This window comes from Thermogemmatispora tikiterensis (assembly GCF_003268475.1).
Taxonomy (GTDB): domain Bacteria; phylum Chloroflexota; class Ktedonobacteria; order Ktedonobacterales; family Ktedonobacteraceae; genus Thermogemmatispora; species Thermogemmatispora tikiterensis.
This window is the reverse complement of the sequence record NZ_MCIF01000002.1, coordinates 131,278-181,036: the sequence shown is the minus strand read 5'-3', so window position 1 is coordinate 181,036 and position 49,759 is coordinate 131,278. Positions and strand designations below refer to the sequence as shown.

51 protein-coding genes (1 of these 51 cut by a window edge) are annotated in these 49,759 nt (G+C 59.9%); 31 read left to right on the top strand and 20 right to left on the bottom strand.

Translation table 11 applies throughout. The annotated features are described in order from the left end of the window. Both A4R35_RS00775 and A4R35_RS00770 read left to right on the top strand, forming a co-directional pair. The coding region (locus A4R35_RS00775) for a DUF6461 domain-containing protein (protein WP_223258127.1) at positions 1-1,235 on the top strand (1,235 nt) is incomplete at its 5' end. After that, the gene (locus tag A4R35_RS00770) at positions 1,232-1,489 is read left to right on the top strand and encodes a DUF6461 domain-containing protein (protein ID WP_146747060.1); all 258 of its coding nucleotides are present in this window, start codon (positions 1,232-1,234) and stop codon (positions 1,487-1,489) included. The genes A4R35_RS00775 and A4R35_RS00770, both read left to right, overlap by 4 nt. 1,869 nt (positions 1,490-3,358) lie before the next feature. On the opposite strand, the gene A4R35_RS00765 is transcribed toward A4R35_RS00770, so the two are convergent. Continuing rightward, the gene (locus A4R35_RS00765; protein WP_112425609.1) at positions 3,359-4,084 is read right to left on the bottom strand and encodes a FadR/GntR family transcriptional regulator; all 726 of its coding nucleotides are present in this window, start codon (positions 4,082-4,084) and stop codon (positions 3,359-3,361) included. A 670-nt stretch (positions 4,085-4,754) separates the two neighbouring features. On the opposite strand from A4R35_RS00765, the gene A4R35_RS00760 reads away from it, so the two are divergent. The 8 genes from A4R35_RS00760 to A4R35_RS00725 all read left to right on the top strand — a co-directional run bounded on the left by A4R35_RS00760 (position 4,755) and on the right by A4R35_RS00725 (position 16,133). Continuing rightward, positions 4,755-6,725 (top strand): hydantoinase/oxoprolinase family protein, encoded by a 1,971-nt coding sequence (locus A4R35_RS00760; protein WP_112425607.1) that lies wholly within the window; start codon positions 4,755-4,757, stop codon positions 6,723-6,725. A gap of 1 nt (position 6,726) precedes the next feature. Further along, entirely contained in the window at positions 6,727-7,146 is a 420-nt protein-coding gene (locus A4R35_RS00755; RefSeq protein ID WP_112425605.1) for an acetone carboxylase subunit gamma, read from the top strand. Further along, positions 7,143-9,332, top strand: coding sequence for a hydantoinase/oxoprolinase family protein (locus A4R35_RS00750; protein ID WP_112425603.1), 2,190 nt, complete (start codon positions 7,143-7,145; stop codon positions 9,330-9,332). The genes A4R35_RS00755 and A4R35_RS00750 overlap by 4 nt, the downstream gene beginning before the upstream one ends. Continuing rightward, complete coding sequence (locus tag A4R35_RS00745; protein ID WP_112425601.1) at positions 9,292-11,355, top strand: hydantoinase B/oxoprolinase family protein; 2,064 nt, start codon at positions 9,292-9,294, stop codon at positions 11,353-11,355. The genes A4R35_RS00750 and A4R35_RS00745 overlap by 41 nt, the downstream gene beginning before the upstream one ends. Positions 11,356-11,539: 184 nt before the next feature. Then, entirely contained in the window at positions 11,540-12,496 is a 957-nt protein-coding gene (locus A4R35_RS00740) for a uroporphyrinogen decarboxylase family protein (RefSeq protein ID WP_112425599.1), read from the top strand. Between the two features lie 34 nt (positions 12,497-12,530). After that, a complete protein-coding gene (locus A4R35_RS00735; RefSeq protein ID WP_112425597.1) occupies positions 12,531-13,871 on the top strand; it encodes a phenylacetate--CoA ligase family protein in 1,341 nt (446 codons plus the stop codon). A gap of 18 nt (positions 13,872-13,889) precedes the next feature. After that, positions 13,890-15,107, top strand: coding sequence for a thiolase family protein (locus tag A4R35_RS00730; RefSeq protein WP_112425595.1), 1,218 nt, complete (start codon positions 13,890-13,892; stop codon positions 15,105-15,107). A 789-nt stretch (positions 15,108-15,896) separates the two neighbouring features. Beyond that, positions 15,897-16,133, top strand: a complete 237-nt coding sequence (locus A4R35_RS00725; RefSeq protein ID WP_112425593.1) for a hypothetical protein — start codon at positions 15,897-15,899, stop codon at positions 16,131-16,133. Positions 16,134-16,519: 386 nt separating this feature from the next. On the opposite strand, the gene A4R35_RS00720 is transcribed toward A4R35_RS00725, so the two are convergent. The 10 genes from A4R35_RS00720 to A4R35_RS00670 all read right to left on the bottom strand — a co-directional run bounded on the left by A4R35_RS00720 (position 16,520) and on the right by A4R35_RS00670 (position 26,682). After that, positions 16,520-16,882 (bottom strand): hypothetical protein, encoded by a 363-nt coding sequence (locus A4R35_RS00720; RefSeq protein ID WP_112425591.1) that lies wholly within the window; start codon positions 16,880-16,882, stop codon positions 16,520-16,522. 1,118 nt (positions 16,883-18,000) lie between these two features. Continuing rightward, complete coding sequence (locus A4R35_RS00715; RefSeq protein WP_112425589.1) at positions 18,001-18,687, bottom strand: response regulator transcription factor; 687 nt, start codon at positions 18,685-18,687, stop codon at positions 18,001-18,003. A 17-nt stretch (positions 18,688-18,704) separates the two neighbouring features. After that, positions 18,705-18,923 carry an Os1348 family NHLP clan protein gene (locus A4R35_RS00710; RefSeq protein ID WP_112425587.1) on the bottom strand — a complete coding sequence of 73 codons (219 nt, stop codon included), beginning with the start codon at positions 18,921-18,923 and terminating at the stop codon, positions 18,705-18,707. Positions 18,924-19,246: 323 nt separating this feature from the next. Next, complete coding sequence (locus A4R35_RS00700) at positions 19,247-20,953, bottom strand: BTAD domain-containing putative transcriptional regulator (RefSeq protein ID WP_112425583.1); 1,707 nt, start codon at positions 20,951-20,953, stop codon at positions 19,247-19,249. Next, positions 20,892-22,604, bottom strand: coding sequence for a MalT transcriptional regulator family protein (locus tag A4R35_RS00695; protein WP_112425581.1), 1,713 nt, complete (start codon positions 22,602-22,604; stop codon positions 20,892-20,894). Before A4R35_RS00695 ends, A4R35_RS00700 begins: the two co-directional genes overlap by 62 nt. Positions 22,605-23,270: 666 nt before the next feature. Continuing rightward, entirely contained in the window at positions 23,271-23,975 is a 705-nt protein-coding gene (locus A4R35_RS00690; protein WP_112425579.1) for an ABC transporter ATP-binding protein, read from the bottom strand. Between the two features lie 27 nt (positions 23,976-24,002). Further along, a complete protein-coding gene (locus A4R35_RS00685) occupies positions 24,003-24,515 on the bottom strand; it encodes a stage II sporulation protein M (RefSeq protein WP_112425577.1) in 513 nt (170 codons plus the stop codon). Beyond that, entirely contained in the window at positions 24,515-26,002 is a 1,488-nt protein-coding gene (locus tag A4R35_RS00680) for a hypothetical protein (protein WP_112425575.1), read from the bottom strand. The genes A4R35_RS00685 and A4R35_RS00680 overlap by 1 nt, the downstream gene beginning before the upstream one ends. A 61-nt stretch (positions 26,003-26,063) precedes the next feature. Continuing rightward, positions 26,064-26,342: a hypothetical protein gene (locus tag A4R35_RS00675; protein ID WP_112425573.1), complete on the bottom strand. Its 279-nt coding sequence runs from the start codon at positions 26,340-26,342 to the stop codon at positions 26,064-26,066. A 52-nt stretch (positions 26,343-26,394) separates the two neighbouring features. After that, positions 26,395-26,682, bottom strand: coding sequence for a hypothetical protein (locus A4R35_RS00670; protein WP_112425571.1), 288 nt, complete (start codon positions 26,680-26,682; stop codon positions 26,395-26,397). Between the two features lie 431 nt (positions 26,683-27,113). Here A4R35_RS00670 and A4R35_RS00665 point away from each other — a divergent pair, with 431 nt between their 5' ends. The 19 genes from A4R35_RS00665 to A4R35_RS00575 all read left to right on the top strand — a co-directional run bounded on the left by A4R35_RS00665 (position 27,114) and on the right by A4R35_RS00575 (position 39,434). Beyond that, entirely contained in the window at positions 27,114-27,488 is a 375-nt protein-coding gene (locus A4R35_RS00665; protein WP_112425569.1) for a hypothetical protein, read from the top strand. Further along, entirely contained in the window at positions 27,485-27,823 is a 339-nt protein-coding gene (locus A4R35_RS00660; protein ID WP_112425567.1) for a hypothetical protein, read from the top strand. Before A4R35_RS00665 ends, A4R35_RS00660 begins: the two co-directional genes overlap by 4 nt. Before the next feature lie 158 nt (positions 27,824-27,981). Beyond that, the gene (locus A4R35_RS00655; protein ID WP_112425565.1) at positions 27,982-29,040 is read left to right on the top strand and encodes an ABC transporter ATP-binding protein; all 1,059 of its coding nucleotides are present in this window, start codon (positions 27,982-27,984) and stop codon (positions 29,038-29,040) included. A 22-nt stretch (positions 29,041-29,062) separates the two neighbouring features. Next, complete coding sequence (locus tag A4R35_RS00650) at positions 29,063-30,109, top strand: hypothetical protein (RefSeq protein ID WP_146747059.1); 1,047 nt, start codon at positions 29,063-29,065, stop codon at positions 30,107-30,109. Between the two features lie 1,127 nt (positions 30,110-31,236). Continuing rightward, positions 31,237-31,365 carry a hypothetical protein gene (locus A4R35_RS24895; protein ID WP_262982307.1) on the top strand — a complete coding sequence of 43 codons (129 nt, stop codon included), beginning with the start codon at positions 31,237-31,239 and terminating at the stop codon, positions 31,363-31,365. 21 nt (positions 31,366-31,386) lie between these two features. Then, positions 31,387-31,617 carry a hypothetical protein gene (locus A4R35_RS00645; RefSeq protein WP_112425561.1) on the top strand — a complete coding sequence of 77 codons (231 nt, stop codon included), beginning with the start codon at positions 31,387-31,389 and terminating at the stop codon, positions 31,615-31,617. A 21-nt stretch (positions 31,618-31,638) separates the two neighbouring features. Beyond that, positions 31,639-31,866: a hypothetical protein gene (locus A4R35_RS00640; RefSeq protein ID WP_112425559.1), complete on the top strand. Its 228-nt coding sequence runs from the start codon at positions 31,639-31,641 to the stop codon at positions 31,864-31,866. Positions 31,867-32,051: 185 nt separating this feature from the next. Then, positions 32,052-32,270: an ATP-binding cassette domain-containing protein gene (locus A4R35_RS25150; protein ID WP_112425557.1), complete on the top strand. Its 219-nt coding sequence runs from the start codon at positions 32,052-32,054 to the stop codon at positions 32,268-32,270. After that, positions 32,189-32,809 (top strand): ABC transporter ATP-binding protein, encoded by a 621-nt coding sequence (locus A4R35_RS00630; protein ID WP_112425555.1) that lies wholly within the window; start codon positions 32,189-32,191, stop codon positions 32,807-32,809. The genes A4R35_RS25150 and A4R35_RS00630 overlap by 82 nt, the downstream gene beginning before the upstream one ends. Beyond that, complete coding sequence (locus A4R35_RS00625; protein WP_112425553.1) at positions 32,790-33,221, top strand: hypothetical protein; 432 nt, start codon at positions 32,790-32,792, stop codon at positions 33,219-33,221. Before A4R35_RS00630 ends, A4R35_RS00625 begins: the two co-directional genes overlap by 20 nt. Further along, positions 33,212-34,108, top strand: a complete 897-nt coding sequence (locus A4R35_RS00620; protein ID WP_112425551.1) for a hypothetical protein — start codon at positions 33,212-33,214, stop codon at positions 34,106-34,108. Before A4R35_RS00625 ends, A4R35_RS00620 begins: the two co-directional genes overlap by 10 nt. Then, positions 34,087-34,293, top strand: coding sequence for a hypothetical protein (locus tag A4R35_RS00615; protein ID WP_146747058.1), 207 nt, complete (start codon positions 34,087-34,089; stop codon positions 34,291-34,293). The genes A4R35_RS00620 and A4R35_RS00615 overlap by 22 nt, the downstream gene beginning before the upstream one ends. A gap of 1 nt (position 34,294) precedes the next feature. Continuing rightward, the gene (locus A4R35_RS00610) at positions 34,295-35,032 is read left to right on the top strand and encodes a PqqD family protein (protein WP_223258480.1); all 738 of its coding nucleotides are present in this window, start codon (positions 34,295-34,297) and stop codon (positions 35,030-35,032) included. Between the two features lie 160 nt (positions 35,033-35,192). Further along, positions 35,193-35,537: a hypothetical protein gene (locus A4R35_RS00605; protein ID WP_112425545.1), complete on the top strand. Its 345-nt coding sequence runs from the start codon at positions 35,193-35,195 to the stop codon at positions 35,535-35,537. A 963-nt stretch (positions 35,538-36,500) separates the two neighbouring features. Continuing rightward, the gene (locus tag A4R35_RS24070; RefSeq protein ID WP_189361178.1) at positions 36,501-36,662 is read left to right on the top strand and encodes a DNA modification system-associated small protein; all 162 of its coding nucleotides are present in this window, start codon (positions 36,501-36,503) and stop codon (positions 36,660-36,662) included. Between the two features lie 116 nt (positions 36,663-36,778). Then, positions 36,779-37,516, top strand: a complete 738-nt coding sequence (locus tag A4R35_RS00595) for an AAA family ATPase (RefSeq protein WP_146747057.1) — start codon at positions 36,779-36,781, stop codon at positions 37,514-37,516. A gap of 706 nt (positions 37,517-38,222) precedes the next feature. Further along, positions 38,223-38,606, top strand: coding sequence for a hypothetical protein (locus tag A4R35_RS00585; RefSeq protein ID WP_146747056.1), 384 nt, complete (start codon positions 38,223-38,225; stop codon positions 38,604-38,606). Between the two features lie 13 nt (positions 38,607-38,619). Continuing rightward, a complete protein-coding gene (locus A4R35_RS24520) occupies positions 38,620-38,817 on the top strand; it encodes a hypothetical protein (RefSeq protein WP_146747055.1) in 198 nt (65 codons plus the stop codon). A gap of 284 nt (positions 38,818-39,101) precedes the next feature. After that, complete coding sequence (locus tag A4R35_RS00575) at positions 39,102-39,434, top strand: hypothetical protein (RefSeq protein WP_112425534.1); 333 nt, start codon at positions 39,102-39,104, stop codon at positions 39,432-39,434. Positions 39,435-40,035: 601 nt separating this feature from the next. On the opposite strand, the gene A4R35_RS00570 is transcribed toward A4R35_RS00575, so the two are convergent. Beyond that, entirely contained in the window at positions 40,036-40,326 is a 291-nt protein-coding gene (locus A4R35_RS00570) for a hypothetical protein (RefSeq protein ID WP_112425532.1), read from the bottom strand. Between the two features lie 212 nt (positions 40,327-40,538). Between A4R35_RS00570 and A4R35_RS00565 the strand changes: the two genes are divergently transcribed. Further along, positions 40,539-40,844 carry a hypothetical protein gene (locus tag A4R35_RS00565; protein WP_112425530.1) on the top strand — a complete coding sequence of 102 codons (306 nt, stop codon included), beginning with the start codon at positions 40,539-40,541 and terminating at the stop codon, positions 40,842-40,844. A gap of 504 nt (positions 40,845-41,348) precedes the next feature. On the opposite strand, the gene A4R35_RS00560 is transcribed toward A4R35_RS00565, so the two are convergent. The 8 genes from A4R35_RS00560 to A4R35_RS00520 form a co-directional block, all read right to left on the bottom strand. Further along, entirely contained in the window at positions 41,349-41,711 is a 363-nt protein-coding gene (locus tag A4R35_RS00560) for a hypothetical protein (RefSeq protein WP_112425528.1), read from the bottom strand. 408 nt (positions 41,712-42,119) lie between these two features. Continuing rightward, positions 42,120-42,581, bottom strand: a complete 462-nt coding sequence (locus A4R35_RS00555) for a hypothetical protein (protein ID WP_112425526.1) — start codon at positions 42,579-42,581, stop codon at positions 42,120-42,122. 440 nt (positions 42,582-43,021) lie between these two features. Beyond that, a complete protein-coding gene (locus tag A4R35_RS00550) occupies positions 43,022-43,507 on the bottom strand; it encodes a hypothetical protein (protein WP_112425524.1) in 486 nt (161 codons plus the stop codon). A 939-nt stretch (positions 43,508-44,446) separates the two neighbouring features. After that, complete coding sequence (locus A4R35_RS00540) at positions 44,447-44,902, bottom strand: class I SAM-dependent methyltransferase (RefSeq protein ID WP_223258126.1); 456 nt, start codon at positions 44,900-44,902, stop codon at positions 44,447-44,449. Positions 44,903-45,313: 411 nt separating this feature from the next. Beyond that, positions 45,314-46,255, bottom strand: coding sequence for a DMT family transporter (locus A4R35_RS00535; RefSeq protein ID WP_112425519.1), 942 nt, complete (start codon positions 46,253-46,255; stop codon positions 45,314-45,316). 63 nt (positions 46,256-46,318) lie between these two features. After that, positions 46,319-47,179, bottom strand: coding sequence for an AraC family transcriptional regulator (locus A4R35_RS00530; RefSeq protein ID WP_112425517.1), 861 nt, complete (start codon positions 47,177-47,179; stop codon positions 46,319-46,321). A gap of 594 nt (positions 47,180-47,773) precedes the next feature. Then, a complete protein-coding gene (locus A4R35_RS00525) occupies positions 47,774-48,355 on the bottom strand; it encodes a hypothetical protein (RefSeq protein WP_112425515.1) in 582 nt (193 codons plus the stop codon). Between the two features lie 429 nt (positions 48,356-48,784). Then, the gene (locus A4R35_RS00520; protein ID WP_112425513.1) at positions 48,785-49,018 is read right to left on the bottom strand and encodes a hypothetical protein; all 234 of its coding nucleotides are present in this window, start codon (positions 49,016-49,018) and stop codon (positions 48,785-48,787) included. A 648-nt stretch (positions 49,019-49,666) separates the two neighbouring features. Between A4R35_RS00520 and A4R35_RS00515 the strand changes: the two genes are divergently transcribed. After that, positions 49,667-49,759: the 5' portion of a TetR/AcrR family transcriptional regulator gene (locus A4R35_RS00515; protein ID WP_112425511.1), read on the top strand. 567 nt of this gene lie beyond the right edge of the window; the window shows 93 of its 660 coding nt (coding positions 1-93); its start codon is at positions 49,667-49,669; its stop codon lies off the right edge, out of view.

The window sequence follows — 49,759 nt, the reverse complement described above, 5'->3', positions numbered from 1 at the left end:
GGCAAGCTGCTCAACGGCTGCCAGAAGATGACTGGCTCTACTACGTGGATGGCGAGCTGGTGACCGCATTTGGGCTGCAGCGGGCGCAGGAGCGCTGGGGGCGTGAGCCCGATCGCTTCCTGATGGCGATGCAGCAGGTGGGACTGCTGGTGGACAGCTCCTTCCCGCCACAGGAGCCGGGAGAGCGCCCGACCAGTGAGGGCAGCAACGCGGCTGCCAGTCGGCTGCGCCGGGCGGCGCTGGCGCTGCTGGATCAGGCACTGGGCCTGCGGCTGCCGCGCGCGGTGATGGCTGGGCCCCTCCTGACCATCCCGCTCTCGACGTGGCACTGGGTCAGCGCTTTTCTTGGCGAGATCAATCTCGCGCTATGGTGTGTGCGGGAGCAAACGCCCGAGCAGCTGCTGAGCGCGTTGGGTCTTGATCCAGCGACGGCGCGGCTGGCGCCGCTCACCATGATCGATGGGGAAACCGTCCGCGCCGGACGCGTCGGGGCCTGGGCCTTTGCCCTCGACTTCAGCCTGATGGTCGGCTGGGACCCGTTGTGGGGCTGGGATCAGACGGCCCAGGCGCTCTCGATGGGAACGGAGGTGGCTCTGTTCCAGACCAATCCCAAGGTCACCAGCCTGGCCTACTTTGCAGATGGGGAAAAAGTGTGTGAATTCGAGCCGCTCTCCTCCTGCTGGCGCTCCGGCAGCGAGCCAGACCGCTTGGTGGAGCAGATGCGACAGGTCGGCCTGGCGGTCGATCCTCCCCCCCAGCCGGACGAGAGCGCTGCCCTGGCGGCAACGCTGGCGCTGCTGCGGCAGGGGCTGGGCATCCCACTGCCGCAGCCGTTGCTGGAAAGCCCCCTGCTGACGGCCCCCCCGTCGGCCTGGCAGTGGCCCGAGGAGGAGGAAGCGCTGCTGGTGCTGCTCCTGGTCCGCAGGGCTGATCCCGAGCACCTGCTGCGCCACTGGGTGACCTGGTCCGGTGCTGATCCCGCCAGCGCCCAGGTCCTGACGAGAGACGAGGCGTGGGCGCAGCTGCCGGCCCCGTCGGCGGCCTGGCTGCGGGCCGGACGTGCGGGAGAGTGGGCCGTGCTCCTGGTCAGCCAGCACCCGCCAGCTGACTGGCAGCAGCAGCAGCAATGGCTACAGGAGCTGGCAGCGGAGGCTGAGCTGATCGAGCTGAGCAGGCCTTTACACGCGGTCTCTGCTTCGATCAGCTGGCTTACGCTGTCAACGGTGAGCTGGTGACGGCCTTTGACCCAGTGCATCCAGCGTCTCGTCATGGCCAGGACCCAGACCGTCTGGTGGAGGCGATGCGGCAGGTTGGCCTGCGGGTAACGGTCCCGTCAGAGGAGGAGGCTGAGGCAGAGCGGGACCAGGACGCGCCCACTCCCGAGCTGGCGGCGCTCGAGTTGCTGACTCGGGCGCTCGGCATCCAACTCCCTGCCGCAGTGGTCGAAGGTCCTCTGCTGACGGTCCGCGTGCCGCCTGCGCAGGGTTGAGCGAACAGACCAGTGCGGCGAGCAGGCAGGAGCATGGCTCTGGAAAGCTGCCAGCCTGAAGGACCCCAAGGAGCTAGTGCGTCAGCGAGAGCGGGGGGGTTGCCGACGGGCCAGCCTGAGGCAGGGGTCAGGCCAGGAGCTGAGCAGAGGACGGGAAGGAGGAAGATGAGCAGGGACGCCACGAACTCGTTGCTAGAAGATGGCTGCTCAGCCCCTGGCTGCAGGAGAAGGGAAGATGGTTAGCAATACGAGAGGTCCTCCCAGGGGTGGTGATGGTACCTGTCAGATGAGCGCCAGGGAAGGGAGTCGGCTCGCTGTCCGGCTCAGCGAAAGCAGGCACACTCACGACGGTGTGTCGCATCACCGCCTGTCATCAGGCCTGACTGGGAGCGGCTGGAAAGATTACGCCGAAAGAGAGGGGCTGCCGCCGAGAAGAGCTGTTTTCGCCGAGTGCCCTTTTCCCAGAGGAACAGCAGGGTCAGATCCTGGCTGCAGGGTCTCCGGGAGAGGAGTCTGAGCACCTCAGCATTGCCGCTTGACCCAGCGAGTGAGATCAGTATACTGTAACATGAGTTGCTCTTGACGAGCAGCAGCCAGGCACCAGCTTGTCTGGCAACGGATGAGGCCTTCCAGAACTCGTCAAGACCTGTCCATCCAGGAGCCAGGGTGGAGGCATTGATTCCAAAGAGCGTTTTCAACGCGTAGGGCTTGAAAATAACCTGGATCGTCGTAAACGCTGCTTTTTATAGGTCATGACGCTGGATTCGACGATCGGCCCGTAGAGGAACAAGGGTGGAGGGCTGAAGCTTCGTCCTGAACGGGTCACAATCTGTTCAAGGGCAGACCGTCCGTGACTCTGGTGAAAGACAAGACCTGGCACACCATTGGGCGAAACCTGAAGCTTCACTTCTTCCCCGCCACCATATAGAGCAACCCTCACACACTCCACATCGTTTTTAAGCGCCTCTGGAGGCGGCAGAATAGTCGGTCGAATTGGATACATGCGATCCCTCCCAAATAAGACAATGTTCTTTATTCCTATTCTCGCGTTTGTCTACAAAGCTGGTAATAGTGAGCGTAGAGTACAGCGTTATCGCCTGCTTATTGTTGCCTTCTTGCAGTGTTGTAGGGATTTGGGAGAATAGGTGTTGAGGGTGCGGAGGACTTTCTTTCGTGCACAGATCGTGGTTTATCAAAAAGGAGAGGACATTCCCTCACTTAGAAACTCTTCTCCACACGGCTTTTTCTGAGTTAGGAAATGCCCTCTCTTACTTAACAAGATCCTCACGCGGACTGGCACCTCCGCAACCACAGTGCCGGAGCAGGAGATACTGAGGGTGCTGAAGGCAGCGAACCAGGATTCCACCTGGTTCACTGATCACGATCGCTCTATTCCGTTCTGAGCAATGCCGACAATCACCATGTGGCTTTCGGGATATGATCCCTAATCCTGCCTGAGAGCACCACTGGCTCAACTGGAGGCCAAGAAGGCTCTTTCCAAGGTGTTCTGATCGAGCAGCCTCACGCCCTCCAGGTGGGAAAGCGCTTCGTGGGAAAGCGCTTCCCATCAGTGCTCTTCCGCGACTTCAGGAGCCTTTCAGTGGCCTGCGATGTTCCGGACCGAAGGATAGAGCGATGGCGGTGATCTCGGGCCACTGGTGGTCAGGGATAACGCGAGGAGCCTGGCGGCGCTCGGTTTCTCTGGGGGTCCTGGTTGTATCTCCGCTCGCGAGGGTGCAGCGAGCAGAGTTCCCTCGAGACCTGTGTGGGGAGGCACATCCGCATCGGCAAGGTGATTGACCGAGCCAGCCACGCGGGGGACACGGCCCGGTCCTGCCTGCACTATTCTACTGATCGACGCTTGACAGACTAGCTCTCTACAAGGAGCCAGTCGGCCAGATGCTGCAGATGGTGTCTCATCAACTCACCTGCTTGATGCTCCTCCCGATTGAGAATGGCCTGTCCGATCATCTTCAAATCGCGATTCACGGTTTGGCGCAGACTCTGGTCGCCGATGAAGCGATTCAGTTCCTGGATAAGCGGAGTACGCATGGCCTGGACGGCGAGCTTGAAGACCGCGTTATGTGCCATCTCAGCAATAGACAGATGCACATCGGCTACAGCAGTCAGATAGCGAGCCGGCAGATATGCCCCCTGCTCCAACTGCTGGAGCAGCTCTGAGAGGTCGCTCAACTCCAGCTCACTGGCGTGTACAGCAGCTAGTTCAGCAGCACGTGGCTCGATGGTCAGGCAGGCATCAAGCAGCTGCTGGGGTTGCATATTACCCGGCTGGAAACTCAAGGTGGTGGCCTCGTTGGCCTCCTCAAAGCTGGGGGGAGCAACAAAGGTGCCACCGTTGTAGCCACGTCGTACGACCAGCAGCCCTGCCAGCTCCAGGACTTTCAGGGCCTCGCGCACCGCTGAGCGACCAACGTTGAATTGCTGGGCCAGTTCAAACTCGTTGGGCAGCTTCTGACCCGGGGCTAACGTCCCGTTATAAATGGCCTTTCGAATGCTGGCCTCTACAATCTCAAAGTTGCGCTTTGGCACTGCGATTGGCTCAAAAAGCGGTTCCTTCTCTTCTGTGGTAGCCATATGTTCCTTCCTAGGCCCTTGACAAGGCGATACTTTCTCCCTATACTTTCTATTGTCTGACGATAGGACATTACCCTCTACACCTTATTGTACAACAAGAGGAGGTGGGACTGCACACAGAGGCTAGATTCTTTAATATAGAGATTTCCTTTTACCCTCTAACCTCTGATGAAAGCTCAACAGGTCTCTGTGCATGGCGCACTGACGCTGGCAACGGATAACCAGATCCTCTGTACTGACTGAAGAGCAGAGGAGCACGAGGGAAGCATTGGCCCCAAGATCTCCTTATGCCGTTGTCCCGGCTATGTAGAAGGAGTAAGTCCGATGAAATGCAGATTGCCCCTCCACGCTGGTCATCAAGCTAAAAGAAGCGGTTTGCTCTTCCGAGTCGACCTGGCTGTTAGGACATACGGTTGCCTTATCATCCGTTCTGGTCGTGCTGCCGGCAAGCGAGCCCTGAATCCTTTCCTGGCTGGCTTCACGCCAGCAGAATCGCCCTGCAGAAGCGCCCTTAGTCTCTCCTAGCGCCTGCCGCGTCTGCTGGTCGGGGCCCCTGTTCTGGCTACCCCGCTAGCAGACTGTGCTTCTGCCCACTGTTCTTGTAGTTAGTGTCCGTTACAACTGCTATTTGCTTCTTCAGGATGGCCGATGGCCAGGAGGGCAGACCTAGATGTATACCGTTGACATCGATGTTGGCGGAACCCTGACTGATGGCCTCTTCAGCGACGGACGCAAAGCCATTCCTGTCAAGGTGGATACCACGCCGCACGATCTGACCGTCTGTTTCCAGGACTGTCTGACAGCCGGTGCTCACGAACTTGGCTTTAGCGATCTCAGAGAATTTCTGCAGCAGGTGCACCTGATCCGCTGGTCCACCACGATCACCTCCAACGTGCTGGCACAGCGCAGCGGTCCTAGATTGGGTTTACTGGTCAGCCAGGGCCATGAACGCGACCTTTACGCACCTCAGGGCAGCAACCCCGCGCTGGGCAGCTTGGTTGCTCCTGAGAACGTCATCGGTCTGACATGTCCCATTGACCCTCAGGAGGTTCTGCTCGCAGTCAAAACCCTGTTGACCAACGGGGTGCGTCGCATTTGCATTAGCCTGGAAGGGGCCTATCTTGATCCTTCGCATGAATTGGCCGCCAAGCGCGCTATCGAAGCCCAATACCCCGATCATTTCCTTGGGACTGTTCCAGTGCTCCTCGGGAGTGAACTCAGCCACTACCCCGATGCCGAGACCCGCACCACTCAAAGTTTGCTCAATGCTTACCTGCACGGGCCACTCGCCAGCGCACTCTATAAGGCGGAGGACGATCTGCGCGAGGCTGGCTATGAGCGCCCACTCCTGATCGGCCATGCCAACGGCGGTGTAGCGCGAGTCTCCAAGACCAAAGCCATCGACACGCTGGAAGCCGGCCCGACCATGGGGCTCTTCGCTGCAGCCCACTTCGCGCGTACCTATGGCCTGGCGCATGTGATCACCCTGGACGTCGGCGGGACGACGGCGAAGGTAGGAGTTATCCAGGAAGGGCGCCTCGTGATGACAAGCGAAGCCGATCTGTTTGGCGTGCCAGTGAAGGCACCAACGGTGCTGCTGCAATCCATCGCTCTCGGTGGCGGCAGCGTTGCCAGCGTTGAGGCCGCCAGCGGTCAGCTACGCCTGGGGCCCGAGAGCATGGGGGCTTATCCCGGACCCGCCTGCTATGATCTGGGCGGTACTGAGGCAACGCTGACTGACTCCCTACTCACACTCGGCTGGCTGCCAGCTGACTATTTCCTCGGTGGAAAACGGAAACTAAACCCTCAGCGCGCGCATGAGGCGATCACCGCACGTATCGCCGAGCCACTGGGCAAGAGTATTGAGCAGGCTGCACTCGAGATCGCCAATAGGGCTTTTCAGCTGGTGGCCACCACTATTCGTGAGGTGCTGGCGCGCATGGGCTGGTGGCCTGAGGACTCTACTCTCTTCGCCTTTGGTGGCAATGGGCCGATCTTTGCCTGCAGCGTGGCCGAGCGCGCCGGCATAGCGCGCGCACTGGTTTTCGATCTGAGCGCCGTCTTCAGCGCCTTCGGCTCGGCCATAGCGGATGTGGTCCACGTCTACGAACATGGCCTCAACCTCTCCCTGGCTGCTGACGAGGACCGGCATCTCGTTTGTGAGGTGATTGAACGGATGCGTCGGGAGGCCCTGCACGATATGAGAGGTGAGGGGTTTGCTCCAGAGCGCGTACGACTGCAGCTAGAGGCTGAGATCAGCGACCCTCAAGGGAAACTCTCCACGGCGGTGCTAGAGCTTGCTCCCACCACCAGTGTGGAACCGGCCGCCTTGCAGGCATGGCAGGGCAAGGTTGTGCTCTTGCGTCTGCGGGCGACAGTGGCAATGCCCCATTATGAAGCTATACGTCGATCTGGCAAAGCTGCTAGCGGCGAGGGAGCTCTGCGGGGACAGCGTCCAGTCAGCTGGGGCAGCGTCTCCGCCATCACTCCCGTCTACTCGTGGGAGGCGCTGCAGCCAGGCGAAGAGATCGCTGGGGGAGCGATCCTGGAGAGCGCCTGGACTACCTACCCGGTCTTACCAGGCTGGTCACTACGCATGGACGAGTACGGTAATGGTCAGCTCCAGAGAAAAGGAGGGTAAGATGGAGCGTCTTCGCATAACTGAATACCTTGACCTCGATCTTGAGGAAGAGCAATGGTATTGTCATCGCTGTGGACGGGCACTCATCTCGGCGCGCGAGAACTACAAAAAGGGCTGTCTTCTCTACGATCGTGATCCGCGCGAGATCCATCGTCCGCTGCTGGAGGGAACCTATACGTTTTCTCCTGATCCCTCCTGGATTCGTATTATTGAGTTCTACTGCCCCTCTTGCGGCACCCAGATTGAAACCGAATACCTGCCGCCTGGCCATCCTATCACCTACGATATCGAGCTGGACCTGGATAGCCTGAAAGAGCGGCTTGCCCGTGGCGAATACGCCATCGTCGACTCGCGCCTGGTCCTGGCGGGCAACACCGGGTCCAGTGATGGTGTCCACGGCAAGAAGGAGGAGAAACCATGAGCGCCAGCGCCATGAACTCTATCGATATCGACGTCGGCGGTACCTTCACCGATATGGTCCTGAATGTTGATGGGCGCATCGTTCAAGCCAAAGTACCAACCACTCCTTACGACCTCTCGCTCTGTTTTCTGAACGTCATTGAGGTCGGAGCCCAGGAACTGGGATGGAGCCTGGAGGAGTTACTGAGCCGCGTCGGCATGGTACGTTACTCAACGACCATCGCCATGAATCGCCTGATCGAGCGTAAGGGGCCGCGTCTAGCCCTGCTGACTACCGAGGGCCATGAAGATGCTATTCTGATCGGGCGTGGCGCACAATGGATCGATGGCAAGCGCTTGCACGAGCGACGCAATCTGGCTGCTCAACAGAAGCCTCAGCCGCTCATCCCACGCCGCATGATCGCTGGTATCAAAGAGCGTATCGATGGACGCGGCCAGGTCGTCCGCCCACTGGATGAGGAAGACGCACGCGAGAAGATCCACCGCCTCATCGATCGAGGCGCGCGAGGCTTCGTCATCTCACTCCTGTGGGCCTTCTTGAACCCGGTTCACGAGCGACGGCTCAAGGAGATCATTCGCGAGGAGTACAAGGAGTACCACATCGGCTACCTGCCTGTGGTACTCTCCAGCGATGTCCTGGGGAAGCTGGGCGAATACCAGCGCACCATGACCGCCGTGCTGGATGCCTATCTGCACCGCTCCCTGCAGATCGAGCTCTCGGCGATGTGGGATCGGCTGCGTGAGCATGGCTATAGGGGTTCATTTATGATGGTCCAGAACTCCGGAGGCGTCACCGAGATTTATAAGGCCTCGGCCAGCCGCACCTACAACGGGGGACCGGTAGCTGGTCTGATTGGGGCACGCGATATTGCCAGGCAGCTCGGCTATACCAATGTGGTGGCGAGCGATGTGGGGGGAACCAGCTTTGATATCGGCCTGGTGGTCTCCGCCGACGTGCGTAATTACGAGTTCAATCCCGTCATCGATCGCTGGATGGTCGGCCTGACGATGATCCAGTCGCTCTCGATTGGCGCTGGAGGCGGCTCGATTGCCCGCATTAACCGTGAGTTGGGCAACCGCATTGAGGTAGGTCCACAGAGTGCCGGTTCCTATCCAGGGCCAGCCTGTTACAACCAGGGTGGTAGTGAGCCGACTGTCACCGATGCCGATCTGATGTTGGGCTATCTCAATCCTGACTATTACTTTGGCGGACGCATGAAACTGAACAAGAGTGCGGCTGAGCGCGCCCTGCGCAAGCTGGCCAGGCCACTGCACATGGATGAGACCGAAGTTGCCGCTCTCATCCGCCGCATTGTTGACGAGAACATGGCCTCCGCCATCCGTAAAGAGGTTGTGCTACGCGGCTACCGGCCCGAGGAGTTTGTGCTCTTCGCCTTTGGAGGAGGCGGTCCTACGCATGCCGCTGGCTATCATGGCGATATTCCGCAAATCGTCATTTTCCCCTACTCGCCGGTCTTCTGCGCGCTGGGTTCCTCTATCATGGATATCATTCACGTCTATGAGGCCTCACACCGTTTCACGGTGATCGAACCTTTCACCGGCAAGGCGGTCATCGACCGTGAGGCTTTTAACAACGTCGTACGTAGGCTCAAAGAGCAGGCCGAGCAGGAGCTACGTGCCGAGGGGCTGAACCCCGAGGAGGCTCTCTACACGTTGGAGCTGGATATGCTCTACGGAGGCCTGATCCAACCCAAACGTACTGCGACGCCTGGCCTCTTTTTGAACAGCGAAGAAGACGTCTGGGCCTTGTATCGGCGTTTCGAGCAGGAGTTCAGCGAGGCTTTCAGTCCTCTGATCGTCAATCTCCCTGGCGGCGTCTACATTGAGACTTTCATCCTCAAGGCCATCGTACCCAGCCACAAAGTCGAGCTGGTCGCCCATGCGCTCCACGGACCCAGTCCCGAAGAGGCGCGCAAGGGCAGTCGCCCTGCTTACTGGCCGCAGATCAGCGCCTGGGTGGATACACCGGTCTACGAACAGGGCCGCTTACTGCCAGGTAACGAAGTGCATGGTCCGGCAATTCTTGAATCCGAGTACACCACCGTCGTTATTCCACCAGAGATGGTCTATCGGGTCAATACCTATGGACTCGGCATCATGAGCCATAAGAAAGGAGAAGCAATCTATGCCGATTCCCACATCAGAAGAGAAGCTGAGGTGGATTAAGGTTACGCCTCCAACAGCAGAGGAACTGGAAGCAGTGGCCCAGCTCTCGCCAGGTGACTATGAAATCGGCTTTCAGCGCACCAACGATATCCTCGACGAGGCGCTTGAGGTTTTCCAGCGTTCCTGTCGCAGTTCGATGGGTATCGCAGGCGACGTGATGGTTGCGATCTTCACGGCCCAGGGGGATCTGGTGAATGGCGCTGCCGGCACCTACCTGCACGCCATTATCCAGCCAATTATCATTAAGTATATCCTCACCTACTATAGACAGAATCCAGGAATCCATGACGGCGATATCTGGATCGCCAATGATGCTCTCTACGGGGGCATTCATAATCCCGATTACGTGGCCCTCGTGCCTGTCTTTTACAAGGGACAGCTCATCGCCTGGTGCGGAGCTGCCAATCATACGACGGAGACCGGTGCCGTTGAACCGGGTGGTATGCCCATCACTGCACCGGCACGCTTCTCAGAGGGCATGAATCTGCCCCCAATGAAGGTAGGTGAACACGGCCAATTGCGTGAGGACTTGCTGGAGCTGTTCTACGCCTACGGAATCCGGGCCCCCCAGATGGTGGTAACCGACCTCAAGGCGCGCAGCACCGCGGCGGACCGCGCGCGCATGCGCGTCTTGGAGCTGGCGGAGAAAGAAGGTCCAGCTTTCGTCATCGGGTTATTACGCAAGATGCTGATGGTCGCCGAAGAGGGAGCACGCCGGCGGATTGCCTCCTGGCCCGATGGTAAGTTCCGCTGTGTGGCCTTCGCTGACACTATCGGCGGCATGGGTTCAGGTCTGATACGCTCCGCTTCGCTGACGATTCACAAACAGGGCGATCACCTGTTGCTCGATTTCAGTGGTACCTCCCCTGAGAATCCTTCATCCTACAATGCACATGTCCAGGCGGCAGTCGGGCATCTGGCGAATTTCCTTTATTCCTACATTTTCCATGATCTGCCAATCAGCAGCGCTACCTTCGCCCCCATCGATTTCTACTTTCCACCCGGCTGCGTGCTGAACCCGGACCCCCGCGCGGCAACCTCTTGCTCCGTGATGATCTGTACAGGCATTATGAGCTCTGCCGCGGTGGCATTCTCCAAGATGATCTTTGGCACCCAGGAATGGCGCCAGGCGGTGGCCTCCTCTGCAAACGGTGGCAACGCAATGGTGCTGGCGGGCCTCAGTCAGTGGGGGCTGCCTTTCGCCGACATGCTGGCCTACTCGCTCAACACTGAGGGCCAGGGCGGACGCGCCACCGCCCCTGGCATGGATGCGTCGCATTTCGCCTGGTGCCCCTTCGGGCGTTCTCCCGACGTCGAATTGATGGAGAACGAGTTCCCGATGCTGGTGCCTATCTCGCAGCACTGGCAGGACTCCTGCGGGCATGGTGCCCACCGCGGCGGCTGCGGCACGGTCCAGATCTGGGTAGCCTATCAGGCGCCGACGGTTTTCTTCACCACCATTGCTGATAACAGCAAGGTCCAGACATCACAGCCACTCTTTGGCGGCTATGCTCCACCAACAGTGCCAGGCATCAGCATCCGGAGAGCTGACCTTCTCCAGCGAATGCGCGATGGAGATCGCACATTGAAGCTGAACTTCTCGGCTCTGATCGATCGCCAGGCAATCGGCGGAGAATGGAGCAACGAACCCTTCCTCCGCTCGGTACGTCCATACAATGAGGGAGACGTCATTACCTTCGGCTTCGCCACTGGTGGCGCGGGCTATGGAGATCCGCTAGAGGCCGATCCATACCAGGTTGTTCAGGATGTGGAGGCTGAGATCATCTCGGAGTGGAGCGCTCGCAACATCTACAAGGTCGCCTATGACCCCGAGACGATGCGCGTCAATCTCGCCGAAACCGAGGCGTTGCGCGCCTCCGAGCGTCAGGCCCGCCTGGCACGTGGCCGCCCCTGGGACGAGTTCCACGCCAGCTGGTCGCGGCAGAAACCTCCCGAGGAGGCGCTTACCTGGTTCGGCTCCTGGCCAGAGGGTCGACCACTGGCCCCCGTCCTGCGCCCGTGAGCGCCGGTTGCGGATGTGCGGCTTATCCGCTCGCTATATCTGTGTCCGGGCACTCGCCGAATGGCCAGTGCCCGGCGCAGGCGGACAAGCTGGCATAACGGCGGGACGCTGCGGCCGGTGGAGCACGCCGGGTATGGCCCATATAACCACCCATGTTGCTCAGTGCAGGTGAGTAGTTAGAATCATGCAAGCAAGTGCTGCACCACAATCGATTATCAAAGCTCTCATTCAGGGCAGGCCTCCAGCCCGGCGGCTGTTTGTACCGCTCATCTTTCGACTGGCCGCCTATCTGGAGCAGCTGCCCTTGTCCACCTTCCTAGTCAATCCAACCAAGATAGCCAATAGCCTGGTCGCGCTCCATCGGCGTCTCCAGACGGATGGCATTACCTGCTACTTTGACCCGCTACTGCTAGTGGAGGCACTCGGCTGCCGCTTGCGATGGCAGGCTGACACGGCTACCTATGAGCGACCAACGCGGTCTGTCGGGAATGCCCTGCTGCATTTGCCCCCCGAAGAGATTACGCAGCGCGGACGCGTGCCTGTTGCTCTGGAGGTCGTGCGCCGTGTCCAGGGCACTGTGGGGGCAGGACCAGTGCTGCTGATCGGTCTGCCTGCTCCTCTCCGTAGTGCACAGCAGATCTTTGGCCCAGAGATCATCGCTGCGCTGGCGGCAGCTGAAGATGAAGCGCTGGAGAGCTTTGAGGCACTGGTCGCCATCACCCTGGCTCTCGCGCGCGCCTGCTGCCTGGCTGGTGCACACCTGCTCTATTTCGACGAAGTGGCCGTACCGGCTAACTTCCTAGGAGCATGGGAGGCCGCGTTAGAGGCACTATGGAAAACGGTACGCTTTCACGGAGCGCTGCCGCTGCTGTCGGTCCCCCAGCCGCTACCGCTGACAAGCCGGGCCGATGAGGCCCCATTGCTCAGCCTGCGGCCTGACTTCCTCGAGCAAGCCCCGCCACCTGCCAGCGTCTTCGCTCTGGCGCTCCCGCCGTCGGGCGCCATGCCTGCAGCAGCATCGCGCTGGTGCCAGGCACTCGGCTGTGTTCTTGTGACAACTGATGGCGAAATGCCCTATGAAGCAGGTATCCAGGGACTGGAGCAGCAGGTGAACCGTATGCGTGCTCTGCTCGCTTCGTAAGTCTGGTTCTTCACCCCGCCACCGGAGGACAGGCATGACTTATCCTCGTTACTACAATGCCCATATCGAAACGATGCCGCTGGAACAGCTCAGGGAGCTGCAGTTGCGCAAGCTGCGCAAGCAGCTTGCGTATAACTATCAACACTCGGCCTTTTATCGGCAGAAATTCAAGGAGGTGGGCGCCCATCCCGAAGATATCCGTACACTGGAGGACCTTGCCAGGCTCCCTTTTACGACGAAAGAGGAACTGCGTGATAGCCAACTGGAACATCCGCCGCTGGGCCATCACGCCGCTGTACCGATGTCGCGGGTGGTACGCATTCACTCTTCTTCTGGCACAACGGGGCGGCCCAGTTATGTTGGTATCACGCACCACGATCGTGATACCTGGGTGGAGACGGTGGCACGCGTTTACTGGTCTGAGGGAGTACGCCCCGACTCGGTGGTGGTGATGGGCTTCGGCATGAGCTTCTTCGTTGGTGGCTTGCCATTGAAGGATGCGATTGAAGAGATCGGCGCCACCTTTGTACCTGTTGGTACAGGCGCCTCTGATCGATTGATCACTTCGATCCAGAATCTGGGAGCGAATCAGTTAACGTGCACGCCCTCCTACGCCATCTACCTGGCCGAATACGTGCGCAACAAATTTCATGTTGAGCCGCGCACACTTGGAATCCGGCGTATTCAGCTCGGCGCTGAACCAGGCGGAGGCGTACCTGCCGTGCGCCAGCATATAGAAGAGGACTGGGGAGCTTTCGTCACCGAAGGCATCGGGAACGCTGACGTCCTGCCAGTCTACGCCGCTGACTGTGATGAGCGCCTCGGTATGCATTTTCTGGCCCCCGATTTTGCCATTCTCGAAGTCATCGATCCTGAGAGCGGGGTCTCACTGCCGCTGGACCAGTCACAGGTTGAGGGCGAGCTTGTTTTCACCCATATTGATCGCGAGTGCTGTCCACTGGTGCGCTTTCGGACACGTGATCGCGTCATTGTCTGGACGGATCCCTGTCCTTGTGGCCGCACAGGCCCGCGTCTACGCTGCGTTGGGCGCACTGACGATCTCCTTATCCTGCGCGGCGTGAACGTCTGGCCCTCGGCGATCAAAGACGTCCTGATGGGTATGCGTCCGCGTACTACCGGTGAGGTCCAGATTCTGCTCAAACAGCCAGGACCCCGCGTTGATCCGCCGCTCCATCTGAGGGTCGAGTACGGCTCGGATGTAGAGGATCTAGCGGCATTGAAACGAGAGATTGAGGAGACCCTGCGGGAGAAGCTTATCTTCACGGCAGAGGTTGAACTCGTGCCACCAGGTACGCTGCCTCGCTTTGAGATGAAAGCCCAGTTGATTCGTAAACTCTACGAGCAGGGGCGCTAGAGAGGAGCAATTGCCGTCATGGTGCGCTTCGAGACTGTCTATATTCCCTATGGTGGCTACTGGTCGACACCCTTTGTTCGCTGGCAAGGGGCGTTTGCTCACCTGCACCCGCTCCGTTTCGCAGCGGAGGTCGCTCAGCGAGCGCTGCGTGAGCGGGCTATTCCTGTCGAACAGCTGGACTCGTTGTTTCTCGGGATGACAGTGATTGCCCGGCATAGCTTCTACGGGGCGCCCTGGTTGGCCGGCATGATTGGGGCGCCGGCGGTGAGTGGGCCGACCATCAATCAGGCCTGTGCCACCTCGGCGCGCTTGCTGGCCAGCGCTGCCAGCGAGATTGAGGCCGACACTGCCAGCAAGCGCTGCATTCTGGCCATCGCCTGCGATCGCACCAGCAACGGCCCGCATCTCTACTATCCCGATCCATCGGCCCCGGGCGGCAGGGGCGAGAGCGAAGATTGGGTCTGGGATAACTTCAACTACGATCCCTACGCAGGCAACGCCATGATTGAGACGGCGGAGCATGTCGCGGCAGAGGCAAATATCAGTCGAGAGGAGCAGGACACCCTCACTGTGCTGCGCTACCAGCAGTATCAGGAGGCACTCAAAGACGGTGCAGCTTTTCATCAGCGCTTCATGGTGACCCCACTGGAGGTCAGGGACGCCACAGGGCGCAAAATCGTGGCCACAGTGGTCGACGATGAGGGCATCTATCCCACGACGTCCGAGAGCTTGGCGAGATTGCATCCGGTGCTGGAGCCGGGGACAGTTACGCCCGGCACCCAGACCCATCCTGCTGATGGCAATTGTGGCATGGTGCTGACCTCACGAGAGCGGGCCAGGGAGCTGAGCCGCGATCAGGCCATCGAAATCCAATTGCTAGCCTTTGGCCAGGCCCGGGCAAGAAAGGGCTTTATGCCGCAGGCGACCGTTCTGGCCGCCCGGCAGGCGCTGGCGGCAGCGGAGGTGAGCCTGCGAGAGCTGCGCGCTGTCAAGACCCATAATCCTTTTGCTGTCAATGATATCTACTTTGCGCGTGAGCTGGACCTTGCTCTGGAGAGCTTCAATCATTACGGCTCCCCGCTGATCTTTGGCCATCCGCAGGGGCCGACTGGGCTGCGCCAGATCATTGAGCTTATCGAGGAACTGGTCCTGCTCGGGGGCGGCTATGGCCTCTTCAGCGGCTGCGCTGCTGGCGATACAGGAGCAGCCATAGTTGTGCGCGTCGATCTCCATTGAGGACCAGGTATCTCGAGATAGTAGTCTGGCACTGCCCCATCGAGGAGCAACGCCGGGATGAGCCACTCAGCTCACTCTCCAGCACCGGGCACTCGATCATCAGGTGATATAGCAGATGATTGCAGTCATCGCAGCCTGATTCTCTGAAAGTCAGCTTTATGACCAGTCAGTCTATCAGACTGGCTCTCTCGCCCATCCATCCAGCCACTGGAGCAGCTCTTGAGATGTTTGAAAGGGTCTGTCCAGGAGAGAGAGAACGGTGGGCATGGAGAGACCGGAGAAAGTCGGCATCTCGCCATTATTGCCCAATGAGTGGCGTGCGTTGGACCAAATCGCCCCTGGGGCAGTGAGCTGCAGGACTCAGTTCTCAGGCATCGGTCTCTCGTCCCTTGCTGGGTCTGGGAGAGGAGAGGTTTCCAGCCTTGCCTCTCCTCTCTCGTTGCTAGATGACCCGCTCCCTCGCAGCTTCGTCTGCAGCTTCCCGCGCGCGGCATAGCAGGCGATTGGCCTACCAGGGTGAAGATGCTGCGGTGGCCTCGTCGGTCATAGCTGCTCTCGCTCCAAGTTTACTCGATGAGAGATCGATCCATAAGTGTATTTCGCGCCAAAATCAATTGCAGATGATCTGGCCCCCTGTTGACCAGCCTGCTGGCTCGGTGACTGCCCTTGGCCAGCTCCTTGCTGGAAGTTCCTGACCGGCCAGAGGTGCGATATACTTATAGCGAATTTTACGTATTTATATATCAATTATATGAAATAACAGGAAAAGACAATACTGAAAAGCAATTTATGAGTGAGGTTGCCCATGATGACATGTGTACTATTGCCCCGCCGTCTCTGCTCTGCGAGCTGGTTTTTGGGGTCTGGCTGGCGCGTCCCTCGGTCTACTACCGGCCCCCCCTGAGCTTGCAGGCGGCATGGCAGGGGGGCGGCAAGGAGGAGGCAAAGGGGTGTCCCCTTCCTTCCTCCAGCCCCTTGCTTTTGGGGAGGTTAGATACGTGGAGGGCTGAGGGGCAGGAGGACTGAGTACGTGGTGGTGCTCCTGGTGCTGGCTTATACTGATGGGAGGCTGGCTATCCGGTCCTGATATATCAGGGGCTGAGCTGTGATGGAGGGTAGGTCAAAGGTGCCGTGGAAAGGTGTATTTGAGGGGCTGATTCGAAACTCGCCGGAGGGGTGAGCCAAAGGGGGTCGGAAATCTGGTCGGAGGGGCGCTGAAGTGCCGTTTTTGCCGTTTAGGCGATGAAGAGGTGGCAGGGGGATCGATCCAGGCGAGAGCGCATCCCCGCCCCCTTGACGAGTCATCTCCTCCTATCCGTACGGGCGCGATTTATCGCACTCCTACAGCTATACAAGTACTGCCTGCGCCAGACCGCTCACGATGAATCCAGAGACACCTCTGCAAAAGATCATCAATAGATATCTTCAGCTCTTTTAGCCATCACATAGGCGGTTACATGAACTATTGCCATCATGGCCAGATCTACCGACATTGCGATCATAAAGGCTCCAGAACCTATCAGATGACCGTTGAAGGCTACAAAAAAGGCGAAGAGAACAACCACCCCAATGACATCAGACAGGCAGACGCCTGTGGCATACTCGTTCTGCTTCTCCTTGATCTGCGCCCTCCGCTGGAGCCAAGATAATCTTTCGCTCATCTGCTGGCTTTGCGAGGATGAAGCCACATCGGCCTGATCAGGTGGAGGATGTCTCTCAGACATATCGCCCTGAGCAGGGCTATTGAGTTGAGGTTGCCAGTCGTCCTCACTCATGATGTCATCTCCTGCGGTGCCCGGAGAAAAAGCACGCACTCCGCTCTTGCTGCACGCAGAAAGCAATCCATGAAACAGCGTCACACCTGTACCCGTGGATACACAAAGACACAGGCCGGCACCATCCTTAGCCACGACAGCGCCCCGACACTTTGCTGTTCTCTCACGTTAGGCACTTCTATCCTACCACTTCCATTGTATAGTGATTCATTACATCCAGTCAATCTTTCAGCAAGCTCTTGTCGAATCCTCCCGGCCAGACCAGACCAGATGCCAGCAGCTGGCAGGCCAGGCCTTCCCCTCCAGGAGCCAGCCAGATCAACAGCAGCTCCAGCAACATAATGACAGCGCCAGCGATAACTCCCCGAATCTACCTCAGATCAGCGATCATACCACACGTTCACAGGTGCAAGCTGAGTACCTGATCCTCTTCACATGGTCGACGGCAGGGTCGGGGATAACCGGGGGCGGCGAGGGCCGTCAGGCTATTCAGGCTGACCTGTCGGGGTCGTGGCCACTGCATCTTCCCCAGCGCGGAGAGGCGTCGGTCGCGCATCCACCAGCGAGGAACTGGGCATCGAGAGCACCGACTGAGACCTGCGCTGCGCCGGCCTGCGCTCCTGCCGGCTCGGCGGCCTCTTCGGCCTGGACCGCGCGGCCCGTGACCCCCGCTTCCTGGGGGCGGCTTCCGACGCTGGCGCTATTCAGATCTGCTGCTCCTCCTGGAGCGTCATCCTCGGCCAGCCCACGGAGCCGGTCCGTATATACGCCCGACATTCCCGGTGTACGAAGCGGGCCTCGCCGCGCTGGTGGCCATCGCGCGGGCCATGGGAGGCAGCAGCATCGAGAGCCTCGCACCACTCCTGGATATCCTCGACCTGCTGGCACGCACCCCCAGGGCTACGAAGTCGTCTTCACTTCAAGGCTGCTCTCCCATCAGCAAGATCCGGCCTTCGCTGCACGGAGGGAGGAGATGCGCCGCGAGATGCTCGCTGGCAGTCATGCCCCAAGGCAGAAATGTCTATCTGACAACCAGTCACTGACTCAACAGTAGAACACCAGGCTTCCAGGGCCAGCTCGCAGCCAGGCGATCGGACGAGCTGGCCCGTTTCCTGGCCCTACACACCGCTTTCCAGGTGCTCCAGACATTCCAAACTCCCCTTATCTTCGAGGAGTCCGTGCTGCCAGGCCCAACTGACCGCCATGGCCCGCGTGTGCACCTGTAGCTTGCTATAGAGGCCAGAGATATAGTTTTTGACCGTTCCTTGGGATAAGCAGAGCTTGGCAGCAATATATCGGTTGTTATAACCAAGTGCCATTAAATGCAAGATTTGCAGCTCCCTCTGGTTTAGATTGAGAGACGAACGCACCAGGGCCTGAATCGCGTTCCTGTTGAGCAGTTTTCTACTGACCCCCGGACTCCACCATTGCTCGCCGTGAGCGGCAATCGCATGGACGGCCTCCACTACCAGCGCGGGGTCCTCGGCCTTCAGCAAACAGCCATCAACCCCGCTGGTTACGACGCGCGTCAAATAGACCTGATCGTCGTAGCGGCTCAGGGCCAGCACGCGTAGAGTCCCCTGCTGCTTACGCAACGTTTCAACGACCTCCAGGCCGGAGAGGTAGGGAAGCTGCAGATCCAGAATCAGGACCTCGGGCCTCAGTTCGCGGGTCAGGCGGAGCGCCTCCTCGGCCCTCCTGGCTTCACCAAGCACCTCGATCTTCTCGTCCCTCTCAAGAAGGTAACGCATACCCGCGCGGTAGATCGGCTGCCCTTCCGCCAGCAGCACGCGAATATGAACCATTCCTGACACGCTCCTTTTCACTGTATCGTTTCATCCTGACCAAAGTCCTCCATTAAACGCCGACAGAACTGCAGGAACGGCAACGAGGCATAGGAGCAGATCGCCTCCAACTCTTCTGAGGTCAGCTCAAACCCATAGGCCTCCAGGGTCGCCCTGGGATCACGCTGCAGTTGCTGTCGAAAGTTCTGATTAACGGAAGCCAGGCCAAGAATACGATTGATCATCTTCCAGGACATAGGTACCTATCCCCGTGTAGAAGCCTGGCTCTGCCTGGTCTCAGGCCAGATAGGTTCCCCAACAGCAGCGGGAGCCAGCGAGGAGAGGAGCGCGCGCGGAGCGTACAGATGCAGAGATTCCAGACGAGCGCCGGGCGAGCGCCAGGATGTCATGGTGACCTGTGTTTCCCTGAGAGCAACAATCAGAACGCTATCCATGCTTTCCTCCTGGACAGAGAAGAGGTGACAGGCAGATCCTCACATCTGCCACGGCAGAGAGCATACCCTCGACCTGCTCTGCACCCACTCCGCACTGCACTCTGCAGCCGCCCTGCGCCTGTCAATCAGGTGCTCGTCAAACGCTGATAGAGCAGCTGCAGAGCCTGGCCTGGCTGAACACCAAGTTCCTCCTGCAGAGTGCGCTGGCAGGTCTGATACTGACGCAGCGCCGCGCCACGTTTGCCCTGGCGCAGATAGCAGCGGATGAGACCGTAGTGAGCCTCCTCCAGACAGCTATCGAGAAGCAGCATCCGGCGCCAGTATTCAGCGCTCTCACCCCAGTCCTCCTCACGCCAGGCGATCTGTGCCAGTTGACGACAGGCCTCCAGATAGATCGTCCGCAGCTCATCACGCCGCCGTGTACACCACTCTTGATAGAAAGGGCGTCCATAGTCGCCGCGATAGAGCTGAATCATCTCGTGAAAAGCTGCTTTCGCCCGATCCAGTTGACCCTCAGCCAGGGCCGACTCGGCGACGAGGCGCTGGTCCTCAAACAATTGCACGTCATACCAGACCTGATCTCCATAGCCAGCGGCAAGATTGAGAGTGTACCCCGCAGGCGTAAAGAGAATGCAGGCCTCCCCCAGGATTTTACGCAGGTAGTAGAGCGTATTATGAAAGGTACGAGCGGTGCACTCATCATACTCCGGCCAGAGAGCTGTCAGGATCGTCTCCTTACTGACCGGATAGCGAGCATCCAGCAGGAAAAAGAAGAGTTCCATACCACGAGCCATACGCCAGTGCTTGATGGGCTGGCCATTGAGCAGGACCACTGGTTCCCCGAAGGCGTAGATGGTGAGGCTGGGAAGCACACTCTCTCGCGAGATCACGACCGCAGTTGAGGGCGAAAGGTCAGGTGTCTGGAGGTCAGTGGGCAACGCGACTTGCGTCTGATGAGAGGATACGAGTAAGGCCTGCAGCGCGGCAAAGCGCGGATGTTTGCCCAGCTCTGGCATGAGGGTACGCAGGAGGCGCCACTCCTGCTGCGCCAGGTGGGCAAGGGTGGGCTGGGTGTGCAGGATCGAGACGACCTCAGCCAGGGCGTGCTCCGCCCGCTCAGGTTGACGCTGCAAATGATAGCAAACAGCCAGGCGTAGCTTCGCCGGTAGGCTGGCACGCGGCAGATACGTACGATAGAGGGCGGCCTCGATGCCTCCCAGGCAGGTCGCTGCCTCAGCGTAGCGCCCCTGAGCGAGGAAAATCAAGCCGATGGTGAGATCGCGCCAGGCCCGCTCATAGCCAGCCGTTCTCTCATCAGTGGTCTCGACCTCCATCTGCTCCGCTATCAGCAGAGCGCTGGTAGGATCATGGAGGCAAAGGTAGCTCAGAGCCAGATTGGCACGCGCAGCGTTGACGACGCTGCGCGTGCCAAAGGTGAGCGCCAGAGTGAGGCCCTCCTGCGCATAGGCCAGCGCCCGGCCATAGTTGCCCTGTTCGACTGCGATCCCTGCCAGATTCACCAGCGCGTAGGCCTCACCGTGGTGTGGGTAGGGAGAGGAGCGCGCCAGGGAGAGCACCTCCAAAAAGGTCGCCTCAGCCTCTGCAATCTGGCCCTCATCCTGAGCAATGAGACCATGAAGAATGCGGGCACTGATCTTGCTGGAGGTATCCTGGAGCTGCTCGCAGGCATTCAGCATGGCCGTCAAATGATGCCGAGCAAGTACCAGATTGCTCAGAAGATAATAGGTGTTGGCAAGCGCACTGTGGATCTCAATACTTTGAGTGGGGGGAGGCTGCTGAGGCCAGAGTTGCAGAGCCTGCTGCAGATGCATGACACCGCCCGTCAGATCCCCCCGCCAGCGTATGACAGAGGCCTATCCGCATCTGAGCTGAGGCGCGCAGATGCCGCTCCGGCTCTGGCAGATAGAGCAGGGCTTTCTGGCAGAGCAGCTGGGCCTGCTGGTAGTCTCCCATCTGAAAAAGGGCTTTACCGCGCAGAATGGCGCAGGTAGCCTCCAGCAACGCGGTGTCCGGCTCCTGAGAGATCGCCAGCAAGGCCTCTGCACGGTCCAGCAGAGGCAGGGCCGTTGTCCTCTGGCCATAGTCCAGAGCAATCGTGGCTTGTAAAAGCAGCAGACGCGGATGATGTTCCTTGAACGCTTCGGGCAGCATGTTGATCCAGCGGATCAGGGTTTCACGCTGCCCCGAGGAGAGCAGGTTCTCCCCAGTGGCCAGGATGAAGGAAACTGCCAGGTCATAGGACTCACTTTCAAGGGCGTGGTACATCGCCTCTTCATCTTCGTGGCGGGCGTGCCAGAGTTCCGCGGCCCGGCGATGAAGCAGGCGAAAACGCTCCGGCTCCTGGTGACGGAGCTGCTCGGAGAGGAGTTCACGGATGACCGGATGAATCGTATAGAAGAGGCCCGTGCCACTCGCATGGGAGAAGAGGAAGAGGCCCTGACGCTCCAGATGAGCCAGCCTCTCGTGTGCATCGGTAATGTTGAGCAGAGCGTTGCAGAACGAGGGATACACATGATGCAGCAGAGAGATCGATTGCAGGAAGCTCTGCGTCTGAGCAGCGTGTTTCAGCACCTCATTGACCAGGTAAGTGAGCAGGATGGTCCGCTTCTGTGTCGCCAGTGCAGTGGAGGAGCCTCGTTTCTCGTCCGCGGCAGAGGAGTGGGGCAGAAGCAGACGCATTCGGGCGTCGCCGATGCGCGTGCCCAGCAAGATGCCAGCGATCCAGCCATCAAAAGAAGCGGCCAGAGAGGCCGCCTCTTCCTCACTGAGAGGAGGCAACCCTTGCAGGGCGGCCAGCTCAGCGATCTCTTCAGCTGAGAAGCGCAGGGCTTCGTGATCCAGGCCATACATAGCCTCGCGGATGATCAGAGCTGGAAAGGAGAGATCGGGCAGCGACCGGCTCTCGATGATCAGCGTCGCCTGCGGGGGAAAACGCCTGAGCAGCTCATTGACCAGAGCATTCACGGTCTCACTCTCATTGACCTCCTCGTAGTTGCAGAGCAGCAGCAGGAACGGCTCTTTGATCTCCGTGGCCAGGGCCGTACACAACATCGTCAGCGCCGAGGTGTAAAGCGTCGTCGCCGAAGCGGTCTCTGCAGACAGCATTGAACGAAAGAGCGCATCTAGTGAAGCCCCAAAAGCAGGAAAGGTCTGGCGTAGACTGGCCAGCAGCGTCCGCAAAAATACCACGGGATCGAGATCCGATCGTTCCAGAAAATACCAGCAGCACGGTAGCTGCGCCGAACGCGCGAAGTCGGCCAGCAGGGTAGTCTTGCCATAGCCAGCAGGCGCACAGCAGAGGATGAGTTGACGATGGGGAGCGCCGCCCTGTACAGGCAGGACCGCTTCACGCAGCCGCTCCAGCAAGGCCTTGCGATGGAGCAGCGCGACAGGGAGAGCCGGGGCTGTGATTTTCCGCTGAAGGTCGAAGTCATGATAGTCGGAACACCATTGCTCTCGCATGGCACTCCTTTCTCCGTAGATCCAAAAACATCGCAGAAGAAAGTGCTGTCCTGGCGAGAAAAGCGCGGCCACTTCTACCGCTCATATTCATGGCATAGAATCAAGCAAGCCATCAGGCAGCATGACCTCACACAACAGGTAGCGAGATGAAGCAGGCGAGTCCGCAGGCCTGGCTGCAGGCGCACAGCCGCACGGCCTCCAGACCGACTCAGCCCAACTGGGTAGCCGAAATAGTACGGTACATACCTCATCGGCAGCTCTACAGGCCAGAGGCCCGGGCGGACTTAGACGGAGTCGGATTCTGCAGACCGCTACAAGTGAGCGGTTGCAAGCCACTTTTCCGGCACAGCCTGATCTGCAACCTCCCTCCCGCCTGCTGATGAGGAAGGATAGAGACAACGACAGGCCAGTCTGGCCAGACTGTTAGATAGACAACAGATCAGTATCTTGGTGCGCTTGAGTATAGTGTATGCACATAAGTTTGTCAATAGTAAGGACATTCCCTCCTTGCCGGAACACTACTACTCCCCACAGATCTGCTCCTCTCGTGAGCAGAAAAAGACGTCGGGCCGAGCTGCGGATACCGCACGCAACGTCGACCCGACGTTCATCCATAGAAAGAGACAGAGGCGCTCCGTACAGCAGGCACAGGTCGAGCACGCCCACTCATCCACAATGCTGCCCAGCGTCTCTTGCCGGGCGCATCAGGTGTGTCGTGATACCATTGCGCAGGTAGATCGTTGCTGCCTGCAGGCGCTCGACAATCTCCTCCTGGTGGCTCGTGAACAGGAGCCCAGCCCCCTGCTGGCGTGCCTCGTGAAGGAGAGCCAGCGCTACCTCCGTTGAGGCATGATCCATGGCAGTGAACGGCTCATCGAGCAGGATCAGTGCAGGCCGGTGGAAGAGGGCGCCGATGAATGCGAGCTTCTGGCGCATGCCGCGCGAGTAGGTACGCACCAGGCCGGAGAACGCAGGCGCCAGTTCAAGCCGCTCGGCCAGCTCGCGGCCGTAAGCGAGGGCCGCTCTGTCCAGCCTGCGGAAGGCCGCCCACAGGCGCAGATGCTCCTCTCCACTGAGATAGGGATATAAAAAAGGCAAATCTGCAGCATAGCCGAGCTGCGCTTTGGCGCGCAGCGGCTCAAGATCAAGGTCCGCCCCACAGATGGTGACGACTCCCGTATCTTTGGGAATCTCCCCAACCAGACAGCGCAACGTTGTCGATTTCCCAGACCCGTTGGCCCCAAGCAGCGCCAGCGCCTCTCCCGGCCAGACCTCCAGGTTGACCTCGCGTAAGACCACTGTCTCCCCGAAGCGCTTGCTCAGATTGTTCACACTCAACACTGGCAGATCCCGCAATGCATCGGGCTTCACGCGCGAAGACTCCTCCCTGCGTTCAGACTACGACACGGTGAGAAACAGCGTATGCTCGATCAGACCCGCGCAGACGAGCAAAGCCACTGCGCAGCCATTGAAGAGCAGCGCCTTCCAGAGCACCTGGGAATGCCCGTACCAGTTCCGCCAGCCCCCGGTGCGCAGGAGTTTCCAGAACAGGGGCACCAGCAGCAGATCGCCATACGCGGCCAGCAGAAAGGCGCTGACCTCCAGCATGCCATGAGGGGCCAGCGCGAGCAGCACGGCGGTCAGCTTCCCCCTCCAGGCGTAGGCCCCCACCACGGCGCCGAGCATGACGCCATTGATCAGCAGTACCAGCAAGGTCACAGCGCCGACCGTGAGGATGCCTAGAAACATGATGACCAGCACCAGCAGATTATGCTGGATAATCGCCAGTGCTGGCAACTGATGAGGGTGTGCCACAAGCTGGTGAGCCAAACCCTCCGCTGCCAGCAGACCCAAGAGCAGCCCGCAGCCATAGGCCCCCAGCACGGCAAACCACTGTCTGGAATGAGCCATCAGAGATCCTCCTCCAGAAAACGCCTGTACTGGCGCACCATCAGCCCACGCCAGCAAAGCAGGCAGAGCAGCACATCGACGAGAAGACCGCTCAGCAGCCCCAGGAGCAGAGGATCAACCCGCAGCAGCGCCACCCCCGCAGCCAGGGCGACCACCCGGGCCAGCAGCACAAGTACCCAGCCGGCCCCCCAGGCGAACAATCTGATCCATGGCCGTCGTCCCAGCACCATCGCCAGCAGGAGCGCCCCCCCTCCTGGCAGCGCTGAGAGCAGATAGGCGCCAAACCAGTACAGCAGCACGCTATGGCTGAGCAGACCTGCCAGCAGGGCCAGCGCCACGACCAGGGGGACCGCCAGCCCCAGAAAGGTCAGGTAGACAGCCGCGGCGTGCAGACGGGCTGCAATGGGATACGGCTGCTGTACGCGATGTTCCCGCGCCTCACCCAGCAGCGCGGTGAGCAGCGGCCCCAGGCAGACCACCAGCGCCACTACACTTTGCAGGAGCAGCGAGAGGGCCGTGATCAGAGCGGTCAGGCGGGGACTGCCAAGCGTATGGGTCGGCAGCAGGCGCGGAGCGATGCTCAGCCAGAGCGCGAGGGCCAGCGTACACGTCGCCAGCAGGAACGCCGGGAGACGCGCCAGCGCCAGGCCACTTAAGGAGAGCAGCGCGCCCCAACGCCCGGTCGCCGCTCCAGCGGCGCTGAGCCAGGTCCGCAGCAGCGAGACGGCCAGCGATCTCCGTTCACGGACCTGCCTCTCACGACTCACGCTCACCTGATGCATCAGGACCCATCCCGCGGCAGCCGCCAGCAGCGTCCAGGCGCCAGCGAAGAGCAGCGTCTCACCCGGCGCCGCCTGCGCCAGTACCCCGCGTACCGGCAGGCTGAGCACCGCCCCCAGCAGCGCGAGTGGCCCCGGCAGCAGCGGAACCTGCTGAGAGAGGAAGACTCCGACAGCCAGCGAGCTGGTCAAGGCGCTGAACCAGACGACAAGCCGCGGCCTCGTCTCGCTCAGATTGAGCGCCACCCCCAGCACCGCCGGCAACAGTGGAAAGGCGACCAGCATCGTCAGAGAGGCCAGAATCGGCCAGGGCGCCCATCCAAGATGAACGATCGTCGCCAGGCAGACAGGCAGAAAGAAGATCAGCGCGACCAGCTCCGAGCGCAGCAGACCCACTACCAGGCGAATCCAGACAACGTCGGCCACCGTCACCGGCAGAGAGCACAGCGCACGCACCTCCTCCAGCCCGGAGGTCTCACTGAGCGTGCCGACGGCGAGCGCGTTCACCACCAGTAGCAGAAACGCACAGACAGTGAGCACCAGCGGCAGTGTAGCCGCCGCCACAAAGGGATGCGCCAGGGCCGCCGCCGCGCTGCGATAGAGCGTCACAAAGCAGATCAGCCCCGCCAGGATGCTCAGGCCACGATGCCACCAGCGTCTCTGCTGCAGCAATCCCTGTGCGCGTAGATCGCCTAGAGAGTAGAGCAAGAGGATTGCTCTACTCGTCCAGGTTGGAGCGCGGTGTTGTTGCTTGCACTCCATTGTAGTCTTACCAGCCGACCAATACAGATGTGCCGAAGAGGAAGACCAGTCCCTCCACGGTTCCCACAAATGGCGCCAGGAAGGGATAGAGTGCCACGGCCGCCCAGATGCCGTCCGTCGTGATAATGCTCACAATCAGCGCCGCCACCGCCTCAGAGAGGCCGAACTGACCAACGAGCCAGCCCAGGAGCAGACGGCCCTGCGTCAGCAGCAGCGCCGCGCTGGAGAGCAGCGAGACAGCGGTCGGAGCATACTTCGCGGATACACGAGCAAGTGTCTGTTGCATGGTTCACTCCTTCAGTAATAGGAATAACGAGTGAGAAACAGCAGACGTCCCTCTACCAGCCGGCAGCAGCCGAGACGCCGATAAACAGGATCAGCCCATCGAGGGTGCCCACAAACGGCAGCAGCCAGGGAGCAAAAGCAGCAATACCGGCTGACCCTTCGGTGAGCAAGATAGAGATGATCGCCAGAGCATCCTGCCAGGAGAGGCCAAACTGACTGACCAGAAAGCCCAGGCCACGGGGCAGTGCCATCGCGGAGACGACCATCGCCATGATCAGGCTGGAGAGCAGGGTCACCTTCGTGGCGATCTGCAACCTGACGCGCGTAAGCGTATGCATCATGTCTGATTCCTCCTTCAATGCGTGAGGTCTTTCTTGCGTAAAGATCTCGTCATGGATCTGGCCTCTGATGGTTCGCGAGTCCACCCTCTGGCCAGCAGAAAGGTGCGCACGCACTATCAGCTGATAGATAAGGGCCTCACCGGAGCGCTCCAGAGAGGAAGGAGGAGATCTAGCGGCCATCCCGCAGACTGCAGGGCCGCAGGAGGGCGCCTGCAGCCTGCTCCCTCCCTGGAGCGACTCGCTGTGCGCTATCCACAGGAAAGGATAGCGGCCTGGCCCCCGCAGAGGAAGTGCCGCAGGTCATATCTTTTCGCATTACCGTTATATAACGCACCAAGGCTCTCCGCAGAGAGCCAATGCGGAACGAGTGCGGAGTGGATCACAGGTATACTCTGCCTCGGAGCCGGAAGGAAAGAAAGGCAGGGACAACAATGAAACAGTCAACGGAGAATCGGATGCTGGTTGTTCGGCGCTACTGGGTGCGCAGCGGCGAGCCGCCTCTGGGCTATGCCACCCACCGATACTATCCCCTCATCGGGCTGATCGGAACCACGCTGCTGTCTGCGCTGGTCGTGACCTTCCTGATCATGCGCGCAGAGACACTCGTTGTGCTGAGCGTCGCAGTGCTGGTGACCTTCTCTGTCGCCTCCATGCTCCTGATACGACGGTACAGCGGCTGGTACGAGGTGGACGCCTCCGGCAATCCCCTCACCTTCGTCTCGCGCTCGCCCCTGCCGGGGATCACCGTGCGCAACAGCATCAGCCGCAAGCAATTCCTGGAACAAGGAGGGATTCCTGGCGCATGAAACGTCAATGGACTATCGTCTTGCTGCTGGTCATCTGCACCACAGTGATCGTGCTGCAATTGAGTGGCGGCTTCGCAGAATCCATGCAGGCCATCAAACACGCGATGCCTGGCACGATCTCCGTGCCAGGTCCGCGCGCTTTGATCATCGACGTCCTCTCCTTTGTGGCCTGGGTCTGGGGCCTCGTGCTGACCGCACGAACCCGGCGCTGGCGCTGGCTGGTGCTGATCTTGGTGACTGGCTACATCGGCGGATATCTCTATTCGCTGGTCACCCTGTTCAGGCAAGTGCGTGGGAAGAGCGATGAGCATCAGCCCGCCCTGACGCATTCCTGAGACGGAGGGGGAATGCGCGATCTCCCTTCGGCCAGCGCATCCCCTCCTTCGGCCACCGCCTGCGCCTCTCGCCCCCTGCGGCCTCTAACGCGAGTATGCCTGAGAGGCTGGTCCCTTCTATAGCAAGCAGTACTCTCCTATCGACAAGGAATGGTGCTATGCAACACGTTGCTTCAACGCCGTCCGGGAAAGACGCTCCCATCGTTCGGCTGGAGCGAGTAACCAGGCGATTTCAGCAGCAGATCGCTGTGGAGAACTTCAGCCTGGAAATCGCTCAGCCCGGCGAGATCGTCGGACTGCTCGGCCCAAACGGCGCGGGCAAGACAACCGTGCTGCGCCTGCTGTTGGGCATGCTGACTCCCACCAGCGGCAGCGTGGCACTCTTTGGTGTGCCTATGACCTCCGCGGTTCGGCGCGGGGAAGCCCTGCGACGTGTCGGAGCGCTCATCGAGGCCCCGACCTTCTATCCCTATCTCAGTGGACGCGATAACCTGCGTGTAGTCTCGCTGCTGGCCGGCCTTCCGGAGGACCGCGAGACAGAGCAGCGCATCAGTCAACTCCTCGAGCGCCTCGCCCTGCCTGTGGAGGGTCCTGTGGCCTTCAAGCAGTACTCGCTTGGCATGAAACAGCGCCTGGGAATCGCCGCCGCGCTGCTGACGGAGCCGGAATTGCTGGTCCTCGATGAGCCAACCAACGGCCTGGACCCCATTGGCATTGTCCATCTGCGCGAGCTGCTGCGCTCCCTGGCACAGCAAGGCACGACGATCCTGCTGTCCAGCCACCTGCTTCACGAAGTGCAACAGCTCTGCACCAGGGTCGTTCTGCTGAAACGTGGGCAGGTGCTGATCCAGGGCGAGGTCAGCCGACTGCTCCAGACCCAGGGTGTGATTGAGGTCGTCTACGAGACCCCGGAGGCACTGGACGCTGCTGAGGCGCTCCTCCAGCGTACTGCTCAGGAGCAGCCCGCCTGGATACGCCAGGTCAGGCGCGCCGGAAGCGCAGCGTCGGTGTCCAGCGCGGAGGCCAGAGTGGCGGACCCCTGTGTGCTCCAGATCCAGGCTCCGATCACATCCTCCACAGAGATCTGCGCGCTGCTGGCCAGACATGCACTCTATCCTGCCGAAATCCGCAGGCGTTCCATAAGCCTTGAGCAATTCTTCTTGGATCAGGCGTCAGAGCCGGCACCCACGCTGAGTCAGGCTCAGAGAGCGCTCTGAATGGTGAGTTTGAGAGGAGAGAATGATGCAGTCGAGACTCGCCCCTTTACTGACCGAGGGATATCCCTCCATCCGTATAAGATGGCATGCCATCATCACAGTGATGAAGGCTCAGCTCCTGCTGGTGCGCAGACGTGTTCTGACGCTGGTGGTACTGGCACTGCTGGGCGGGGGCTTTCTGCTGGCGACAGGCTTCCACCTCGTCCTCTACGTCTTTGCGACGCTGCCTGTGTCGGCGCAGGCTTGTCCCACTGCCAGCACCTCTGCTCAGCAGGTTAGCCAGGCGCCTCCCTGCGTGAGCGAAACACCTCAGCAGCAGGCAGAACAGAAACTGCTGCGTCAGGAGGTGCTGCGTGAGCAAAAGACGACGCTGACCTTTCCTATGTCGCTCAGCCTGGGTGGCGACACGCTGCTCTCGCTAGGGGTACTGCTGTTGTGCATCTTCGTCGCGATCTTTGTCGGCAGCGACTATCAGGCAGGGACGCAGCATCTGGTCTTCTTGCGCGGTGTTCCACTCACCCGCCTTGTCTGCGCGCAATCTGTGATGCTGCTGCTGATCCTGGTGATCGTTAGCGCCGCGCTGCTCATGGCAGGGGCGCTGCTGGGCTGTGTGATTGGTCCCCTACTGGGAGGGAAGCTAAGTCCACTTTCGCTCCAAGGCTGGGGAGAGCTGGCCCTATACTGGCTGGGGATCTGTGTGAGTCTGTGGCTCTATGCGCTGCTCAGCGTGCTCTTCACGACGCTAGGGCGCTCGATAGGGGCCGGTATTGCAGGGTCGATCGGCTATCTGTTCATCCAGGGCCTGCTGCTCCCTCCACTGACCTCCATGCTAAGTGCCCTGCCCGACAGCGGGTTCACTGCGTTGCTGAGGCACCTTCCCGCGCTCTTCTTGGGCCCGGCCTGCCATACGCTGCTGGAGGCACTGGCCTCTCGTCCGCTGCCCCTAGTCGCGAGTGCAGTGCCGTCGAGTGCCAGTACTGCACTGGCTGGAGCGGTCCTGCTCTGCTACGGGCTGATCAGTGGAGGAGTGAGTCTATTGCTGGTGCATAAGCGGGATGTCGCGCTATAACAGAATTTCAATTATAGAGAGCTTTCAGGCTCTTGCCCCAGTGAGCAATTTACTTTACCAGGATGCGAGGATGACTTCTACCCGAAAGGGGCATCCAACGAGCAGCTTAAGCCCAGCCTTCACCGCTTACTTCCGCTTCAGTGTTGGAAGCAAGCGATGAAGGACACTTTATGGGAGGACATTACCTGAGCAGAAAAAAAGTTCAATATGAGTCTATGAAAACAGCTGTATATACCAGCTCTCTTAACAGAGATCATTTTTCCATAACGGTTATATCCTCATCAATTAGTAAAAATCTATTTTTTGATAAAAAAACAAGCTTGATAGATGTCTTACATTTCTATAAATAAAAAAGATCGAGTGGGCACATCAATGCGATTTTTGCCCGAACGAGGCACGTTCCGCAAGAGACAAAAGCAGTAGACGGACCTGGCCAACGCCCTGGTAGCCAAGAGAGGCAGCGCTGACTCCAGGCGCTTCTCCAAGCAGTGTCAAGGCTGCTACCCTGCTGCCAAAGAGCAACTTGCGGACAGCACCACGCCGTCCAATAGGAGCAATCAAGTCGCTGACAATGGGGTTCTCAAAGAGAGAGGTAGCAGGTGTTCCTTTTATATATTTAGGTCGGGCTTACAAGAATTCTGAAGGTCTGAGTCGCGGCTAGATTGGGGCTTTTGAAAGCTAGCGTATAACAGTGATTTTTACGCATTCTGTGACCTCTCCTAAGCTGCCTCTCTCAATCAGATGGTACGCTTAGAAGAAGCTGGGTATGTTACTGCAGATTTGATCTTAAGCGGCTATGCAGCAACTGCAGACGAATAGCCAGACCGCCCTCGTAAAGGGCAAGCATCCCTGGCGTACTTGGTCAGTTGCCAGCCGTCGCTGGGCGCCCTGTCCTCTCACGGCTCAGCTAAAAAGGGTGACTGTCATGTTCCCTGCTGCCTTCCCAGGCTACTCCCGTTGCGCACCCACTGCCAGTCTCTCACTCTCCCGCTCTCTTCCTGCTACGCTCCCGCTTCCTTCCCAGACGTTTTCCACCACCGTCGTGTACGCTTCTTCCTCCGGCCATCGAACTGAACGAGCGTGAGGGTCTGCTCTCTCCCGTCATCTGGTGGGTGGCGCTGCTCGCGATGCTGCTGGCCATCGCGGCCGTGCTGGCTCTGGCCGTCATTCTCTGGTGTGCCTTCCACGGCGGTGGCGTCGTTGTGAGATGGAGCATCAGCTGGGATGGCTACGTCACCATCGGCTGTAGCAAATAGCCAGCAAGGAGGTCAGCACCTATGCAACAGCCTGTCTTTTCCTGTGCTGCTTCCAGGCCGCTGGTAGCGTTGTCCACTCGTCAGACCCAGGAGACCCCCATCGTCTGGTGGGTAGTTGCCCTCATCGTCTTGCTGGTCCTGGCGGCCGCGCTGATTGTAGCGATGGGCATCTGGTGCTCGCTCCACGGTGGTGGCGAGGTGATCTCCTGGCAGGTACACTGGCCCTTTGTTACGATCGGCTGCAGCAAGTAACGTTGCAGAAGAGGTGAAGCGATGCATAGTCAGCATCTGACAACCTATGTCGCCCCTGTCGTTCTGCTGGAGAAGCGCGAGCAGCGGGCTTCGCCTCTAGCCTGGTACGTCGTACCGCTGCTGATCCTCCTGGGGCTGGCTGCCGACATCGTCCTGGCAGTGGCTATCTGGTGCGTGATCCACGGTCAGAGTGTAGTGGTGACCTGGCACATCAACTGGAGCGGCACAGTCACCATCGCCTGCAAGTAGACGCCAGCGGGCGTCATCCGGGCACCGGGCAGAAGACGGAGCAGCCGACCCTGACTCGCTCCGTCTTCTGCTCGCCGTTCCTCAAATGCTCTAGAAATAGGACAGGCTATGTGGTATGATTAGTCAATTTCGGGTATCCTATGCTCTTGAGCAGAAAAAGCGAGAAAATATGAGCCGAGTATCTACTGGAAGTCAAGAGGCTCACCAAGAGCTTCGGAACCTTCACTGCTGTTGATCAGGTCTCTTTTGCCATTCGGCCAGGAAGCATCGTCGGCCTGCTGGGTTCCAACGGCGCCGGCAAAACAACGCTGCTCTCTATGCTATGCTGGTGGGACTCTTTCCTCCCACGGCTGGCAGCATCGTCCTGGACGGCGAGGAGACACAGAGCGAGACCCCGCAGATGAAGCACGTCTTTGGCTTTGTCCCCGACTCGCAGGAGGTCATCCCCCATCTGACGGGCTGGGAGTACCTGCAGTTCATCCAGCGCATCTACGGGCTTTCGGCCGAGCAGTGGAGTCTGGCGAACGAGTACCTGGCCCTCCTGCACATGGAAGCCAAAGCGCAGGATCTCCTCGAAACCTACTCCCACGGCCAGCGCAAGAAAGTGCAACTCATCGCCGCGCTGCAGCACCAGCCGGAGCTGCTGCTGCTCGACGAGCCATTTTCGGGTCTTGATCCAGAGATGATCGCGCTGGTGAAGCGCCTCCTGCGGAAGCTCCGTGAGCGTGGCGTAGGGATTCTGATCTCGACACATGATCTGCTGATGGTCGGGGAGCTGTGCGATCACGTGATCTTCCTCAACCAGGGCGGCGTCGTAGCAACAGGCGAACCAGAGCAGCTGCTGACCTGCTATGGTGCGGCCAATCTGGAAGAGGCCTTTCTCAAGGCGCTCGGCCTTGAAGAGCAGGAGGAGGCACTGGAGCGTGTTCTGGCAGATTTCTAGGCTTGTGATCCTGATCTGGCGTAATCGCCTGCGTCAGCTCTTCCGCCGTATGCCGGCGCTCTGGCTGGTCGTGTTACTCGCGGTGATCAGCTACTGCGGAGGAGCCTATCTCAGCTATGACTTCTTCTACAAGATCACTCAGTTCATTGCATCCAGCAGCAGCACCTTTCTGCAGCTACGCACGATCATCGTGACGGCCTTGTTCAGCGCCTTCAGCCTGACAGCCTTCACGCTCGTCTCCTTTGCACTGCTCTTTACGCCAGAGGAGACCACGCTCAAACGTATCCTGGCCCCCCTCCCGATCTCGCCCATGCAGCAGCGTCTTGGCCTGTTATTGCCCGGCTTCATCCTCCTCCTGCCCAGAACCTGCTCTGGCTGCCTGCACTGCTGGTCCTCATACAGGTGGGCCTAGCCACGCCCCTGCAGCTACTGCTGGCGGTCTTTCTCGGGCTGCCCGCCTACAACGGAATCACCCTGGCATTCCATCAGGCGGTGCTCTACGGGACCACGCGCATCTTTGGGGCTGAGCGCGTTGACCTGCGCAGCACGGCACTGAGAGTGAGCATGGCCCTGGGCATGGTCCTCTTCACACTGCCGCTGATTCTGGGGGCGCAGGCGCTGCTGGCCCGGCAGCCCGGCTGGCTGATTCTGACGCCAGCCTACTGGATACTGCTAATCCTGCAGTCAGACCTCCTCAGAGCTATAGCGGGTCTGGGCCTGTTGAGCGCGCTCGGCCTGCTGGGGGTGGTCATCTACGCCTTCTGCGTTGAGCGCTGCGAGCGCCTGGCAGTGGGAACCAGAGGCCAATGGGTGCCGCTGCGACGGCTCTCCTTTCCATCCTCGCTCTTCATGAGTAGCTACCTCTATGAACTCAAGGGCATCGCTCGTGATCAACAACTGGTCGTCGGCCTGGTGATGGTCGTCGCCGGCTGGCTTGTGGCCACCGTCGCTGTCTTCTGGACACGCGCCAGCAATCCGCTGCTGAGCTACGGGCTGCTCGAACTGGCCCTCGATCTCATAACGTTCCTGCTCTGCGCCATCGCCCAGATGTCCTGGGGGCGGGACAGCCGCGCCTATCACGTGCTGGCCAGTACGCCGCTAGATGTTCACCTCCTGCTCGATGGGAAGCTGTCCGCCAACCTGGTGGTGATCGTCGGTGGCTGGGTGCTGCTGATAGGCGTCCTTACCTGGGCCGGCAACAACCCGCTGCTCCTGCTGCAGCGCCTGCCACTGCTCTGCACGGGGTGCTTCCTTACTCGCCCGAAAACCCGCTCTCGATGCTCATGGTGTCGGGGGTGATGGTCACCCTGGGTCCGCCGCTCTACGTGCTCTTCCAGCAGGCCCAGGAGGCACTGGCGCGGCTGCCTGGCGGCATGGCGGCGCAGATGCTCGTGCAGACAGCGGCGGCGCTGCTGATCATGGGCATGCTCTATCTGGGAATCCATCAGCTTGCCGACGTGAAGATGGAGAAAGATCGTGATTGAGATGATTCCCGTGCTCCCCGCCGGCGTGGCTGTGCACACGGCTTCTCTGGAGGACCGCGCGTTGCGGCAGCACTATCCGCTGAACAGCACGGCCCGCGAGTTCCTCACACTGATCGACGGCCGTCGCAGCTTCGCCAGCATCGCCGAGCAACTCGCGGAACGCTACAGGCAGCCACGGGAGGTGCTGCTCAAGGACCTGGGCCAACTGAGCCTGGAGCTGTACCACCATGGCCTGCTCAACTGGCATGAGACCTGGCACCAGCGGAGTATACGCTGGCTGCTTGCTCTGCGAACGCGAACGCTGCCGGCACTGTACACCTGGCGCTCCGATCCCCCGCTCACTACCAATCCGCTGCTGCTCCTCGGCTGGCTCTATCTGGAGGTCTGGCGGGCCTGGCTCCCGGTGCTGAGCGCAGGACTGCTTGGGGCAGCGGGGGCCGGCGCGCTGCTGGCAGTCCTGCCGCTGTTGACCCTGGCCTATCTGGCGCTCGCTCTCTGCCTGACGCTCAGCATCTGCCTGCATGAGGGCGGTCACCTGATCGTCCTGCACCACTACTGCGGTGCAGGGAGCGGCTTTTTGCTGCGCACCGGCCCGTTGCTACGCCTGATACGTCCCCCCTGGCGCGCCCCGCGGCGGAGATCGCGGTCAATGCGGCCGGCCCGCTGCTTCCCGGCAGCATCGGGCTGCTTGCCCTGGTCTGGCACCTGCTCCACCCCTGGCCGCTGGACTGGCTACTGATCGCGCTCCTCGTGTACATCTTTTTACAGCTTTTACTACCCAATCCTGATCTTAACAATATAGTTCAGGTGCTGCGCTCCAGTCATCGCAGGAACGAAGTGCATGATCAGATGGAGCAGGCGCCGCTTTCTCCTGCTGAATACGAAAGGAGGCCACAACCATGAGCAGGAATGCGCCAACCGGGACAGCGACACGGCAGACGTTCGCCGAAACACTCATCAGCAACATCGTCACCGGCATCTCTATCGGAGCCATGCTGGCGCTGCTGATCGCCATCCTGGGCCTTCTGGGAATCTTCATCTACGGGGTGACCTACCCTCAGCAGGAAGTGCATCTGAAGCTCTTCTCGCTGGAGATCTTCGACTTTACCAGTCAGGGCGCCTCCTTTCTCTTCCGGATGCACGCTCCGGGGGCGCTGATGGCACTCGGGCTGCTCACCTTGCTGGGCGCCTGTGTGTTCTGGGTGATCCGCGCCGCGCGCCGCTTCCAGCCACGGTCGTCCTGACGGCCCAGGTGCCAGCCGAGCGCTGGCGAGGGCGACCGCGCGCGAGGGAGGGGGGACTGGCCACTGACGCCGTACCCATCTCCACAGGTCGCGCGGCGCCTCGCCCTCTCATCGCGTTCGGGAGGCACCGGCGAGGGATCAGACCACTGGGGCAGGCGCTGCTGGGCAGCGCTGACCGCCTCAACCGGATATTCGAAGTCCTGCAACTGACCCGCAAAATACAGGTATCGCAGGCCTGCATGTCAAAGTGGCCGTGGTCGGAGAGATTGAAGAGAATCACGCGCGCCTGGCCACTCTCCTTCGCCTGCAGGGCCTCCTCCACGGAGGGAGGAGTGATGACAAGCTGGCTGGTGACGCTGAAGGGCCAGCAATGGTGCCGGGCGGATGCCATCCGAGGTCGCCAGCGACGCCGGGGACGAGGAGGCGCCTGATGGAGCTCCTCATTGTGCTCGCGGCTATGGGCATCCCCTCCATTGGAGGGTGATCGCGGCGCTGATGCAGGAGTTGCTCCCAGAGACGGGCTGTCCGTCGCCAGCCGCGCCAGGGCAATTGGGGCGCCTGGGAGCTCACACCGTGGATGCCTCGCATCAGATCTTCCGCCGTATGTGGCATTGGCTCCATCTTCGGGCACCGTCTCGCCTGCTGCTTCCCGTGCACGTGACAGGCTTCTCCTCCCCTTCCTGATCCAGGCTTCCCTCTTGCTTCCCGCCCGCTTCCCAGGATGCTCCCAGAGAGCACGGCTATCCTGGCAGTGGCGCGAGCCTGCTGCGGCTCCGGGCAGTCCAGGCGCTGCCGTCAGCACTCAGACACACCCCCACTGAGGGCAGGGACAAGCGGCTCACTGGGCGCTGTGCCTGGCCTGACCCGCAAGGAGAGGGTGTCCTCCTCCGGAAGGCCGCCAGACACGGACGGAATGCCCCCATTTCAAGAAACTGCGTACCAGCCAGGAAGTGAGGCCGGTTAATGGATCCCAGGTCCTGCGACGATGATCCGGTCTTCGATGCCACTCAGAAGGAGCTGCTTGCCGGGATTTGCAAAGAGCATGACTTGCCCTTCGAGATGGTCACAAAACTGCTGGAGGCCGAAAAGCAGTCGATTGATATCACGAAGCGGGCAGCATCTTGAACCAGCTGGCCGCCATCCTTTATCAGGAGTGGGCCGAGGAGTCCGAGGCCATCCCCGCCACACAGGAGCCTCCCCTCTGTGGTCAGCTTTGGCTTCCGCTAGAGAGGAGGCCCTGGATGTTGCTTCTCGAGTGCTCTGTTGAGCATTCCGGCGTCTTTGCGGGCAAGCATCGCTTCGATCTCCGGCCCTCTCTCGGCGAAGATGGCTCTCAGCGTCCTCTGATTGTCATGATCGGTCAGAACGGCTCGGGCAAAACGGCGCTCTTCCAGGCACTGCTGTCCGCGCTCTACGGCGCTGGCAGTCTGCAAGGGAGCCTGTCAACCCACTCTCTCCTTAGCCGCATGCACCGGCCCTGCAGCGGGCCAGCAGCTGAGCAGAGCGCCGTTAGCCTGAGCTTTCAGTATGTTCATTCAGGACACCTCGTCGAGATTCAGGTCGAGCGCCGCTGGCGTACACGACATGGCACGGTGGAGGAGGACCTTTCCCTCTTGCATGATGGCAAGCCTCTGGAGATCGATCCTGCCGGGTATCCCGTCTGGCTGTACGAGTTTCTATCGCCGGGCCACGGCCACCTCTGCGGCGAGCAGTTCGATGCCCTGATCGCCCCCAGACACCAGAGCAAGACGCTGGAGGGCATCCTCTCCCGTCTTCTGGGCCTGGACCTCACCCAACGATTGGATGGCGACGTGGGCCAGCTGCTCACCCGTCAGGGCAGCTCGGAAAAGACCAGCAGCCTCTATAAGAGGGTCCTGGAGCTCCGTGGCGAGGCGGATAGCCTCCAATGGCAACTCTCACAGCTTGAGCAAGATCTGGAGCACTTGCAAGCAGCTCTTGCCGATCATGAGCTGCCTTGAAGGAGCAGGAGCGTCTTCTTGTCGCAGAGGGCGGGAAGAAGTATGTCGCTCAGCGATCTGCCCTCCAGCAGCCCCAATCAGAGATCACCAGGCAGATGGAGCTGCATGCTGGGGCCTTGCGAGAGCTCTGCGCCGAGCTGCTCCTTTTTACCCTGGTGTCTGAGTGCTGTCTCGAGCTGAGCAGGAGTTTGAACAGGGAGGTGGAGATCCAACGTGAGCAGATCGCTGGCGCCCTCTGGGTGGAGAGGATCGCCATGCTGGAGCAGGCGCTTGCAGGAGCCGAGATCTGGGAGGGTCTGGAGCTTTCTGCTGCGGGACGCCAGCGATTGATCGAGCGTCTCAAGGCCTGGCTGACCAGTTCAAAGCAAGGCGCGCAAGCCACACCACCCGCCTGCGCTGCTCCACCACCTGGCGGACCCCGATCGGAAGAAGCCGCGCCAGTGGATCCATACGATCCTGCTGGTCATCCCCAAGGAGGTTCAGGCGCATAGCAACCAGCTGCGCAGGGAGCTCCAGCGCGTCGAGAAAGACCTGGGGCGCGCACCGGACGAAACCGTCCTGGAGCCGATGTATCAGCGGATGGCCGAACTCCAACAGGCCATCAGCGAGAACCGCAAGCGTGCCAATAAACTCAGTGAGCAGATCGGATCTCGCCGCTTTCAGCTGGAAGCAAAGATCCGAGAGATCAAAGAGACCATCTCTCAGTATGAGAAATCACAAAAAGCAGCGAAACAGCAAGTACTCGTCGAACCGTACCCGCATGGTCCTGAGCACCTACAGAGACGCTCTCACCCGGCAGAAGCTGCGTGAGCTGGAGAAGAAGCTCATCCAGTACTTCGCTCAGCTCTGCCATAAGGAGGATCTGCTGACCCAGGTCCTGATCGATCCTGAGACCTTTGCCGTGCAATTCCGGGACGTTCATGGTCGCTTGCTGAGCCTGGCGAGCTTTTCGGCTGGCGAGCGTCAGCTCTACGCTCTGGCTCTCCTCCAGGCCCTGCGCGCCATTGGTCAAAGACGGCTATCGCTGGTGATGGATACTCCTCTGGCGCTACTGGACGAGGAATATCGACAGCGGTTCCTCCGTGAGTGAGTATCTTCCTGTGATGAGCGATCAGGTCGTGCTCTTCACGACGGATACCGGGATGGATGCGACGCTGCTGAGCCATGTCAGGCCGTACAGCGCGCGCATCTATCGGTTCAGTTATGAGTCAGAGCTCGGTGCAACATCGGTCTCCTGTGAGGAAGGGGGCAACGCGCCTCCCCTACCCGAGAGAAGGAAGGTGCCAGGCCGTGCCTATTAACCGCATCTCCATCAGCCAGGAAGTTGACCTGCGCTTGCGCCAGCTGAAAGCCCGAACGTGGCCTGGCCCTCCATCTGCTCTGTTGTCCAGGAGATGGGGGTCATGCCGGCCGGCATGACCCTACACAGGCGGCCACCGCTGCCCAGTTTTTGTCGAGAGCATCGAACAGGCTTGACAGACTCGCTCCAGATGCTATACTAGAGGAAGTACCGTCAGAATGCCCCTCTCGCCCGATGAGGGATGGAGATGGTACCTGGGAAGCGATCGGCATGAGGAGAAAGTCTATGCCTACTCAGGAAGAGAGGCTGGCAGCAGTCGAGCGCGCTGTCATGGATATCAACCACAATGAGACGATCCTGCTCGGCATGGCAGTGAAGTATGAAGAGCTGCTGCGGGAGATCCGCGCGATGCTGGCTCAGATGGTGGGACATTTAGGGGAGCACGATCGGCGCTTTGATGCCCATGATAAACGGTTCGATGCCCATGATAAACGGTTCGATGCCCATGATAAACGGTTCGATGCCCATGACAAGCGGTTCGATGAGCATGATAAACGGTTCGATCGGCTGGAGGCTCTGCTGATGCAGGTTCTCGCCCGCCTTCCTGAGCCATCGTGAGCACAGGCGGAAACACCTGGTCCCTCTTCTCGCCTGGACCACCGTTCTCCCGACATTCCCCTTTGCTTCCTGCCTCGTTCCCAGATCGCTCCCAGGTGATTCCCTGGGTGGCAGGCTATGCTCGCAGTGTTACGAAGGTGCTGTGACTCCAGGAAGGGAAGGTCCTGCCGTCGGCGTTTCCCCTGACTCGCCTGGAGGCAGCACACACTGAGACGGATCGCCGCATTCTGCCCTGCCCTGCGCTGATTGAGCACCGCTCCCGCCAGGTCTGGGGGTCGTCGTTCCAGTTGTCAAGGGATGCCAGGGAACGCATCCCGCTCTCCCAAGACAACGCGCACAGCGCGGTCTAAACAGAGCACCGTCAGAGCAACGGGGACTCGTTCCCTCCCCGTTCGCTGCCGGAGGGACCCCGGCAGCCCAGGGCCCTGTCCCTGGATGGGACGGACACGGTTGAACCCTGGGCTGGAGGCGGCACACTGACAGGACCTGGACACAGGACCTGGACAGCCTCCCATTGGAACACGAAACCTAACAAAAAGGCGCCAGATCAGCGCCGCGATCAAGAGCTGGCTCTCCCCCTCAGCAGGCCAGGACCAGGCCCCTACTCATATTCAATTCCCATCTTCTGCATCATCTTGCGCTGGAAGGTGCTGAGCAGGCTAATGCTCTGCTGCTGCTCGTTCAGCCGCGCCTCCAGCGCACTGAGCCGCTGCTCGCAGCCGGCCATACGGTTCTCAAACGTATTCATACGGATCTCCACCGCATTCAGTCGGTGGCCCTGATCCCGCACCTCGGCCACCAACTGCTGCAACAGACCGATGATGTCCGTGAGCTGCCCGTTCATTTTCACTTCGAACGCCGCAAAGCGCTGCTCCAGTGATCCGTTCTCCATCGTGCCATCCCGGGCACATCAGAACCTGTCGCCTCTCCCATACCATCTCGCTCCGCCGCCGTCAACCGTTTCCGACGCGGCCCCTCCTGCTGCCGCTCCTGCCGCTCCGTTCGAGGATCTCGGCTCCCGACATTCCACGCAGCGATCCTCGAATGGCTGGTGAAGCCGGCTGAGGGCCAGATGGCCTGGCATCATTACCACAGGTTGTCGCTATGATACCCCGCTGGCTGATCTGGCTACCGTGGGACAGACTATCGTCTTCCGCGCCCACTCCGCCGATCCTCTCGGCCGATCTGGCCTCGATGGTGACGGCCTATCAGCAGGCGGGGGGAGCCAGTTTCACCCTGCAGGCGCTCTTGATCTTCATGCTCCTGACCAAATTTGAAAGTATTGCTCACCACGGCGCGCGCTTTCTGCGTGGTGAGATCGCCGCAGACCTGGTGCTCTCGCAACTGGAGAAGATCCGTATGATCATGCTTCTGGCACAGGAGTCTCAAAAGAGAGATTTTGCTGTCTGAGAGGACAGTCGCTAGCGGCTTCCTGGGAAGGGAGAAGCCACAGCTGCAGGGCACTGCTGGCGCTGGAGCGGCCTCTGTGAAAGCAGCGCCCCGGACGGGCTGGCAACTGCCCATATACGCCGCTATCCGGCTCCCGATTCGACTGCGTGGACCGCGGTGCGAGCGATCGGCCATCAGGCTCAGCATCTCCAGCTCGCGCTTGCTCAGCGGCTCCTCCAGTGCGTGAGTCTGGTCCAGGGTGGCGTATATGCACTGGATTCCCGAAACGGCAGGGTCCGCTGGCATACCCTTCATGATATCTGCCCGACTGGGCCGGCCATGGGATGAAAGCTTCCGCGAACGTCATCGGGGAAAAGGGCCTAAGGCATCTTACCACAACAATCGATACCCGGCGCGTCAATAAGACCTCCGGCAAAGTCCTCAGTTGGGTGTGGCAGCCTATGCCAAACCGCAGGCGGGACACCCCCCCTTCGGACTGCGGCCAGACTTTCTGCAATAGAACTATCAATAGATATCTTCAGCTCTTCTAGCCATCGCATAGGCGATCACGTGAACCGTTGCCATCAGGGCCCCATCTACCACCATAGCGATCATAAAGGCTCCCGAACTTATCAGATGACCATTGAAGGCCACAAAAAAGGCGAAGAGAACAATAAGCCCAATGAGATCAGCCAGGCAGACGCCTGCGGCATATTGGTCCTGCTTCTCCTTGACCTGCGCCCTTCGCTGGAGCCATAATGATCTTTCACTCACCTGCTGGCTTTGCGAGGATGGAGCCACATCGGCCTGATCAGATGGAGAAAGCCCCTCCGGTCTATCACTCCTGGCAGAGCGATTGAGTGGAGGTTGCCAGTCGTCCTCACTCATGATGTCATACCTGCGGTGCTCGGAGAAAACGCCTACAAGCTGCTCCAGCTTCCCAGAGAGAGCAGCTCTGGCCCGAAGATCTGCGGAATAGCTGAGCTATCTGAGCAGCGCCAGAGGCCCCAGACCGGCCCCCCCATGCCGCTTTCAGAGTGTCCTGGCACGTCATTCTTGCGTGGCTTCACGCCCGCCACCCAGATAAGACTACCTCCATTGTATATTGCATCTTCTGCCCTGTCAATCTTTCGGCATACGCCCGTCGAATCATCACGACCAGCTCCAGATCGACAGGGGCCGGGCCGCCTGCAACGAGGGAACAGGTAGACTCGCAGCGGCCCAGCCCGCTGCCTTAGAAGCCGGTAGAGGCGGCACCGGCGGGATAGGGACAGCGCCAGCGGTGGCTGCCGCAGCCTACTTCGGCAGAGGGCTGATCGCTGGCTGCTTTGAGACCTGGAGGACAACGTGATTCCCAGCAGGCCGCTCGGGACCCATCTGACCAACGGGCAGATCGGGCAGACCGTCCTGGCAGGCAAGGACGACGCCATCGCAAGTGGCCAGCACAGCTTGACCAAAGCTGCGGTAGCTCGTCAGGCGTCGCGGAAAGAGGCCTCCTCTGCGGGCGCACCGGACGAGCCGGTCGACGACGACCAGGTCGAGGGCGTAGGATTGGATAGGATAGGCAGCGTGGTAGCTGGTGAGCAGTGAGTTGCCTCCCTGCCTGACGGCAAGCAAAGCAGGCACAGGGGGGGCCAGCTTCAAGGGCAGTCGCCCGACATTGCGCCAACTGCGCCATTCGAGCACGAGCCAGAAGACGACGACGGCGGCATTGGCCAGCCAGGCGCCTTTCACTACGAGCAATATCAGCAAAACCATTATAAGATGTTTTCAGGTAGCACAGAGTATGTCCCAGGGCAGGTAAAGTAAAAGAGTAGCAGGGCCAGGAGCAGTGCGCTGAAAATAAGATCTGCCCCTTGATCATAGCTCATCAAGATGAGCAAGACAGGCGGCAGATCCCTTTTATCAACCACACGGAAACCAGACGTACACCTGGGCGGTACACCAAAAACCTGGCCAGCCTTGCGGGGGCCCTTCCTATCTTTGCTCTCATTCGCAGCTTTGCTCTCCTTCCTTTCTTGGGGATGAGAGACGGAACCGCAAGAGGCGGGGTGAGTTGGCCAGGATCCCAGGTCGAGCAACAACAAGTACTGCCAGCGCAGCTGGTACCCCAGGCGACATCAGGGTGTGCAAGATAATACGCCGGCGTCTTGCCGCCTGCAGGACGTCCCAGAAGATGGGCGCCGCGGCCAGCGCGGTCAAACCGGCGCCGAGGTACCAGGGGACGAAATCGGTGAGACGTTCCAGCAGGCCAGCCATTCGCCTGCGATCACCAGCAGGAGCACGGCACCAAAGAGGAGACTGTAGAGAGTCAGGAGTGAGCGCGCCAGCTTCGCTGCCGAATGCCTGGCAGCACGTCCGCGCTCGCCAGATACCTGCTGCTGCCTGACCGGTTGCGCATCGTAGCCAGCCCGTTTCACCGCCTGGCAGAGCATCTCCATGTCCACCCGAGAGGGGTCGACGGTCACGATGGCCTCGTGCACATGGCCACAGCATTCGGGGCAGTCCATGCCGCCAACGGCGAGCTTTAAGCGCTGCAAGATCTGCATCGTTGTTGCTTTCTGCTCTTCAATCCAGGGGTTACCCGTTTGTCTTTTCTCTATAGAAGCACAGCGCAGCCAGCCAGTGCAAGTCTTTGCTGGCAGCAGCTGGCCAACCAGTAGAACGAAAACCGGAGTAGTCATGAAGAAACTGCTCACATTTCCTCTCGATGAGGGAATCCGTCGTCAGAGCGCACTGGAGCAAACGATACCCTTTATGGAGCGAGAATAGTGAAGGAAGCAGCACATATTCCTAGAGCTATTCACAAAATTTATGTAAAATGTGAGTAAAAAAAGCGTATCAAAATAGCCAAGTCGTGCTGGATGGAGCTGAAGGATTTTGCCCGGAACCAGGGACGCGAGAATCTCCTGGAGGAGGTGGAGACAGAAGCTCCCTAAAGAGAGGTAGGCATGCTATTGAGCCTGGCCGCCTCCAGCGAAGGCCAGGTTGATGCGCTGTGGAAAAGGTGATATTCTGACCATTGATGCAGCGAAGGCGGTGATTTTCTGATGACTCACGACTCATCGTCTCAGAAAGAACCATCCCAGGCGGTATTGCAATTTTTGATGGATGAGATGCGACTGCGGTTCCCTCTTGTGCAAGATCGACATCCTGCCCTGGTCCCCATCCGTTGTCTCCCCAATGGCAGTGTCCTCATCGATGGCAACGTTTTCGTAGATGTGTGGACGCGTACAGGTCAATGGATTATGTCGTCGGCAACCTCCGCAAAGGAAGTGACTACGCTGGAAGAGATCGTGAAAGATCCTGCTAAGCGGTCTCAAATGCTGGAGTTCTTCGCTCGAAATATCCGCAGGCGCTGAAAGAAAGCGGCAGCCAAACCGCCGCTTAGTGTGCTGCTCATGATCACCCTTTTCCTGGCTGACTGCGCTGCCCAGCCGGCTGCTTCTGCGAACGTGGTGCAATACCGGGTCCGATGGTCTTTGTCAGCTGCCATCGTTCCTCGCCTGGGCAAGACATTCACGATCCCTTCCGGCTCAAGGCTCTGATGCTCGCTGATCGGCGCGGGCCTTCCGGGCCGGTGGCGCTGCCGGCTACTGACAACGCTGGCCTGGCAAGAGAGATCAGCGGGCGGCTGCAGGTAGCTGGTGCTGCAGCCATGCAGACGCCCCTTGAACAAGTTGCGCTCTATTGCTCGCATACCCATGCGGTCCCTGACAGCCAGGCCCCCGATTGGGATAGCCATTTTCGTCCGCCGGAAAGAAAGCGGCGTTGTGCTCTGTCAGGCGGATGACGCCGCCGGGGATGAGCAGGCGGAAGCACTCCTGAAGAAACCTGGGCCAAGTCGCCGGTAGCATGCAACCGCTCAAGCCTCGTCCGTTGATCGGCGCAAAAGAGGCATCGGGAAAGGCCAGCGGCTCCATCACGTTCATCAGCTGGAAGTGGACGTTCTCGAGGGCGCGCGACCGGGCTTGCGCGTGCGCGTATTCGATGACCTGCTGGCTGATGTCAATGCCGACGATCTCGACCCTGGGAAAGTGGAAAGCCACCTCCATCGCCCAGCCACCTGGACCGCACAAGCCAGATCAAGCACGCGCGCGCCCTTCGGCATGGGCGGCCTGTCGGGAAACTCGGGGAAGAGACCGCCCATGCCCCCGGTGAGCAGCCGGTCCTGTTGCACCAGGCGCGCCAATTCGGCCACATTCCCAGAGTCGATCACATAGGTGTTCTCAGGATCCGCCATCTCCTCGCTTCCTTTCTGATCTGGGAGAGTGCCCCGCGTCGGGGCGTTGTCAGACGATAGGGCCGGGATACCCATTGTACACGCTGCTTCAGGCTAGTATCAGCTGATACAGCCTGCTTCCTCCGGTGCATCAGAGACCGGCCTGGCCTGGAAAGTGGCAGTGTGCCCGAACAGCTGATGGCAGGCTGCGGCCAGGCGCGAGGAGGGAGATCGAGGGAGATCACCACCGAACCAGGGAGCTGCCAGATCAAGAACGCTCCTGTCGCAGAGTGTCGGCACCCGCTTGAGGAGCGCGGCGGTCGCTCCGAAGGAAACGCTTTCCCAGCGGCACGGTGCCCGTCGTCGAGAGCCAGGAGCCGATCAGAATGAGCAGGAAACCGGCTATCGTGGCCACGGTGAGCGCCTCATGCAAGAATGCGACGCCCAGGAGCACGGAAACGGCAGGGTTGGCATAGGTGAAAACGGTGCCACGGCTGGCCCCCACTTCGGCCACGAGAGCGAAAAATGTTAACCAGGCCAGCGCCGTACAGACCAGTCCCAGCACCAGCAGGCTGGCGATCACCTCGAGGCTGGGAAGCCTGCCAGGCCAGCGTATGATCGCGAACGGGGCCAGTACGAGGGTCGCAAGAGTGCATTCGCTGGTGACTACACTCAGGCGAGGAAGCGAAGTGATGACGGGTTGTTTGACGAGTAAGGCCCCAGCAGCATAGCCTGTGGTCGCCAGCAGTACCAGCCCGGCTCCCAGCAGCGATTGCCCATCGCCCCCCATATCTAAACCCACTAGCAGGACGACACCTCCCATGCCTGTGAGTAATCCAACCAGGCGCAGCCAGCTGACCCTTTCGCTCCGCTCGAAGCGGAGCGCGAGCAGGACGACCAGCAGCGGTTCAGCCGCGATCAGTAAGCTCGTCAGTGAGGATGCAAGGTGCTGCTCCCCATAACTGACGAAGAGAAATGGTCCGACGATCTGGATCAAGGAAAGGAGAGGAAGAAGGTACCATCTCTTGCCCACCGCTCTCAAGATGTGTTGGTGGGCTGCTACTGGCAACAGCACTGCGGTCGCAATGGCCACACGGGCAAAGACGACCACCAGGGGATCAAGTTCCCTCACCGCTAGCTTGATAAAGAAGTAGGGAATCCCCCAGAAGAGGGCCATTGCCAGAAAGAGGAACCAGCCTTTCTGTGTCATAGGACCTCCTGTCTGTAGTAGGAGAGCAGATGCTATGACACAGCATACCGACGGGCAAGAGGCTCAGTCTTGTCTATTCTTGCGGTGGGGCAACACCTGCCCCGGGGTCACGCCATAGACACGTTTGAACTGTCTGGTCAGGTGGCTTTGATCGGCGAAGCCAACGGTGTAAGCCACTGTGGCGATGGGATGCCCTGCCAGTAAGAGCCGCTTGGCATGCTCCAGACGAAGCTGATTCAGGTACGCATGGGGCGGCAACCCCATCACTTGATGGAAGGTGCGTGCCAGATGGAACGGCGAGAGACCGGTCACTCCGGCCAGGTGCGTCAGCGATATATTTTGGGGAAAGTGCGCTTCCAGGTACTCTCTGGCCACACGGATGGCTCGCGGTTCTGTGCGGAGAGGTGGGATCGTCAGCGGTCGCTCTGCGTGGCGGGTGAGCAAATAGGCATAGGTGTGCAGGAGCCAGGACTCACGCTCGAGTAAGGGCCTGTTCTCGGCCAGCGCTGTCTGCAAGCGCCTCAGGAGGTCTGCCAGTGTCTGGTCAAAGAGAATGGGCGTCGGCGAAAAATAGGCGCGCCAGGAACGCCCGGCAATGGTCGCAGCCAGCTCAGCGACCAGTTCCGTGCCTGGATAGATGGCGCGGTAGACCCACCCCTGCGTTCCAGCGACCTGACCGGTGTGGATCTCATCGGGATTGAGCCAGACCTGACTGCCGGCGGGCGCAAGATGGGTGGCGCCACGGTACCAGAGGGCTCCTGCTCCCTGATCGATGACGCTCAGCGCAAACGAAGCGTGGCGATGGGGGGCAAAAGCATGGGTCAGATAGCTGGCGTGCAGCACCTCGAGATCACCCAGATCGGTGTCTCTCCAGAAGCTGGCAGTTTCTCTCAGGCGCTGTCTCTCATCCCGTGGTTTGTTCATTGCGCTGCTGCCGTTTCAAGCCCAGGCGGGCTCTCCTTCGGCTTCCAACGGTACCTCTTCTACGATAGCATCTCAGGCAGCCTCCGTCAAGCGGAGGCGAGCATCTCCCAAAAAAGGCTGCTGAAGGCCCTGTTTGGGAACGATCCCAGCGCGAAGAGAGGGCTTTGTGCCACCTGGAGAGCCATTCGAGGATCGCTGCGTGAAGACCCGGCAGCCGAGATCCTTGAAGTCAACAGCATAAGCTGCAAAAGACGCACGGCCTGGACGACCATCAGCCGCAGAAGCTAGCGCGCTGGCTGCGCGGAAGGACACCTGTGATCCAGGGCTGCCGAATGCTTGATTGACATTTCGCTGCGTGATACATTCATGAAAGATGAGCGGGGTGCATGGAAACGCCCTCCGCCCTTCTTGTTGAGCAGAGTGGAATATCGCGGCGCACCCTCAGCTTGAGCCCGTCGGCCCTTCCGAGTCCTGCTCAGACCTGGGTGCAGCTTCCCCTCAGGCCCCCGTTCCGCTGATCGATGCGCCGCATATAAGCCCACTCCGGACCTGCCAGGGCCATCGCAGCTCAGTGCTGGCCCAGCCTTTCATCTTTTACTGACAGATCTGCGCGTTCGCCATCCGCAGACATTGCTCTCTGGTGATCACCGCCACTTTGCCCGTATAGTCTACTTCCAGGAAAATGGCGTGCGCGCCCGTGGTGTCCCTCAAGAGGGGAACCATGGGCTGTACCCCGGGCTTCGAGTATGGCCCAGACCAGATGATCACTGGAAACAGCTCTTGATCGACTGGCAGCCGGTAGAAACCTCCCCCCTCAGGATAAGGCTCGGCTACCAGCTGTCTGAGTGGCGTGAGCTGCCACAGCACACCGCTTTCTGCCGAAGAGGTCACCCGCAGCGTAATGGTTTGCCCACCCCGATCCAGGAACTGCACGCGAATCAGCCCGACGCTGATGCCATCAATCGTTCCCAACGGCATCACGGTGGTTGCAAGTGGGAGCCATGATTGCCCCTGCTTCGTCTGCAGCGACGAGACCGCAGTGACAGAGAGCGCTCCCTGCTGGGCTGCCTGGAACGCATAATAGAAGCGAAACTCCCTGCCGGTGGTGATCTCGATCTCTTTGAGGGCAAAGACGCCGGCGCTCTTGTGCACGAGCAGGGGGGCTGCACCTGCCATACTGCTGGAGCCGGTGGGATTGAGGGCTGTTTTCCGCGTGATGATGGGGTACCCCGTAGCACAATGATGAGACTTCCGATCAGGAGGAGACAGCAGAAAGCGACCCCCAGAGCGAGATAGCTGGTCCGTGCTCGCTTTCGGGCGAGCAGAGCAGGGCTATAGGCATCCGGCGGCTGGAAAGAGGCCTGTCTTTGTAGCCTTTGACCAGCAGGAAGATGGCTGCTCTTGTGCTCCTCTTGCTCAAGAGGCACTGGCTCGCTATGAAGGGAACCTGCAGGAGCAAGCGCCTGGCTGTGACCGCTGGTGCTCATCTCTCTCTCCTGTTTGCATACTCTGGGGTGAGCAGGTCAAACAAGTCATGCTTTGCCTAAATATTGACGCACTCTGCCTGCCGTCAGTTCCGTGAGAGCCACCAGAGTCCTGCCATGCTCAGCTCCCCTGAGTCGCAGGAGTCCATACCTTGAGCAAGTTTCCAGTCTGGCCATCGAAGATTTCCACCTCATAGGGGACGATGGGCACTTGCCTGGCTCCCGGTGGGACGGGCAACCCTTCCAGAGTAAAGGGTCCGCGCAGCTTGACATAGCACACAGGAGCTGTTGCAGGAAGCCCGGTGTCTGCACCATGCATCAGGGCACTCGCCTGCTCACTGGTCATAAACTGCATAGTCACAATGCTTGCAGTGGCCCCTGATACGACTTTGCCCCCAAGAACAGATGGGTTGCCAGGTATGCTCGCACATCAGCGATCGTGAACCGGGGCGCCGACGGGTTGGAGGCAGGCAGAGGAAGCAATGGGTGGATAGCAGGAAGACCGAGGGGCCTCCGAGATGGTGTGCTACTGGCCAGCGGAGTCTGAACGGACATTGCTGTCGCCTGCTTGCCTGTGGAAGCAGCGATGCCTCCTAGAAAAAGGCAACAGAGAACCAGGGCCAAGCCCAGCCAGAACGGTCGCACAGGTCGCATGCGTATTACCTCACCTTTCTCTGTCTCTCTGCTCTCGATCCGGAAGAGTCAGACATGCCTGAAGGCATCAACAGGTCGACCAGAAAAGGGGTTAGCACCCGTAGCCGGGAATGCAGGTGTACCAATCACCGCCAGTACTGCTCAGGCTTTGCCCCTCTTCACAATTGTAACCCTGCCGCCTCGAACAGGGCAGACTGTGCGTAAAGGCAAAGTCTCGCACAGAGGACCCGTCTGGGAAGGAACTTCACCCCGTAGAGGTGATCTTTCACTGAGCCGGCCTTGACAAAGTGCATGCCAGCAATTATTATTTAATCAGATAACTAATAAAGTGTGAGGAAGGCGATGGGCCATGCCGCGCAAGCCAGCAATGCCGGGGATTGATCGGCGTCAGAAGATCCTGGAGGCGGCCCTGGAGATTTTCGCCGAGCAAGGATTTGAGGCG

What these genes read in the sequence shown, in the direction of transcription:
- A4R35_RS00585 (WP_146747056.1), top strand. Translation starts at nt 38,223, where the DNA reads ATGAGAAATCACAAAAAGCAGCGAAACAGCAAGTACTCGTCGAACCGT.
- A4R35_RS00555 (WP_112425526.1), bottom strand. Translation starts at nt 42,581, where the DNA reads ATGGTTTTGCTGATATTGCTCGTAGTGAAAGGCGCCTGGCTGGCCAAT.
- A4R35_RS00615 (WP_146747058.1), top strand. Translation starts at nt 34,087, where the DNA reads ATGCTCATGGTGTCGGGGGTGATGGTCACCCTGGGTCCGCCGCTCTAC.
- A4R35_RS00685 (WP_112425577.1), bottom strand. Translation starts at nt 24,515, where the DNA reads ATGGCTCATTCCAGACAGTGGTTTGCCGTGCTGGGGGCCTATGGCTGC.
- A4R35_RS00675 (WP_112425573.1), bottom strand. Translation starts at nt 26,342, where the DNA reads ATGCAACAGACACTTGCTCGTGTATCCGCGAAGTATGCTCCGACCGCT.
- A4R35_RS00755 (WP_112425605.1), top strand. Translation starts at nt 6,727, where the DNA reads ATGGAGCGTCTTCGCATAACTGAATACCTTGACCTCGATCTTGAGGAA.
- A4R35_RS00610 (WP_223258480.1), top strand. Translation starts at nt 34,295, where the DNA reads ATGATTCCCGTGCTCCCCGCCGGCGTGGCTGTGCACACGGCTTCTCTG.
- A4R35_RS00695 (WP_112425581.1), bottom strand. Translation starts at nt 22,604, where the DNA reads ATGCGAGAGCAATGGTGTTCCGACTATCATGACTTCGACCTTCAGCGG.
- A4R35_RS00760 (WP_112425607.1), top strand. Translation starts at nt 4,755, where the DNA reads ATGTATACCGTTGACATCGATGTTGGCGGAACCCTGACTGATGGCCTC.
- A4R35_RS00720 (WP_112425591.1), bottom strand. Translation starts at nt 16,882, where the DNA reads ATGAGTGAGGACGACTGGCAACCTCAACTCAATAGCCCTGCTCAGGGC.
- A4R35_RS00520 (WP_112425513.1), bottom strand. Translation starts at nt 49,018, where the DNA reads ATGCAGTTTATGACCAGTGAGCAGGCGAGTGCCCTGATGCATGGTGCA.
- A4R35_RS00725 (WP_112425593.1), top strand. Translation starts at nt 15,897, where the DNA reads ATGAGTGAGGTTGCCCATGATGACATGTGTACTATTGCCCCGCCGTCT.
- A4R35_RS00605 (WP_112425545.1), top strand. Translation starts at nt 35,193, where the DNA reads ATGAGCAGGAATGCGCCAACCGGGACAGCGACACGGCAGACGTTCGCC.
- A4R35_RS00655 (WP_112425565.1), top strand. Translation starts at nt 27,982, where the DNA reads ATGCAACACGTTGCTTCAACGCCGTCCGGGAAAGACGCTCCCATCGTT.
- A4R35_RS24070 (WP_189361178.1), top strand. Translation starts at nt 36,501, where the DNA reads ATGGATCCCAGGTCCTGCGACGATGATCCGGTCTTCGATGCCACTCAG.
- A4R35_RS00740 (WP_112425599.1), top strand. Translation starts at nt 11,540, where the DNA reads ATGCAAGCAAGTGCTGCACCACAATCGATTATCAAAGCTCTCATTCAG.
- A4R35_RS00535 (WP_112425519.1), bottom strand. Translation starts at nt 46,255, where the DNA reads ATGACACAGAAAGGCTGGTTCCTCTTTCTGGCAATGGCCCTCTTCTGG.
- A4R35_RS00525 (WP_112425515.1), bottom strand. Translation starts at nt 48,355, where the DNA reads ATGGCAGGTGCAGCCCCCCTGCTCGTGCACAAGAGCGCCGGCGTCTTT.
- A4R35_RS24895 (WP_262982307.1), top strand. Translation starts at nt 31,237, where the DNA reads ATGCTGCTGGCCATCGCGGCCGTGCTGGCTCTGGCCGTCATTCTCTGG.
- A4R35_RS00665 (WP_112425569.1), top strand. Translation starts at nt 27,114, where the DNA reads ATGAAACAGTCAACGGAGAATCGGATGCTGGTTGTTCGGCGCTACTGG.
- A4R35_RS00650 (WP_146747059.1), top strand. Translation starts at nt 29,063, where the DNA reads ATGATGCAGTCGAGACTCGCCCCTTTACTGACCGAGGGATATCCCTCC.
- A4R35_RS24520 (WP_146747055.1), top strand. Translation starts at nt 38,620, where the DNA reads ATGAGCGATCAGGTCGTGCTCTTCACGACGGATACCGGGATGGATGCG.
- A4R35_RS00630 (WP_112425555.1), top strand. Translation starts at nt 32,189, where the DNA reads ATGCTGGTGGGACTCTTTCCTCCCACGGCTGGCAGCATCGTCCTGGAC.
- A4R35_RS00645 (WP_112425561.1), top strand. Translation starts at nt 31,387, where the DNA reads ATGCAACAGCCTGTCTTTTCCTGTGCTGCTTCCAGGCCGCTGGTAGCG.
- A4R35_RS00550 (WP_112425524.1), bottom strand. Translation starts at nt 43,507, where the DNA reads ATGACTACTCCGGTTTTCGTTCTACTGGTTGGCCAGCTGCTGCCAGCA.
- A4R35_RS00595 (WP_146747057.1), top strand. Translation starts at nt 36,779, where the DNA reads ATGTTGCTTCTCGAGTGCTCTGTTGAGCATTCCGGCGTCTTTGCGGGC.
- A4R35_RS00660 (WP_112425567.1), top strand. Translation starts at nt 27,485, where the DNA reads ATGAAACGTCAATGGACTATCGTCTTGCTGCTGGTCATCTGCACCACA.
- A4R35_RS00715 (WP_112425589.1), bottom strand. Translation starts at nt 18,687, where the DNA reads ATGGTTCATATTCGCGTGCTGCTGGCGGAAGGGCAGCCGATCTACCGC.
- A4R35_RS00640 (WP_112425559.1), top strand. Translation starts at nt 31,639, where the DNA reads ATGCATAGTCAGCATCTGACAACCTATGTCGCCCCTGTCGTTCTGCTG.
- A4R35_RS00765 (WP_112425609.1), bottom strand. Translation starts at nt 4,084, where the DNA reads ATGGCTACCACAGAAGAGAAGGAACCGCTTTTTGAGCCAATCGCAGTG.
- A4R35_RS00730 (WP_112425595.1), top strand. Translation starts at nt 13,890, where the DNA reads ATGGTGCGCTTCGAGACTGTCTATATTCCCTATGGTGGCTACTGGTCG.
- A4R35_RS00530 (WP_112425517.1), bottom strand. Translation starts at nt 47,179, where the DNA reads ATGAACAAACCACGGGATGAGAGACAGCGCCTGAGAGAAACTGCCAGC.
- A4R35_RS00570 (WP_112425532.1), bottom strand. Translation starts at nt 40,326, where the DNA reads ATGGAGAACGGATCACTGGAGCAGCGCTTTGCGGCGTTCGAAGTGAAA.
- A4R35_RS00575 (WP_112425534.1), top strand. Translation starts at nt 39,102, where the DNA reads ATGCCTACTCAGGAAGAGAGGCTGGCAGCAGTCGAGCGCGCTGTCATG.
- A4R35_RS00750 (WP_112425603.1), top strand. Translation starts at nt 7,143, where the DNA reads ATGAGCGCCAGCGCCATGAACTCTATCGATATCGACGTCGGCGGTACC.
- A4R35_RS00700 (WP_112425583.1), bottom strand. Translation starts at nt 20,953, where the DNA reads ATGCATCTGCAGCAGGCTCTGCAACTCTGGCCTCAGCAGCCTCCCCCC.
- A4R35_RS00735 (WP_112425597.1), top strand. Translation starts at nt 12,531, where the DNA reads ATGACTTATCCTCGTTACTACAATGCCCATATCGAAACGATGCCGCTG.
- A4R35_RS00560 (WP_112425528.1), bottom strand. Translation starts at nt 41,711, where the DNA reads ATGAGTGAGGACGACTGGCAACCTCCACTCAATCGCTCTGCCAGGAGT.
- A4R35_RS00670 (WP_112425571.1), bottom strand. Translation starts at nt 26,682, where the DNA reads ATGATGCATACGCTTACGCGCGTCAGGTTGCAGATCGCCACGAAGGTG.
- A4R35_RS00565 (WP_112425530.1), top strand. Translation starts at nt 40,539, where the DNA reads ATGATACCCCGCTGGCTGATCTGGCTACCGTGGGACAGACTATCGTCT.
- A4R35_RS00710 (WP_112425587.1), bottom strand. Translation starts at nt 18,923, where the DNA reads ATGTCCTGGAAGATGATCAATCGTATTCTTGGCCTGGCTTCCGTTAAT.
- A4R35_RS00745 (WP_112425601.1), top strand. Translation starts at nt 9,292, where the DNA reads ATGCCGATTCCCACATCAGAAGAGAAGCTGAGGTGGATTAAGGTTACG.